Annotated in this window: 56 protein-coding genes and 2 tRNA genes (2 of these 58 cut by a window edge); 36 read left to right on the forward strand and 22 right to left on the reverse strand. The window is 70.7% G+C overall.

What is annotated here, in order from left to right; genetic code table 11:
- Positions 1-306, reverse strand: partial view of a hypothetical protein gene (locus ACYVKF_RS12485; protein ID WP_460966710.1) — the 5' portion only. It extends 171 nt beyond the left edge of the window; the window shows 306 of its 477 coding nt (coding positions 1-306); it begins with the start codon at positions 304-306; the stop codon falls past the left edge of the window.
- A 174-nt stretch (positions 307-480) separates the two neighbouring features.
- Here ACYVKF_RS12485 and ACYVKF_RS12490 point away from each other — a divergent pair, with 174 nt between their 5' ends.
- The gene (locus ACYVKF_RS12490) at positions 481-1,809 is read left to right on the forward strand and encodes a hypothetical protein (protein WP_460966712.1); all 1,329 of its coding nucleotides are present in this window, start codon (positions 481-483) and stop codon (positions 1,807-1,809) included.
- 180 nt (positions 1,810-1,989) lie between these two features.
- On the opposite strand, the gene ACYVKF_RS12495 is transcribed toward ACYVKF_RS12490, so the two are convergent.
- Both ACYVKF_RS12495 and ACYVKF_RS12500 read right to left on the reverse strand, forming a co-directional pair.
- Positions 1,990-2,334, reverse strand: coding sequence for a hypothetical protein (locus ACYVKF_RS12495; protein ID WP_460966714.1), 345 nt, complete (start codon positions 2,332-2,334; stop codon positions 1,990-1,992).
- Positions 2,335-2,373: 39 nt separating this feature from the next.
- The gene (locus tag ACYVKF_RS12500; RefSeq protein WP_460966716.1) at positions 2,374-2,835 is read right to left on the reverse strand and encodes an EVE domain-containing protein; all 462 of its coding nucleotides are present in this window, start codon (positions 2,833-2,835) and stop codon (positions 2,374-2,376) included.
- 128 nt (positions 2,836-2,963) lie between these two features.
- Here ACYVKF_RS12500 and ACYVKF_RS12505 point away from each other — a divergent pair, with 128 nt between their 5' ends.
- A complete protein-coding gene (locus ACYVKF_RS12505) occupies positions 2,964-3,464 on the forward strand; it encodes a hypothetical protein (RefSeq protein ID WP_460966717.1) in 501 nt (166 codons plus the stop codon).
- Between the two features lie 244 nt (positions 3,465-3,708).
- Here ACYVKF_RS12505 and ACYVKF_RS12510 read toward each other — a convergent pair whose 3' ends face one another.
- Complete coding sequence (locus ACYVKF_RS12510; RefSeq protein WP_460966719.1) at positions 3,709-4,488, reverse strand: hypothetical protein; 780 nt, start codon at positions 4,486-4,488, stop codon at positions 3,709-3,711.
- Between the two features lie 309 nt (positions 4,489-4,797).
- Between ACYVKF_RS12510 and ACYVKF_RS12515 the strand changes: the two genes are divergently transcribed.
- The 3 genes from ACYVKF_RS12515 (at position 4,798) to ACYVKF_RS12525 (ending at position 7,807) form a co-directional block, all read left to right on the forward strand.
- Complete coding sequence (locus tag ACYVKF_RS12515) at positions 4,798-5,676, forward strand: universal stress protein (RefSeq protein WP_460966721.1); 879 nt, start codon at positions 4,798-4,800, stop codon at positions 5,674-5,676.
- A gap of 322 nt (positions 5,677-5,998) precedes the next feature.
- Positions 5,999-6,772: a matrixin family metalloprotease gene (locus tag ACYVKF_RS12520; RefSeq protein ID WP_460966723.1), complete on the forward strand. Its 774-nt coding sequence runs from the start codon at positions 5,999-6,001 to the stop codon at positions 6,770-6,772.
- A 27-nt stretch (positions 6,773-6,799) separates the two neighbouring features.
- The gene (locus tag ACYVKF_RS12525) at positions 6,800-7,807 is read left to right on the forward strand and encodes a LacI family DNA-binding transcriptional regulator (protein ID WP_460966725.1); all 1,008 of its coding nucleotides are present in this window, start codon (positions 6,800-6,802) and stop codon (positions 7,805-7,807) included.
- A 109-nt stretch (positions 7,808-7,916) separates the two neighbouring features.
- Here the strand turns inward: ACYVKF_RS12525 and ACYVKF_RS12530 are convergent, their stop codons facing one another.
- Positions 7,917-9,884, reverse strand: a complete 1,968-nt coding sequence (locus ACYVKF_RS12530; RefSeq protein WP_460966727.1) for an adenylyl cyclase — start codon at positions 9,882-9,884, stop codon at positions 7,917-7,919.
- A gap of 99 nt (positions 9,885-9,983) precedes the next feature.
- Here ACYVKF_RS12530 and ACYVKF_RS12535 point away from each other — a divergent pair, with 99 nt between their 5' ends.
- Both ACYVKF_RS12535 and ACYVKF_RS12540 read left to right on the forward strand, forming a co-directional pair.
- Positions 9,984-11,312: an MFS transporter gene (locus ACYVKF_RS12535; RefSeq protein WP_460966729.1), complete on the forward strand. Its 1,329-nt coding sequence runs from the start codon at positions 9,984-9,986 to the stop codon at positions 11,310-11,312.
- A gap of 9 nt (positions 11,313-11,321) precedes the next feature.
- Entirely contained in the window at positions 11,322-15,707 is a 4,386-nt protein-coding gene (locus tag ACYVKF_RS12540; RefSeq protein ID WP_460966731.1) for an AAA domain-containing protein, read from the forward strand.
- Between the two features lie 140 nt (positions 15,708-15,847).
- Here the strand turns inward: ACYVKF_RS12540 and mscL are convergent, their stop codons facing one another.
- The 5 genes from mscL to ACYVKF_RS12565 all read right to left on the reverse strand — a co-directional run bounded on the left by mscL (position 15,848) and on the right by ACYVKF_RS12565 (position 20,143).
- Positions 15,848-16,213, reverse strand: coding sequence for a large conductance mechanosensitive channel protein MscL (gene mscL / locus ACYVKF_RS12545; protein ID WP_056916510.1), 366 nt, complete (start codon positions 16,211-16,213; stop codon positions 15,848-15,850).
- A gap of 139 nt (positions 16,214-16,352) precedes the next feature.
- Positions 16,353-17,045 carry an SAF domain-containing protein gene (locus ACYVKF_RS12550; protein ID WP_460966733.1) on the reverse strand — a complete coding sequence of 231 codons (693 nt, stop codon included), beginning with the start codon at positions 17,043-17,045 and terminating at the stop codon, positions 16,353-16,355.
- Positions 17,046-17,055: 10 nt separating this feature from the next.
- Complete coding sequence (locus tag ACYVKF_RS12555; protein ID WP_056919757.1) at positions 17,056-17,892, reverse strand: S-methyl-5'-thioadenosine phosphorylase; 837 nt, start codon at positions 17,890-17,892, stop codon at positions 17,056-17,058.
- Between the two features lie 119 nt (positions 17,893-18,011).
- Positions 18,012-18,386, reverse strand: a complete 375-nt coding sequence (locus ACYVKF_RS12560) for an FmdB family zinc ribbon protein (RefSeq protein WP_460966735.1) — start codon at positions 18,384-18,386, stop codon at positions 18,012-18,014.
- Between the two features lie 86 nt (positions 18,387-18,472).
- A complete protein-coding gene (locus tag ACYVKF_RS12565) occupies positions 18,473-20,143 on the reverse strand; it encodes a potassium/proton antiporter (protein ID WP_082580831.1) in 1,671 nt (556 codons plus the stop codon).
- A gap of 47 nt (positions 20,144-20,190) precedes the next feature.
- Here ACYVKF_RS12565 and ACYVKF_RS12570 point away from each other — a divergent pair, with 47 nt between their 5' ends.
- Complete coding sequence (locus ACYVKF_RS12570) at positions 20,191-22,887, forward strand: penicillin acylase family protein (RefSeq protein ID WP_460966738.1); 2,697 nt, start codon at positions 20,191-20,193, stop codon at positions 22,885-22,887.
- Here the strand turns inward: ACYVKF_RS12570 and ACYVKF_RS12575 are convergent.
- Entirely contained in the window at positions 22,884-23,537 is a 654-nt protein-coding gene (locus ACYVKF_RS12575; protein ID WP_460966740.1) for a 5-formyltetrahydrofolate cyclo-ligase, read from the reverse strand. The two genes, ACYVKF_RS12570 and ACYVKF_RS12575, sit on opposite strands and share 4 nt — an antisense overlap.
- A gap of 64 nt (positions 23,538-23,601) precedes the next feature.
- Between ACYVKF_RS12575 and galU the strand changes: the two genes are divergently transcribed.
- The 6 genes from galU to ACYVKF_RS12605 are packed head-to-tail and all read left to right on the forward strand — an operon-like array spanning position 23,602 to position 28,526.
- Positions 23,602-24,522, forward strand: a complete 921-nt coding sequence (galU, locus tag ACYVKF_RS12580; protein WP_460966742.1) for a UTP--glucose-1-phosphate uridylyltransferase GalU — start codon at positions 23,602-23,604, stop codon at positions 24,520-24,522.
- Positions 24,519-25,739, forward strand: coding sequence for a molybdotransferase-like divisome protein Glp (glp, locus tag ACYVKF_RS12585; RefSeq protein WP_460966745.1), 1,221 nt, complete (start codon positions 24,519-24,521; stop codon positions 25,737-25,739). Before galU ends, glp begins: the two co-directional genes overlap by 4 nt.
- The gene (gene moaC, locus ACYVKF_RS12590; protein ID WP_157581484.1) at positions 25,736-26,251 is read left to right on the forward strand and encodes a cyclic pyranopterin monophosphate synthase MoaC; all 516 of its coding nucleotides are present in this window, start codon (positions 25,736-25,738) and stop codon (positions 26,249-26,251) included. Before glp ends, moaC begins: the two co-directional genes overlap by 4 nt.
- Positions 26,248-26,760, forward strand: coding sequence for a MogA/MoaB family molybdenum cofactor biosynthesis protein (locus ACYVKF_RS12595; protein ID WP_056919760.1), 513 nt, complete (start codon positions 26,248-26,250; stop codon positions 26,758-26,760). Before moaC ends, ACYVKF_RS12595 begins: the two co-directional genes overlap by 4 nt.
- A 19-nt stretch (positions 26,761-26,779) precedes the next feature.
- Entirely contained in the window at positions 26,780-27,442 is a 663-nt protein-coding gene (locus ACYVKF_RS12600) for a GNAT family N-acetyltransferase (RefSeq protein ID WP_056917413.1), read from the forward strand.
- Positions 27,443-27,452: 10 nt separating this feature from the next.
- Positions 27,453-28,526: a hypothetical protein gene (locus tag ACYVKF_RS12605; protein ID WP_460966747.1), complete on the forward strand. Its 1,074-nt coding sequence runs from the start codon at positions 27,453-27,455 to the stop codon at positions 28,524-28,526.
- 43 nt (positions 28,527-28,569) lie between these two features.
- Here the strand turns inward: ACYVKF_RS12605 and ACYVKF_RS12610 are convergent, their stop codons facing one another.
- Positions 28,570-29,010, reverse strand: a complete 441-nt coding sequence (locus ACYVKF_RS12610; RefSeq protein WP_056919762.1) for a DUF2231 domain-containing protein — start codon at positions 29,008-29,010, stop codon at positions 28,570-28,572.
- A 126-nt stretch (positions 29,011-29,136) separates the two neighbouring features.
- Here ACYVKF_RS12610 and ACYVKF_RS12615 point away from each other — a divergent pair, with 126 nt between their 5' ends.
- The 3 genes from ACYVKF_RS12615 to ACYVKF_RS12625 all read left to right on the forward strand — a co-directional run bounded on the left by ACYVKF_RS12615 (position 29,137) and on the right by ACYVKF_RS12625 (position 30,849).
- A complete protein-coding gene (locus ACYVKF_RS12615; RefSeq protein ID WP_056916519.1) occupies positions 29,137-29,679 on the forward strand; it encodes a sigma-70 family RNA polymerase sigma factor in 543 nt (180 codons plus the stop codon).
- A complete protein-coding gene (locus ACYVKF_RS12620; protein ID WP_460966750.1) occupies positions 29,676-30,656 on the forward strand; it encodes an anti-sigma factor family protein in 981 nt (326 codons plus the stop codon). The genes ACYVKF_RS12615 and ACYVKF_RS12620 overlap by 4 nt, the downstream gene beginning before the upstream one ends.
- Before the next feature lie 120 nt (positions 30,657-30,776).
- Positions 30,777-30,849 (forward strand) — tRNA-Ala (locus ACYVKF_RS12625).
- A 61-nt stretch (positions 30,850-30,910) separates the two neighbouring features.
- Here the strand turns inward: ACYVKF_RS12625 and ACYVKF_RS12630 are convergent.
- Both ACYVKF_RS12630 and ACYVKF_RS12635 read right to left on the reverse strand, forming a co-directional pair.
- Entirely contained in the window at positions 30,911-31,990 is a 1,080-nt protein-coding gene (locus tag ACYVKF_RS12630; protein ID WP_460966752.1) for a tyrosine-type recombinase/integrase, read from the reverse strand.
- Complete coding sequence (locus ACYVKF_RS12635; protein ID WP_460966754.1) at positions 31,987-32,199, reverse strand: helix-turn-helix transcriptional regulator; 213 nt, start codon at positions 32,197-32,199, stop codon at positions 31,987-31,989. Before ACYVKF_RS12635 ends, ACYVKF_RS12630 begins: the two co-directional genes overlap by 4 nt.
- Positions 32,200-32,838: 639 nt before the next feature.
- On the opposite strand from ACYVKF_RS12635, the gene ACYVKF_RS12640 reads away from it, so the two are divergent.
- The 6 genes from ACYVKF_RS12640 to ACYVKF_RS12665 all read left to right on the forward strand — a co-directional run bounded on the left by ACYVKF_RS12640 (position 32,839) and on the right by ACYVKF_RS12665 (position 38,555).
- Positions 32,839-34,155: an ABC transporter substrate-binding protein gene (locus tag ACYVKF_RS12640; protein WP_460966756.1), complete on the forward strand. Its 1,317-nt coding sequence runs from the start codon at positions 32,839-32,841 to the stop codon at positions 34,153-34,155.
- Between the two features lie 164 nt (positions 34,156-34,319).
- Positions 34,320-35,246 (forward strand): carbohydrate ABC transporter permease, encoded by a 927-nt coding sequence (locus ACYVKF_RS12645; RefSeq protein WP_460966758.1) that lies wholly within the window; start codon positions 34,320-34,322, stop codon positions 35,244-35,246.
- Positions 35,243-36,058: a carbohydrate ABC transporter permease gene (locus tag ACYVKF_RS12650; RefSeq protein WP_460966760.1), complete on the forward strand. Its 816-nt coding sequence runs from the start codon at positions 35,243-35,245 to the stop codon at positions 36,056-36,058. The genes ACYVKF_RS12645 and ACYVKF_RS12650 overlap by 4 nt, the downstream gene beginning before the upstream one ends.
- Before the next feature lie 9 nt (positions 36,059-36,067).
- On the forward strand, positions 36,068-36,268 hold the full coding sequence (locus ACYVKF_RS12655) for a LacI family DNA-binding transcriptional regulator (protein WP_460966762.1): 201 nt from the start codon (positions 36,068-36,070) through the stop codon (positions 36,266-36,268).
- Positions 36,269-36,307: 39 nt separating this feature from the next.
- Complete coding sequence (locus ACYVKF_RS12660; protein ID WP_460966764.1) at positions 36,308-37,855, forward strand: mannitol dehydrogenase family protein; 1,548 nt, start codon at positions 36,308-36,310, stop codon at positions 37,853-37,855.
- Complete coding sequence (locus tag ACYVKF_RS12665) at positions 37,848-38,555, forward strand: nucleoside/nucleotide kinase family protein (RefSeq protein WP_460966766.1); 708 nt, start codon at positions 37,848-37,850, stop codon at positions 38,553-38,555. The genes ACYVKF_RS12660 and ACYVKF_RS12665 overlap by 8 nt, the downstream gene beginning before the upstream one ends.
- Positions 38,556-38,582: 27 nt before the next feature.
- Here ACYVKF_RS12665 and ACYVKF_RS12670 read toward each other — a convergent pair whose 3' ends face one another.
- Positions 38,583-39,611: a LacI family DNA-binding transcriptional regulator gene (locus ACYVKF_RS12670; RefSeq protein ID WP_460966768.1), complete on the reverse strand. Its 1,029-nt coding sequence runs from the start codon at positions 39,609-39,611 to the stop codon at positions 38,583-38,585.
- Positions 39,612-40,306: 695 nt separating this feature from the next.
- Between ACYVKF_RS12670 and ACYVKF_RS12675 the strand changes: the two genes are divergently transcribed.
- Together ACYVKF_RS12675 and ACYVKF_RS12680 are read left to right on the forward strand one after the other, a co-directional pair.
- Positions 40,307-40,369 (forward strand) — tRNA-Ile (locus ACYVKF_RS12675).
- A gap of 201 nt (positions 40,370-40,570) precedes the next feature.
- A complete protein-coding gene (locus ACYVKF_RS12680) occupies positions 40,571-41,137 on the forward strand; it encodes a hypothetical protein (protein WP_460966770.1) in 567 nt (188 codons plus the stop codon).
- Positions 41,138-41,168: 31 nt separating this feature from the next.
- On the opposite strand, the gene ACYVKF_RS12685 is transcribed toward ACYVKF_RS12680, so the two are convergent.
- Together ACYVKF_RS12685 and ACYVKF_RS12690 are read right to left on the reverse strand one after the other, a co-directional pair.
- Positions 41,169-41,594 (reverse strand): arsenate reductase ArsC, encoded by a 426-nt coding sequence (locus tag ACYVKF_RS12685; protein ID WP_056916522.1) that lies wholly within the window; start codon positions 41,592-41,594, stop codon positions 41,169-41,171.
- On the reverse strand, positions 41,591-42,349 hold the full coding sequence (locus ACYVKF_RS12690) for an aquaporin (RefSeq protein ID WP_460966772.1): 759 nt from the start codon (positions 42,347-42,349) through the stop codon (positions 41,591-41,593). Before ACYVKF_RS12690 ends, ACYVKF_RS12685 begins: the two co-directional genes overlap by 4 nt.
- Before the next feature lie 86 nt (positions 42,350-42,435).
- Between ACYVKF_RS12690 and ACYVKF_RS12695 the strand changes: the two genes are divergently transcribed.
- Both ACYVKF_RS12695 and ACYVKF_RS12700 read left to right on the forward strand, forming a co-directional pair.
- Positions 42,436-42,837, forward strand: a complete 402-nt coding sequence (locus ACYVKF_RS12695) for an ArsR/SmtB family transcription factor (protein WP_460966774.1) — start codon at positions 42,436-42,438, stop codon at positions 42,835-42,837.
- Positions 42,838-42,916: 79 nt separating this feature from the next.
- Positions 42,917-43,927, forward strand: a complete 1,011-nt coding sequence (locus ACYVKF_RS12700; RefSeq protein WP_056919764.1) for a hypothetical protein — start codon at positions 42,917-42,919, stop codon at positions 43,925-43,927.
- 95 nt (positions 43,928-44,022) lie between these two features.
- On the opposite strand, the gene ACYVKF_RS12705 is transcribed toward ACYVKF_RS12700, so the two are convergent.
- Positions 44,023-44,484, reverse strand: a complete 462-nt coding sequence (locus ACYVKF_RS12705; protein WP_460966776.1) for a VOC family protein — start codon at positions 44,482-44,484, stop codon at positions 44,023-44,025.
- Between the two features lie 125 nt (positions 44,485-44,609).
- Between ACYVKF_RS12705 and ACYVKF_RS12710 the strand changes: the two genes are divergently transcribed.
- On the forward strand, positions 44,610-45,788 hold the full coding sequence (locus ACYVKF_RS12710; RefSeq protein WP_460966778.1) for an alpha/beta hydrolase: 1,179 nt from the start codon (positions 44,610-44,612) through the stop codon (positions 45,786-45,788).
- 1 nt (position 45,789) lies between these two features.
- Here the strand turns inward: ACYVKF_RS12710 and ACYVKF_RS12715 are convergent, their stop codons facing one another.
- Positions 45,790-46,686 carry an SGNH/GDSL hydrolase family protein gene (locus ACYVKF_RS12715; RefSeq protein ID WP_460966780.1) on the reverse strand — a complete coding sequence of 299 codons (897 nt, stop codon included), beginning with the start codon at positions 46,684-46,686 and terminating at the stop codon, positions 45,790-45,792.
- Between the two features lie 91 nt (positions 46,687-46,777).
- Here ACYVKF_RS12715 and ACYVKF_RS12720 point away from each other — a divergent pair, with 91 nt between their 5' ends.
- Together ACYVKF_RS12720 and ACYVKF_RS12725 are read left to right on the forward strand one after the other, a co-directional pair.
- Positions 46,778-47,596, forward strand: coding sequence for a COG4705 family protein (locus tag ACYVKF_RS12720; protein ID WP_460966782.1), 819 nt, complete (start codon positions 46,778-46,780; stop codon positions 47,594-47,596).
- Between the two features lie 81 nt (positions 47,597-47,677).
- Complete coding sequence (locus ACYVKF_RS12725) at positions 47,678-48,070, forward strand: hypothetical protein (RefSeq protein ID WP_460966784.1); 393 nt, start codon at positions 47,678-47,680, stop codon at positions 48,068-48,070.
- A gap of 7 nt (positions 48,071-48,077) precedes the next feature.
- Here ACYVKF_RS12725 and ACYVKF_RS12730 read toward each other — a convergent pair whose 3' ends face one another.
- Together ACYVKF_RS12730 and ACYVKF_RS12735 are read right to left on the reverse strand one after the other, a co-directional pair.
- Positions 48,078-49,325, reverse strand: coding sequence for a glycosyltransferase family 4 protein (locus ACYVKF_RS12730; protein WP_460966786.1), 1,248 nt, complete (start codon positions 49,323-49,325; stop codon positions 48,078-48,080).
- Complete coding sequence (locus tag ACYVKF_RS12735; RefSeq protein WP_460966788.1) at positions 49,322-50,368, reverse strand: flippase-like domain-containing protein; 1,047 nt, start codon at positions 50,366-50,368, stop codon at positions 49,322-49,324. The genes ACYVKF_RS12730 and ACYVKF_RS12735 overlap by 4 nt, the downstream gene beginning before the upstream one ends.
- Before the next feature lie 174 nt (positions 50,369-50,542).
- On the opposite strand from ACYVKF_RS12735, the gene ACYVKF_RS12740 reads away from it, so the two are divergent.
- Together ACYVKF_RS12740 and ACYVKF_RS12745 are read left to right on the forward strand one after the other, a co-directional pair.
- Positions 50,543-51,280, forward strand: coding sequence for a phosphatase PAP2 family protein (locus ACYVKF_RS12740; RefSeq protein ID WP_460966790.1), 738 nt, complete (start codon positions 50,543-50,545; stop codon positions 51,278-51,280).
- Positions 51,261-51,950 carry a response regulator transcription factor gene (locus ACYVKF_RS12745; RefSeq protein ID WP_460966792.1) on the forward strand — a complete coding sequence of 230 codons (690 nt, stop codon included), beginning with the start codon at positions 51,261-51,263 and terminating at the stop codon, positions 51,948-51,950. Before ACYVKF_RS12740 ends, ACYVKF_RS12745 begins: the two co-directional genes overlap by 20 nt.
- Here the strand turns inward: ACYVKF_RS12745 and ACYVKF_RS12750 are convergent.
- On the reverse strand, positions 51,919-53,325 hold the full coding sequence (locus ACYVKF_RS12750) for a sensor histidine kinase (protein ID WP_460966794.1): 1,407 nt from the start codon (positions 53,323-53,325) through the stop codon (positions 51,919-51,921). The genes ACYVKF_RS12745 and ACYVKF_RS12750 overlap by 32 nt on opposite strands.
- A gap of 228 nt (positions 53,326-53,553) precedes the next feature.
- On the opposite strand from ACYVKF_RS12750, the gene ACYVKF_RS12755 reads away from it, so the two are divergent.
- The 4 genes from ACYVKF_RS12755 to ACYVKF_RS12770 form a co-directional block, all read left to right on the forward strand.
- Complete coding sequence (locus ACYVKF_RS12755; RefSeq protein ID WP_460966796.1) at positions 53,554-54,006, forward strand: response regulator; 453 nt, start codon at positions 53,554-53,556, stop codon at positions 54,004-54,006.
- Positions 54,007-54,278: 272 nt separating this feature from the next.
- Positions 54,279-54,722 (forward strand): MarR family winged helix-turn-helix transcriptional regulator, encoded by a 444-nt coding sequence (locus ACYVKF_RS12760; RefSeq protein ID WP_460966798.1) that lies wholly within the window; start codon positions 54,279-54,281, stop codon positions 54,720-54,722.
- Between the two features lie 65 nt (positions 54,723-54,787).
- Positions 54,788-55,036, forward strand: coding sequence for a hypothetical protein (locus tag ACYVKF_RS12765; protein WP_056916535.1), 249 nt, complete (start codon positions 54,788-54,790; stop codon positions 55,034-55,036).
- A 216-nt stretch (positions 55,037-55,252) separates the two neighbouring features.
- Positions 55,253-55,347, forward strand: partial view of a response regulator transcription factor gene (locus ACYVKF_RS12770; RefSeq protein ID WP_460966800.1) — the beginning only. The gene runs 328 nt beyond the window's last position; only the first 95 of its 423 coding nucleotides appear in the window; the start codon lies at positions 55,253-55,255; the stop codon falls past the right edge of the window.

Genomic DNA, 55,347 nt, shown 5'->3' on the forward strand with positions numbered 1-55,347 from the left:
CGAGAAGCTGTGAACCTCTTCTACCTCGGACTTTGGGACCCACTGGCCACGCTGGCTCGCGCAGCTGTCCATCAGGGCAAGAACCGCCTCGTAGGTGACCGCGTCGGCGAGCCGGTCCACCATGTCCGTAGTCCACGCCCCTTGTCCTGGGACGACGACTGCTTCCTCGCCATCTGCTGCGGATTCGGGAGTGGTGGGGGTGAGTCCGGCGGCCAACGATGCCGAGAACTCGGCCACTTGCTGCGCGTAGCGAAGGGGGACGGGGAGCAGGACGATCTCGTCCTGCCATTCAAGCGTGGTCTTCATCTTCTGCTCCTCACATGTGACGTCGAGCGACGTCGTGTGTGAGAAGAGTCGCGGAGTTCTCACCTGTTGTCAAGCGACATCATGTGACATCGTGACGCGTTTTCAAGTTTCGCACCGACAGTGGAGTTGTCGCCTAGTCTTCGATCTCTTGTTTGATCGAACTGAGGGGCAGCCATGACCGACGAGCGAGGTTCCGCAACGCCTGTGTGGCTCGTGGCGGCGGAGTCAACATCTCGCGATCGCGAGGTCGACATTCCTGATCTCGCGGGCGAGATGACACCGCAACGGCTTGACCAGCTGCGCAACGCCTTGGCCGTGTTCCTCGACATGCCCTTGGTCACTGTCGAGGCACATCCAGTCCCGGCCGACTCGGTTCCTTCTGGAGGCCGGATTCTGGACGCCGCAAGCCCCTTGGCGCGGCATCTGTCCGACCTGGTCCGAAATGGCTCACCCACTGCCGCACCACCGGCCGCGGTCGGTGGTGAAGTCCTCTACCGAATGGTTGTTCCGCCGAGCGTTGCTGCCCAGCTTGGCCAGGGACTTGCCCGGTCCATGCCGTCGAAAGCCGTCGAGGAGGGAATCCACAGCAGCATTCTCGGGGCGAAGGGCGTAGTAGCCAATGCCACCTTCGTGCGCGCCACCGGAAGCGCCGCAAAGCCCGCAGGGACCGCAGCAGCAGGAGCGACAGCAGCAGCGGGAGCAAGCGTGGTTGCTGTGGCTGGCCCGCTCGTCATCTTGGCACTGGCCACGGCAGCGAGCATCCATGCCGAGGAGCAGAGGCGGCAGGCCATCGAGCGAGTGACGGACTTGCTCAAGGGCTTGCACCAATCACAGCTCGAAGCTGAGCGTGACCGCTTGACAGGTTGCGAACAGGCCATCCAGAAGGCGACCGCGGTTTTGCTCGATGGCGGCGAGATCGGGCACTCTCTCGGTCTGGACAGTGCAGTGAACACGATCGACACAGCCGTCGCTACCGCACTTCGTCGTACCAACGACTGGCACAAGCGACTCGCACCCTTGACTTCCGCAGGTGCCACGACGTCCGAGCTCAAGAAGGCTTTTACGGGTATCGAGCACGAAACAGGGGAGTTCCGTGTGCAGGTGCGCATGGCCACGTTGGCCATCGCTTTGAAGAGGCGCGTGGCTGTTCTCCAAGCAGTCGATCATGCCCAGCGCTCACCGGACACGGGCTTTCAGAGATTCACACAGATGCTGCGAAGCGAGCAAGAATCTGTCGACGACTTGGAAGCGCACCTCAAGGGCCTCCTGGACGGCATGGCCGCGTTGCGCGTTCGACCGCCAACTGGATTCATCGACAAGGTCATGACGCGGGGGGAGGTCAATGAGTTGCTGCGTTGGCCCGTGCGCCTTCGAGAGCTGGCCGCGGTCGAACTGCCAACCGGCGCCGCGGACAACCATCAGTTGGAAATCACCCTGATCAAGCAGCGTGACGGCCGGCTCAGGGTTCTTCCCATGCGTGCTGTCAACGTCGCGACTTCGTAACCAACGGTCCCGCCGGTTCACTCACGCCTCTTTCCGTATGGCGCGGCGGCGTGAGTGAACCGGAGTGGCCACGTCGACCAGTAGGTCGGCCGCGCCGCGGTCGCGTCGGGGTAGCTCAGGACCCGGTCATGCTTTCCGTGAGAGGGCGACCTGGTGATCGGCCCGACGTGAGCCGAACCATCACCTGTAGAGGCCCGTGGTTTCGGAGAAGGACTGCTTCCAGTTCCACTGATCCATGACGTACATAGCGAAGTCCTCGGATGTCAGTTCGACAATGTCGTCGACAGACATGGCGGCCATGGTCAGGACACGGTCGTAGTCGGCCGTGTGGTCCTCGGGTTCGGGTAGGCGGAGGTACTGGTCCACGGCCCGCCCGGTGCGCACGTGGCGGATGCGCCGCTCCAGTTCTCGGATCATTCGAGTGCGATATCCCTCGAGGGCTTCCTCGAATACAGCGCGGTGGTTGTCGCGGTTGATGGTGACCGCGTTCATGAACTCGTCTCGGTTGAGCTTCACGGTTCTCATCAGATTGCTCCTGCGGTGTTTGGGGAAATGGGGAGATGATCAGGCGGTTGCTGGGGCGGCCTCAGTGAGATCGACCATCAGCGCCATCTGCGCAGCAGTGACCTCGAAGAGATTCGGCCGGTTGGGCATGCGGAAGAGTTCGAAATCCGCGAAGGCTGGCAGGCCCTTGATGTCGGTTCGTCGGATGACGACGTGGTCGAACATTGACGTGATCGTGACTGGTACGGAGGGTCGCTTGGTCCGGGGGCCGTGTGGGTCGCCGTAGGACACGGGGTGCTCTCGCTCCTGCACGGGTCCCGCGACCGTGCCGTATCCGTAGACGCCCGCCCGTTTGCCAGTGCCAGCGACCCAGAAGACCACGACGTCGCCGACGGAGACGTGCTCCAGGTGACGGGAAACGGCGGGGTAGGTGAGGTCGATCCCGTCGTCCACGAAGTCAGCTATCGCCTCGGCTGCTTCCTCGACGTGAAACTGCACCAGCCATCCGCGGTTGTGTGTCATGGTGATCTCCCTGCTCCGCCGGCTCCGGGAATCGGCCGGTCAAAGGGGTAGACGCTGCGGTGGGGAAAATGTCAATCGCTCGAGACTGACGCGCTCAACACACGCCCTTTGATTGGCAAGGACTGGCGATGGATTCGAAGGAGTACGAGGACCTGCGGCTCTCTGCCCGAGCCGCGGCGCACCGAGCCGGTGCCGAGGTCGCCTGGCTTGACGACATCGCCGACGAAGCGATCGCGAAGTACCTCTCACAGGGGGCGGCGCCCGAGAAGCCTCGTGCCTGGATCAGGAAAGTAGCGAGGAATCTCGCGGTCGACGCCCATCGAGCAAAGCCAACACAGGGAATGGCTGCCCTTCCATGGAGCAGTACCGGTTTCGGCGGGAGGGGACTCCCGAGTGGACTGCGCGTGCCAAGTCCGACGGCGATGGTGAGACGTCGAATGCTGGTCGAACAGGTGCTCGCGGTCTGCACCCCCATCGAGCGTGAACTGCTGATCGGAACGGCCGCCGGACTGTCCGCTAAGGAACTTGGAGTACGACATGGATACACGAGCCGGTCCGTGACGCAGATGATCTCGACTGCCAGGAAGAAGATCCGAGAGGCGTTCCCGGACGACAGCGCCGGGGAGTAGCGCCTGCCGGAGGCCGGTTCGGCGTTCCGCTCGTGGCCCGTAGCCGACCCATTACAAGCCGCCGCGGCTAGTGCCACGCAGCACGTTTGCGCAGATCAGAGGGTTTCAGCCATACGCCACGAGGGCGGGGTGCGACTGCGTGCCGCGAGTGCAGGTTCGGCGCCTGGCGAGCAGGCGACGAACTGTGCGACAGGAAGATTAGCCCACGCGGGAAGGGCATCGCCGTCCGGCGGCCGTCGGGTGCTCAGGGAGTGAAGTTGAACGTGGTCCGGGGGAGCGGCGGTGGCGTCGTGCGCTCTTCAAATCCCTTGGCGAAGCCGATGCCCATGGCGATGACGCCGACCGCCGAGACGATCACGAGGGCGGCCACCCCGAGCTGCGCCCACCCCCTCACCCTCTTGGCAATGGGGGAGTCGCTCGCGCCGCGGCCGCCGATCTCGGTCCAGACCCGTCGTTGCTCCGCGCGCGCTGAGGACAGGGTGCGCTCGGCGGTGGTGCCCAGGCTCTGCGCCCAGGTCCACGAACCGTTCGCCGCATTGGCGGCGCTCTCGCTGGCCGCGGCGACGAAACGACCCAGGATCCACAGGCCGCCACCGACGAAGGCGACGCCGGACACGGCCTGTCCCATGGCCTCCAGGGCCCCCGTCAGCGACAGGGCGAATCCCAGCACGCCCGCCATCGCCGGCCACACCCATACACCGGTGAAGATGCCGGTGGCCACGTAGGACGACAGTGAGGCGGCAGCGGCGGCCGCCTTGTCATTGGCCTTCGCCAAGGCCTTCTCCAGTTGCTCTCCGCCGCGGTTGTGGTCGACGAAGTCGCGCAACGGCGCCAAGGTCTGCGGCCCCTCGACTCTCGCGGTCGTTGCTGCCTGGTCCAGGGTCAGCTGCGACTCCACCCGCAACGCGGCCAGGCCGATCTGCCGCTCGAGGGCATCCGGGAGCACGTCGACCTCGCGGCGTGCGGCGATGTACTGATCGACGAGGGTGAGGACGCTGGCGTCCGTCAGGACCTTCGTGTCCATGGCTGCCTCCCCTGCGCGTCGGACGAGCGTCCGCTGCTGCTGTGGAGATGGTCTCGCTGACAGGGCAGGTGCGGATGCACCATTCGGCGTACCCACGGTGGATCCGTTCCGGTGTCAGCGGGCGGCCCCATCGCTTGGTGAGGGTGTTGGACCACCGCGCTGCCAAGCCGGTGCGCGGAAGGAGCATGTCGCGCACCGGGACCTTGGACCCTGACCTGCCTGGAGCGCGACCAAGACGATGGTGGGGACCCGGTGGGCCTGCGCACCCTGCGCGCACCAGCCCACCGGGTCCTCGACAAGGAGGACTCCATGGATGCACGCATCCTCGTCGGCTACGACGGAACGCCCGGGTCGGAGGTCGCCCTCGACTGGGCCGCCGCCACCTCGCGCCGACAGGGTTCGCGGCTGACCGTCCTCCATTGCGTGGAGATGGGGGCCCTACCCATCGTTCCGATCATGTCCGTCGCCGCCCTGCCCAGCGAGGTCCGCGACGACGCGCAGGCCACACTCGACCGCGGCGTCCAGCGGGCGCAGGCGGTCACCACCCCGTCGCTCGTGACCGGGGTCCTCGTCCTCGGCACCGCTGCGGCTGAGCTGGTCAGCGCCTCCAAGGACGCCGACGTGGTCGTGGTGGGGTCGCGAGGGCGCGGCCGGATCGCCTCCGGCCTGCTCGGATCCGCCTCGTATGCCGTGGCCGCGCACGCCTTGTGCCCCGTCGTCGTGGTCCGGGGCGAGGCGACGGTCCAACCCGACCCGGACCACCCGGTGGTGGTCGGCGTCGACGACAGCGAGGCCTCGCACCGCGCCGTGAACGCGGCAGCCCTGCTCGCTGCCGCAGCCGACGCCACCCTGCGACTGGTGACGGTCGGCCGGCTGCGCTCACCCGAGGGATGGGCCTACGTCGAGGACTCAAAAGCCGGGACCGAGCACTCGCACGCCGTCCGCGAGCACGCCATACCGATCCTGGAAGGTGCTCGCGAGCGTGCCCTCGAGCGGCACCCAGGGCTCGAGATCGAGACCGAGGTCCTGTTCGGGGAGTCGGGTCACGTGCTCGCGGACCTGGGCGCGCACGCAGGCCTGATCGTTGTGGGGAGCAGGGGGAGGGGCGGGTTCGCCGGACTCCTGCTCGGCTCGGTGAGCCACACCGTGATCCACGAGGCGTCCTGCCCGGTCATGGTCGTCCGCTGAGCCCGTCTGTCCCCGGGTCGACGTGAACACGCCGGGAAAGACCGGCGCGTTTACATCGACCCGCGGCTGTGGGGCGTGACCGGCGGCGACCGGCGGGTTGGGGCGCGGCCGTACCTGGGCGGCGACGCGCCATACCGGAAGCTCGGTCAAGGGCGGGTCAAGGGAGGCAACGTGGGGCACGGCTCGGTCCGTTGGTTGACGCGCGCTCAACCGAACGGACCAAACGCCTCCCGAGTGCGCGAACCGGACAGGGCCGAGGTCTAGCGTTGCCCGCAGAGCGACTCAATCCCCCGGAGCGCTCGACCTCGTCGAAGGACACCCTGTGCGCATCCCCCTCCCTCGCAAGGCCCTCGCCGCGATCACCGCGGCCACCGCCATGCTCGCCTTCGCCACCGCGGTCACCACCGCCACGCCGCAGTCCGCGGAGGGCGCGACGGCGACGTACAAGTTCACCTACCTCACGCTCCCCAACGGCACGAAGGTGCCGCTGCGCTGGAACGGCTGCCAGGCCGCCGTGACGTGGAAGGCGAACCTCGCCGCGGTGCCCACCGCCCAGCGCGCGACCGTGCTGGCGGAGACGAAGACCGCGGTCAGCCGGATCGCCACGTACACCGGGATGACGTTCTCGTACAAGGGATCCACGACCGAGGTCCCGCAGTCGGGGTCGATGCCCAAGCAGTCGGCCGAGCTCGTCATCGCCTACACCACCCCCAGCAAGACGAACTACAGCCTGGCTGGTTCCGTTCTCGGCCAGGGCGGCCTGTACGCCGCCTGGGTCTCGCGGACGTCCGGCGGCACGACGACGTACACGACGGCCGCGCTGCGCGGGTTCGTCGTCCTCGACACCCCGCAGATCCTCAGCCAGACCAAGCCGGGCTTCGGCGCCGGCCTGCGCCGCACCAACGTCGTCCTGCACGAGCTCGGCCACGCCTTCGGCCTGGCCCACGTCACGACGAACACCCAGCAGATGTACCCCAGCATCTCCAGCGTCTCGCCCAACGGCATGGCCACCGGCGACCGGGGAGGTCTCTACCGGCTCGGCAAGCCCGCCGGCTGCATCAACACCGCCGGGATGCCGCTCACCGACCTCAGCTAGGGCACGGCGCGGCGTTAGCCTCCTGTCGTGCGCCCCTCCACCCCGACCCGATCTGTGACGAGCACGGACGTCGCTCGGGACAGTGGTGTCTCGCGCACGACGGTCAGCTACGTCCTCAACGACACGCCGGGTGTGACGATCTCCGACCAGACCCGGGCCCGCGTCCGCGCCTCGGCCGAACGCCTGGGTTACACGCCGTCGGCCGCGGCCCGCACGCTGCGGACCGGCCGCAGCGACCTGGTGCTGTACGTCCTGCCCGACTGGCCCCTCGGGCCCGCCGTCGACTCGCTGCTCGACCACCTCGCGGGTGAGCTCGCGGAACGTGGCCTGTCCCTCCTCGTCCACCACCAGCGGGGCGGGCGACCCCTCACCGACCTGCTGCGCGTCGTGACGCCGCGCGCCGTCGTGGGGTTCACGGCATTCTCGACGGCCGACCGCGACGCGCTGCGCCGGGCCGGTGTGCAGGTCCTGGGGACTTTGCTCGACGACCCCGGCGCGGCAGGTCTGTTCACGGCCTCCCAACGCAGCATCGGTCGCCTCCAGGCCCGTCACCTGCGCGAGCACGGGCACCGCGTCATCGGGTATGCCGCCGCGACCGACCCGCGCGTCGCCCACTTCGTGGAGCTGCGCCTCGAGGGTGTCCGCGCCGAGTGCGCCGAGGCGGGACTGCCTGCGCCTCAAGTGATCTCGGTCGACCCGTCCCTCGAGTCCGCGGTCGCGGCGGTGCGTGGCTGGCGGAGCGCCGACCCCGCCGCCACAGCGGTCGCGGCCTACAACGACGACGTCGCCATCGCCGTCCTGGCCGCCGTGCGGGCCGAGGGCCTGCAGGCGCCGCGGGACCTCGCGGTGATCGGTGTCGACGACGGCCCCGCCGCCCCCTTCACGGTCCCACCCCTCACCACCGTCTCGCAGGCCCTGGAGGTGCAGGCGCGCCACCTCGCCGGCGTCGTCGTCGAAGGGCTCCGGGGTGGCGACGAGGAAGGCCTGCCCACGGGCGACGACCTCATTGAGGTCGTCGCCCGCGACTCCGTCTGACGTCCGGTGTCCGACGGCAGGCCGTCTGAGGGACTCACCACAGACGTCTGACGGCAGTGGGCCGGGCCGCCACAGCGACCCGACCCACCCGAACCCGTTGCTGCAGTGGCTACTTCGCCGGGTAGTCCACGACGTACTCGGGCGTCCCGACCCGCGTGGTGTCGACGGCAGCCCCGACCCCGTTGACCACGTGGTCGAGGGTGCCGGCGCCGAGGTTGACCGTGAGGACGTGGTGCAGCATCACGCCGGGCGTCCTCGGGACCTCGAACCCGTTCTCCGTGTGGATCGACGGGTTGTTCTGGTTGAAGACGTAGGCGCCACCGGCGAAGAGGCGGTGCTGCTTCACCCGGTCGGAGACCTTGTACGCCGACCAGCCGGGGGTGCGGCCGTTCATCCAGTCCGCCTGGGTCGGCGGGTCGTACGGCAGCTCGTTCTGGAAGAACACCGTCGTGCCGCGCTCGCCGTTCCAGACGACGTTGTGCTCCTGGAAGTGCTCCACGAAGAAGCCGGTCGTCGTCACATCGTCACCGTTGACGACGACGCCGTTGGCCGCGGTGTTGGTACGCCAGCGGTCGGTGTCGCCGTTGACCCCCCGGGTGAAGCCTTCCGTTCCGTGGTCGGCGCGCCACACCCAGGTGTGGTCGACGAGCACGTCGTCACTGTTGATCTCGAGCGCGACCTTGGTCCGACCGACGTGGGGACCGCCGACGCGGAAGTACACGTCGGACAGCGTGGTCGGGTTCGACGCGGCGGGGCGGCCGGCCTTCGGGCGGTCGCCGTGGTCGCCGTGGTCGTGGCGCTTCGACCCGATCCGCATCAGCGCCTGCGACTGGACCGGACCGGCGTCGACCGTGACCCCCGCGATGACCACGCCCGGGACGTCCTTCACCTCGACCGGCACGGCGCCGCGGGCGGACGTGAGGGTCGCGTGACCGAGGCCGAGCACCACGGTGTCGGCGCGCTTGACCTCGATGGTGCGGTCCACGTCGTACACGCCCGGGGTGAGGAGCAGGTGCTTGCCGCGGGCCAGCTGGGAGTTGATCTCCTGCTCGGAGGTCCCGGGGCGGGCGATGAAGAAGTCGCGCAGGGGGATGGTCCGGCCGGGGGTGGTGCCGGAGCCCCACGAGATGCCGCGGCTGTCGCGCTGCGCGGACGGGACGCGCACGGCATACCGGCCCTGGTCGTCCACGAAGAGGAAGGGCTTCTCGCGGCTCAATGGCGTGCGGTCCAGCGTCGTGTACGCCGGGTCCGGGAAGCCCGCCTCGGACGGTGCGCCCACGACCCCCGAGAAGGTCGCGTTCCACACGGCGTTGCTCCAGCCGGCGATCTCGCTGTTGCGGGTCAGCCACTGCTGCTGCGAACCATTGATGACCTGGGGGAGGCGCGAGTCGGCGATGAACCCTCCGCTGGCGTACTGCGGTCCGGCGGTGCAGTAGTCCATCAACGACAGGTTCGCCCCGCTCACGTCGAGACGGCGCATCGACACCGCCTGGGACACCGCCCAGAAGTCGGCGGAGGCGCGGCACCCGTCCGGCCCGGCCGCGTTGACGCGGATCGAGAGGTTGGACAGGGTGCGCCAGAAGTTGTTGAGGGCGATGCAGTTGCTGGTGCCACCGTCACCGAGGCAGCGGTTGTAGACCTCGATCTTGCCGTTGATCCGCACGTCGGTCGGTGAGGCACCCAGGCCGGCGATCTCGGTGTAGTAGCCGACCTTGACCTGCAGCGGCTGGGCGTCGGTGCCGTAGGTGCCCGGCTTGAACAGGAAGGCGTAGCGCTCGCTGCCCATCTCGTTGTCGACCTGGGTCGCCGCGGCCTTGTCGAGCGCCGCCTGGATCGTGGCCACGGGCATGGTCGGGTCGAACACGGTCACCGACGGCGGCAGGGCCGTGTCGGTGGGGCCGGCCGGCGGATTGGCCGGGCCCGGCGCGGCGACGGCGGACGGGCCCGCGGTCGCGGACAGGGCTCCGAGCATCGTCACGGTCGCAGCCACGGCGACCCAGCGGCGGGCTCCCGTGCCGTGGTGGGCCGTCATCCCCGAGGGGGGCGAGGGGTGTCTGGGGGTGGGGGTCGAGGACATCGTCGGCGCTCTTCCGGTGGGTGGTGAATCGTGTCACCTCGAAGCATGTGGGGGTGGATGGACGACGTCAAGGGGTGGCCCACCGGCTAGCCTGCGCTGGTGCCACCAGCCCCGCGACCTGCCCCGACGTCCGGCGTCGCGGTCCAGCACCGCACCGTCCGCACCCTGGTCGGGTCGCAGATGCTCGGCGGGGTCGGGGTCGCGAGCGGGGTGGCCGTGGGCTCGCTGCTGGCCGAGGACGTGAGCGGCTCGGCCGAGCTCGCCGGGCTGGGAGGCACCTTCCAGGTCCTCGGGGGTGCCCTCATCGCCGTGCCGATGGCCCGCCTCATGGCGCGGAGCGGGCGTCGACCCGGGCTGGTCATGGGGTACGTCCTCGGCATCGTCGGTGCCGTCCTGCTCATCGTGGCCGGCGTGGTGCGCAGCTTCCCGCTCCTGCTCGTGGCGAGCGTGCTGTTCGGTGGGGCGACCACCGCCAACAGCCAGGCCCGGTATGCCGCGGCCGACCTCGCGGACGATGCCCACCGCGGGCGTGACCTCAGCATCGTCGTCTGGGCCACGACCGTGGGCGCAGTGCTCGGGCCGAACCTCGTCGGCCTCGCGGGCGGCGTCGCCGACGTCCTGCACCTGCCCGCACTGACCGGTGCGTTCGTCTTCTCGCTCGTCGGGTTCGCGCTCGCGGCGCTGCTCCTCACCGTGCGGCTGCGCCCCGACCCGCTCCTGCTCGCCCGGCGTCGTGCGCGCGACGCGGCACCCCACGATCCCGTGGAGCGTGCCCACGGGTCGGTCGTCCGCGGTGCCCGCGTCGTGCTGGCCAGCCCGGCGGCCCTGCTGGGGCTGGTGGCGGTGGCGCTCGGTCACGTGGTGATGGTCAGCGTCATGGTGATGACCCCGCTGCACATGCACCACGGCGGCTCGACGCTGCGGCTCATCGGCCTGGTCATCAGCATCCACATCCTCGGCATGTACGCGCTCTCGCCGGTCGTCGGCACGGCGGTCGACCGGTTCGGTGCCCGGCCCGTCGTGGGGGTCGGCTCGGTCGTCCTGCTGGCGGCCTGCCTGCTCGCAGCCCAGGCACCCACCGGCTGGTCGCCTGGCCTGGCCGTCGGCCTCTTCCTGCTCGGCGTGGGCTGGTCGTGCACCCTCGTCAGCGGCTCGACCCTCATCGCGGGGGCGGTGCCGGTGGCCGAGCGGGCCGGGGCCCAGGGCGCCTCCGACCTCGCGATGGGGCTCGCCGCTGGTGGGGGAGGAGCGCTCGCCGGGGTGGTCGTCGGCCAGCTCGGGTACGGCGCGCTCGGCCTCGGCGCGGCCGTCGTCGCCGTCGTCATCGGGCTCACTGCTGCCTTCCTCCGAGGACCGCGGGGGCGCCCGGTCGAGACGGCCGCCCACACGCCGCCCGGCGTCGAACCGACCGACAGCAGGGTTCGTTAGCCTGCACAGGTGAACCAGCCGACCGACGAGACCCCCACCGCCCCGGCTGCCGACCCCGACCCCCGTGGTGAACGCGTCGCCGCGGCCGTGAAGACCTGGCAGCGCCACCTGGTCGACCTCGGCGGGCGCAACACCCTGCTCTGGTACCGCGACCTCCCCACGGGCACCCTCGACCTCACCACCGCCCACCCGGGCGGCCTCGCCATGCTCCTCGCCGGTCGGCCCACCCGCCTGTCCGACCTGGTCCGCGAGCCCGCGGCCCTGGACGAGGCGCGGCGGCGCGCGCGCACCATACGGTCCAAGACCCTCGAGCTCTCCGAGGAGCGGGGCATCGCCGCGGGCTTCATCGCGATCGGTATGGCGACGTGGACCGTCCGCGGGGCCTCGCGCCCCCCGGCGGCCCCGGTCCTGCTGCGCTCGTGCGTCCTCAAGCCGACCGGTGCCGCGCGCGAGGACTTCGACCTCGACCTCGGCAGCGACGTGGAGTTCAACCCGGTGCTCGAGCACTACCTGCGGTCCGAGCAGGGTCTCGACCTCGACACCGACGCCCTCGAGGACCTTGCGACCGCGAGCGGCAGCTTCGACGCGTACCCCGTGTACGAGCGGCTCAAGCAGCTCTGCGCCGCGGTCCCCGACTTCGCGATCACCCCGCGGCTGGTCGTCGGCACCTTCTCGTACGCCAAGCTCCCCATGGTGGCCGACCTTGCAGGGCAGGGGAGCTCGCTCGCCGACCATGACGTCGTCGCCGCCCTGGCGGGTGACCCGGGGGCGCTGCGCGCGGTGCGGACCCAGGTGCCGGAGTTCCCCGCGGACGCAGACCCGTCGCACGAGCTGCTCATCCTCGACGCCGACTCGACGCAGCAGGCCGCCATCGACGCGGTCCGTTCGGGTGCGCACCTCGTCATCAAGGGCCCACCCGGGACGGGCAAGTCACAGACCATCGCCAACCTCATCGCCAGCCTGGCGGGGGAGGGCAAGCGGGTGCTGTTCGTCGCCGAGAAGCGGGCCGCCATCGACGCCGTGCTGGGGCGTCTGGACAACGTGGGCCTGTCCGACCTCGTGCTCGACGCCTACGACGGCGCCAGCAACAAGCGACGGCTGGCGCAGGAGTTCGGCAAGGCGCTCGAACGCGGCACCAGCACCACCGAGCCCGACACCGCCGAGATCGAACGCGACCTCGTCGACCGCCGCGCCATCCTCGTCGAGCACTCCAGGGCCCTGCACGAGGTGCGTCAGCCCTGGGGCGTCTCGGCCCACCAGGCGCAGGAGGCCATCGCCACCCTGGGCGCCGCCCGGCACTCGCCGACCTCGCGCGTCCGGGTCCGCGGCCAGCAGCTCGCGGACCTCGACCGCCGCCGGGTCCAGGAGCTCGGCCGCCAGCTCACCGAGGCGGCATCGCTGGGCGCCTGGTCGACCGAGGAGGGCGCCGACCCGTGGTTCGGCGCCCGCATCCCGACCTCCGAGGAGGCGGTCCGCGCCCGCGAGATCACCAGCCGCCTCGCCGAGGGTCAGCTCCAGGACGTCGAGCAGACCATGACCGAGGTGTTCGCCGAGGTCAGCCTTCCGCGCGCCGAACGCGTCGGCGACTGGGGCGTCGTCCTCGACTCGGTCTCGAAGGTCCGCGACACCCTCGAGGTGTTCCGGCCCGAGGTGTTCGACATCCCCCTGGGCGACCTCGTGGCGGCGACCGGCTCGAAGTCCTACCGCACCGAGCACGACGTCGAGCTCGGAGCGTGGTCCCGGTGGCGCCTGAGGCGTCAGGCCCGCTCGTTGCTGCGCCCCGGCCCGCCGCCCAGCGACCTGCACGCGGCCCTGGTGGACGCGCAGCAGCAGCGCACGTCGTGGCAGGCCATGGCCGGCGCCGGTGGCCGCCCCGAGATCCCGCTCGAGCTCGACCGGGCGCAGGCGGCATACGACTCCCTCGCGCAGGACCTGCGCTGGCTCGGCGAGCGGCTCGCCCCCACCGCCGCCGGCGGTGACCTCATGGGTGCCCCGCTGACCGAGCTGCAGCAGCGGATGGCCGACCTGGCCTCCCGCCCCGAGCGGCTCACCGTCGTCCCGCGCGTCCTCGGCGCCCTCGACGCCCTGCGCGCCGCGGGCATGGGGCCCCTGGTCGACGACCTCGCCCGCCGCGGCGTCGAGCCCGACGACGTGTCGGCCGAGCTGGACTTCGTGTGGTGGACCTCGCTGTCCGAGGACCTCATCGTGCGCGACTCCCGGTACGGCGCCCATGACGGGGCCCAGCTCCTGCGGGTGGCGGCGGAGTACGTCAACGCCGACCACGCCCACCTGGCCGCGAGCGCCGACCGCGTCCGCGCCGGAGCCGCCCGCAAGCTGCGCGAGGTCCTCGCCGACCACCCCGAGCAGGAGGCGCTGGTGCGGGCGGAGGCTGGTAAGTCGCGGCGCCACCGGCCGCTGCGCGAGCTGCTGCCCAAGGCAGGGGAGACCTTGACCGCGGCCAAGCCCGCGTGGGCGATGAGCCCGCTGGTCGTCGCCTCGATCCTGCCGCCGGGACGCTGGTTCGACGTGGTCATCTTCGACGAGGCATCCCAGATCCCGCCCGCCCAGGCGGTCTCGGCGATCTCGCGCGCCCACCAGGTCGTCGTGGCCGGTGACGAGCGACAGCTCCCGCCGACGAACTTCTTCACCTCCGCGGTCGACGAGGACCTCGCGCCGGACTCGGAGACGCTGACCGAGGGGTTCGAGTCGGTGCTCGACGTGCTGACCGCTGCCCTGCCGACGCGTCGCCTGTCGTGGCACTACCGCTCGCTCGACGAGCGCCTCGTCGCGTTCGCCAACCGTGAGATGTACGACGGCTCGCTCGTGACCTTCCCCGGCACGGGCACCGACGCCGTGGTGCGCCTCGAGTCGGTCGAGGGTTCCGGCGTCGTCGCGCCCGGCGAGGAGGCCATCGAGTCGACGGAGGCCGAGGTCGACCGGGTCGTGGCCCTGGTCCTCGAGCACGCCCGCACCCGACCGCAGGAGTCGCTCGGCGTCATCGCGCTCGGCATCAAGCACGCCACCCGCCTCGACGACGCGCTGCGCAAGGCCCTGCTCGAGGCCGACGGTGTCGGCGACTTCTTCGACGAGGACCGTCGCGAACGCTTCTTCGTCAAGAACCTCGAGCGCGTCCAGGGTGACGAGCGTGACGCCATCATCCTGTCCGTGGGGTACGGCAAGACCCCGCACGGTCGGGTGCTGCACCGGTTCGGACCGCTGAACCTCGAGGGCGGCGAGCGCCGCCTCAACGTCGCCATCACCCGTGCCCGCCGCCGCATGACCGTCGTCTCGTCGCTGCTCGCGTCGGACCTCGACCCGACCCGCCTCAAGGCGCGTGGCGCGGTCATGCTCCGCGACTTCCTCTCGTATGCCGCCGACGGAACCCTCCCGGGTCCGGCCACCTCGTCCGCGGCGTCCACGGTCGCCGCCCCCGTGGCTGCCGCGGAGGCCGCACGGAGGGACGCGTCGTCGACGGACGAGGTCGTCGAGCCGGTCCCGGACCTCACGGCTGCGGCTGCCGCGGCTCCGCTGGGCGGGCTGGTGCGGGCGGAGTTCGCCCGTCGTCTGCGCGAGTCGGGGCTGGTGGTGCACGAGGCGTTCGGTGGCGCCGGTCACCCGGTCGACCTCGCGGTCGAGGACCCCGACCGCCCCGGCCTGGTGCTGGTCGCGGTGGAGACGGACGGCCCGGCCTACGCCGCCATGCACAGCAGCCGCGACCGCGACCGCCTGCGCGGCGAGCAGCTCGGCCGCCTGGGTTGGGAGCACGTCCGCGTGTGGACGACGGACCTCTTCCGTGACCCGGCCCGAGACGTGTCGCGCGTCCACGCGGCGGTCCAGCGGGCAGCCTCCCGCCGGACGGCAGCCGAGCGTGCGGCCAAGGCTGCCGCACCCGTGGTCGCTGTCGCGAACCTCGTCGTGATCCCGGCCGCCGAGCCGGTCGAGCCCGAGGCGGCGACGGGCGCAGCGACCCCCGTCGGCACGGCCCTCGACGACTCTGCTCCCGTCGACCCGGCTCCGGTCGAGGCGGAGGCGCCCGCGGAGTCCGAGGAGGTCGTCGACGACGCAGTGGCGGAGGCCTCGACCGGCGATGCCCAGCTGACGTTCGAGGGCCTCGGGTCGTCGGACGACTTCGCGCCCAAGCCCGACACCGGCGCCCGCAAGCGCCGGGTCCGTGGCCGCCGCGCCACGGCGAAGCCCACGAACACCCAGTCGGGGGAGCAGCTCCCCGAGCCCGAGCCGGCCGAGGCCGCCGAGTCCACCAAGGCCGAGAGCCAGCCGAAGGCGCCGGACCAGACCAAGGACGACACCGACGCCGGCTGGGGTGAGCAGCCGAACCTCTCGGCGCACGACCGCTGGCTGTTCGAGCAGCGACCCCCGCACTGGGGTCGCGACTGACCCACGCCCGCCACGGGCGGGCGACACGACAAAACGCTGGTTGCGGGGCAACCCTCGGGGAAACAACCCGCGGTATGCCGTGCAACCAGCGTTTTGCGTGTGAAGGGGGGCGCGTCGGGCGCGCGCCTGGCCCGGTGGGCTCAGACGGCGCGGTTGAGCGAGTCGCGGATCTCGCGGAGCAGGATGACGCTCTCGTCCGGGGCGTCGTCGACCTCCGGGGCCTGGGCGAACCGGGCCTTCGCTGCCTCGTACGGCTTGACGACGAAGAAGTAGACGACGAATGCCATGAGCAGGAAGGCGAACAGAGCAGTCAGGAACGGTCCGACCGAGACCAAGCCGCCGGGCTTGAAGTCATCGAAGTTCTTGGCGCCGCCCACCTTGCCCACGAGCTCGATGATGATCTTGGTGAACGAGGTGACCACGGCCGCGAATGCCGCGCCGATGATGAACGCGACGGCAAGCTCGACGAGGTTGCCCCGCATGACGAAGTCTTTGAAACCCTTCATGGGATCCGCACCCTTTCCCTTGATGAGTGGAGCAGTGGCTTCCACGCTAGCGATCCGAACCGCGCGCGTCTGCGCATGACCATCTGCGGAAAATGTCCGTGTCGCGGACGGAGCTGCGTCCCTCACCGGGTCGTGGGGCTCAGCGCGACCGGAGGACCACCGCGAGCTGCGGGCGACCCAGCACGTCCTGTTGGGCGGCGGACAGGTCGAGGATGGTCGGCTGGTCGACCGCCACGGTGAGCCCCGAACCCTCCAGGTTGTCGCCGCTGGAGGAACCCGGCCCGTTGAGCACCGCCCCGAAGTCGGTGGTGAACACCGCGTCGACGGCCAGGACCGGCGCGCTGTGGGCCACCACGCCGCCCGGACCGACGAGGTCGATGCGGTCGCCGGGGCGCACCATCGACACCGACCGGGCGTCGGCGATCATCACGTGGAAGGCGAGCAGGTCGATTGGCTGCCCGGTCAGGACGCTCGACGGCCTGGCCCGGTCGGTGGTGACCGGCTCGCCGCGGTTGAGCGTCGCCGTCAGGGGCCGGCCGATGACCTGCGACACCTCGGACGCCGCACCGTCCGGGACGAGGTCGGCCGGAAAGAGCAGCACGCGCAGGGCGTCGGGGGTCGCCACCTCGCCGACCGCCAGCGGTCGGGCCGCGACGACGACCGGTGTGAGTGCCCCGCCACGCGGTGACTGCGCGAGGGCGACGACGCCGAGCACCGCGGCCGCGGCGCATGCAGCCGCCAGTCCACGACGCGCGACCCGGCGTCGCCACTCACGGCGACGTCCGGGACCGCGCAGCCAGTCGACCAGCTGCCGTGCCCGGGCCGTCTCCACGTGAGGATCCTCAGCCGGGGAGCGCGAAGGGGAGGGTGATCCCGTCGAGCGCGCGGCGGCACGAGCAGGTGGCGGTCTCGTCGTCCTCAGCGGCAGGCATGGCCGCGAGTGCCGAACGCAGGACGGCCTTGAGGCCGTCGACGTTGCGGCCGAACACCGCCAGCACCTCCTCGTGGGTGACGGCCTCTCCGCCGTCGACTCCGGCGTCGTGGTCCGTGACGAGCGCGATGGTGGTGAAGCACATGGCCAGCTCGCGGGCGACCGATGCCTCGGGCATCCCGGTCATGCCGACCACGGTCCACCCGGCCTGCTGGTGCCAGGCGGACTCGGCCTTGGAGGAGAAGCGCGGACCGTTGATGACCACGAGGGTGCCTGAGTCGGCGACCTCCTTGCCGGCCCCGCGGGTGGCGGCGATCGCGACCTCACGCCCACGCGGACAGTAGGGGTCGGCGAACCCGACGTGCACGACCGGTCCCTCCGCGTCGTAGACGGTGTGGGCGCGGCCCCAGGTGCGGTCGACGACCTGGTCGGGGACGACCACGGTCCCCGGCCCGAGCTCGGGCTTCAGCGAACCGACCGCGCACGGTGCCAGGACCTGGCGGACGCCGACCGATCGCAGGGCCCAGAGGTTCGCCCGGTAGTTGACGCGGTGGGGCGGGAAGCGGTGTCCCTGACCGTGCCGTGCGATGAAGGCCACCCGCCGACCGTCCACCTCACCGATGACGAGGTCGTCGCTCGGGTCGCCGAACGGTGTGCTCACGCTGACCCGCTCGGCCTGGTCGAAGAACTCGTAGAACCCGGAGCCGCCGATGAGGCCGAGGTCTGCGCGCAGGTGCTCTGGGGTCATGTCGTCCAGCCTACGCAGCGGGGTCGGGGCCGACATCCGGGCGAGCTGCTGCTGTGGACGTGAGACGACGACGCCCGCCCCTGTGGACAGGAGCGGGCTCGAGGAGACGTGGGGAGTGCTCAGGCAGCCGAGCCGTCCGCCGCCTTCGACGAGGACGAGGAGGCCCCGGCCTTGGCTGCACTGCCCGAGGACGATCCCGACGAGGAGGACCCCGACGAGGACCCCGAGTCGGAACCGGACGAGCTGGACGAACCCGAGTCGCTGGAGCCGTTCGAGCTCGAGTCGCTCTTGCCCGCGGGCATCGACGCGGACGAGCCGCTGCGCGAGTCGGTGCGGTAGAACCCGCCGCCCTTGAACACGACGCCCACCGCGCTGAAGACCTTGCGCAGGCGGCCCTCGCACACGGGGCAGACGGTGAGCGAGTCGTCACTGAACGACTGCACCGCGTCGAAGCGGTGGTCGCACTCGGTGCAGGCGTAGGAGTACGTCGGCACAGGTTCCTCCAAGATGTGGCGGCCAGCGGTCCGGTGAGGGCTGGCACTGTGGTGGGTCGACTGCCAACTATAAGGCCGAGCGGACCCTACTTCTTCCCGCCGAGGCGCTCGCCCAGGCGCCTGACCAGGGCCCGACCGCTGTCTCCCGGCGACAGGGCCTGCCCCGCCGGGACCACGGCGGTCCCGTCGCCCCGGCCGCGCAGCTGGCGTCCACCGCTGGTGGCCCACCCGGCGAGGCGGCCGTTCTGGCTGACCTCCCGGACCCTCTTCTCGGCCCTGGTGCGGGACTCGGCGGTCGCGACGATGAGCAGCTGGTCGCCCCGCCGGACCACGGTGTTGACCTCGGGGACGAACCCCTTGTCACCGCGCACGACCAGCGTGACGTTGGCGCCCTCGGGCAGGCGCAGCTCGAAGATCTCGACGCCGTGCAGCTTGGACGCCGGGCCCACGGTGACCTGCAGCATCTCCGCCCCCAGCTCCTCCAGGGGCGTCGCCTCGACAGCGAGGTCGAGCGTGGCGTAGTCCTCCACGATGCCGAGGCGTTGGGCCACCCACGGCAGGGTCGGCGCCTGGACGATGGTGAAGACGACCACGAGGACGAACACCAGCTCGAAGATCCACTCGACGTTCTTGGCCCCCACCGTGAGGGGGACGGTCGCGAGCACGACGGGGACGGCGCCCCGCAGCCCGGCCCAGGAGAGGAACACCTGGTCCCGCCACCCGATCCGGAACCAGGAGGCCGAGGCGATCACGGACAGGGGGCGGGCGACCAGCAGCAGGACGAGGCCGATGACGATGGCCGGCAGGACCTGCGAGCCCATCTTGCTGGGGGAGGCGAGCAGACCGAGGAGCACGAACAGGCCGATCTGGGCGAGCCAACCCAGCGCCGTGGAGAGGCCGAGCACCGCCGGGCCGTGCGGGAGCCGCAGGTTGCCCAGCACGAGGGCGGCCAGGTAGCAGGCGATGAAGCCGCTCGCGTGCACGGTGGCCGCAGCGGCATACGCGAGGACGGTGAGGGCGACCACCCCGATGCTGAACAGGCCGGACGAACCCGACGCGGCCCGGCGCATGAACTGTCCACCGACCCACCCGACGGCGAGCCCGATCGCGGCACCGACCCCGAGCTCGACCACCGCCTTGAACAGCAGCGTGAACCAGCCCTCGGCGTCGGCCGGGTCGGCGCTGCGGGCGGCGAGAGCCGTGACGAGGATGACGACCGGGGCGTCGTTGAAGCCGGACTCGGCCTCGAGCATCCCCGTGATCCGGCGCGGGAGCGGCACCCGGCGCAGCACGGAGAACACGGCCGCGGCGTCCGTCGAGGACAGGATGGCGCCGACGAGCAGGGCGGTGTTCCAGTCCAGGTGCAGCACGAACCGCGCGGCGACCGCCACGACGGCGACCGAGACCACCACGCCCAGGGTCGAGAGCACGGCCGCGGGGCCCACGGACCTGCGGATGCCCTCCCACCGCGTGCTCAACCCGCCCTCGGACAGGATGAGGATGAGGGCCGCGTAGCCGAGCACCTGGGTGAGCTCGTTGGAGTCGAACTGGATCCGTCCGAAGCCGGCCTCGCCGATGGCCAGGCCGATGCCGAGGTAGATGAGCAGCGACGGCAGGCCGGACCTCACCGACAGCCGGACGGCGGCCACGGAGACCAGCAGGACGAGCGATCCGACGAGCAGTGCGGGCGTCAGGTCGTGCAGCGTGAAGGCCGACGAACCCGCTTCGAGGGCAAGGGCGGGGAGTCCTGCGTGCACGGCCCGTCACGTCCTTTCCCTGTCAGTGGTGCGGATAGTCTCGCAGGGTGTCCCGCGCCATTCTTGCCCGCCGCATTGCCATCGCCGTGGCGGCCCTCCTGGTCGTCGTCCTCGGAATAGTCGCGGTTCTCGCGGTCACGTGGGTGAGGCGTCCGTTCCCCGTCACCGAGGGGGAGATGAAGGTCCCCGGTCTGCAGGGCAAGGTCGACGTGGTCCGCAACGACAAGGGCATCCCGCAGATCTACGCCGACAGCTCCGACGACCTGTTCCGCGCGCAGGGGTTCGTGCAGGCCCAGGACCGGTTCTTCGAGATGGACCTGCGCCGGCACATCACCTCCGGGCGGCTCTCCGAGCTGGTCGGTGAGGGCGGCCTCGAGACCGACCGGGTGATCCGGACGCTGGGCTGGCGGCGCGTCGCCGAGGCCGAGCTGCCGACGCTCAAGCCCGAGACCCGCCGCTACCTGCAGGCGTACTCCGACGGGGTCAACGCCTACATCCACCAGCAGGGCACCCCCTCGAAGATGTCGCTCGAGTACGTCGTCCTGGGCCAGAAGGTCCCCGACTACCGGGTCGAGGACTGGACCCCGGCGGACTCGCTGGCCTGGCTCAAGGCGATGGCCTGGGACCTGCGCGGCGACTACAGCGACGAGCTGATGCGGGCTCGCCTCGCGGGGACGATGTCCCTGGCCCAGATCAACGAGCTCTACCCGCCGTACCCCTACGACACCAACAAGCCGATCCTCTCCGCCCAGGACTGGACGCCGACGACGTCGAACGCCACCAACGGTTCGGCCAACTCCGCCCTGCCCTTCGCCGCCCCCGCCACCACGGGCAAGGCGGCCACCACGGGCAAGGCGACCAAGGCGGTCAAGGACGCGAAGGCGACCGACCCCGAGCTCACCGCCGAGCGCAGCCCGGCCGCGGAGCAGGCGTATGCCGCGGTGTCCAGGGCCCTGCGCGCCGTCCCGGTCACCGTCGGGCGGGGCGACGGGATCGGCTCCAACTCGTGGGTGGTCGGCGGGTCGCGCACCAGCACCGGCAAGCCGCTGCTCGCCAACGACCCGCACCTCGGCGTCAGCATCCCCGGCATCTGGTACCAGGTCGGCCTGCACTGCCGCTCGGTCAGCAGCAGCTGTCCGTTCGACGTGGCCGGCTACTCGTTCGCCGGCCTGCCCGGCGTCGTCATCGGGCACAACCAGTCGATCGGCTGGGGCTTCACCAACCTCGGGCCCGACGTCAGCGACTTCTTCCTCGAGCAGGTGCGCGGCAACACCTACCTGCGCGACGGCAAGCAGGAGCCGCTGACCATGCGCACCGAGACGATCAAGATCGGTGGCGGCGGGGAGCAGACCATCACGGTCCGCAGCACCGCGCACGGCCCGCTGCTGTCCGACGCGCTCGACAAGGTCGCCGAGGCCGGGGACAGCCCCCTGGTCAACTCCCGCACGAGCCCCGGCGACTACGAGGTCGCGCTGCAGTGGACCGGCATCGAGGTCAACCAGACCGCCGATGCGATCTTCGGCCTCAACACCGCCCAGAACTTCCAGGAGTTCCGCGCGGCAGCCAAGGACTTCGCCGTCCCGGCGCAGAACCTCCTGTACGCCGACACGGCCGGCAACATCGGCTACCAGGCTCCCGGCTCCATACCGATCCGCAGCCGGTACATGGAGAGCGCCCCCGGCTTCTGGATCCGCCCGGGCTGGGTCTCCTCGTGGGACTGGAAGGGCAAGGTCCCGTTCGACGAGATGCCCTGGTCCTACAACCCGCCGGAGGGGTTCATCGTGGCGGCCAACCAGGCGGTCACCGAGAGCGGCTCGCCGTTCCTCACCACCGAGTGGGACTACGGCTTCCGCAGCCAGCGCATCCGCAGCCTGCTGGAGAAGAACACCAAGGTCACCCCGGCCACGATGTCGCAGATCCAGGGTGACGTGCGCAGCCAGTTCGCCCCGACGCTGGTCAAGGCGCTGCTCAAGGTGGACCTGAGCGGTGACGACTTCACCAAGCAGGCCCAAGACCTCTTGCGCAAGTGGGACTACACGATGCCGGTGGGCGCGAGCGACGCCGGCGCGGCCGCGGCCTACTACAACGCGGTCTGGTCGAGCCTGCTCGACCTGACGTTCGACGACGAGCTGCCCAAGGACCTGCGGGCCGACGGTGGCGACCAGTGGATGCAGGCGATGACCCAGCTGCTGACCAAGCCGCGCTCGGCCTGGTGGGACGACAAGCGGACCGCCGGGGTGGCCGAGGGCCAGTCCGAGATCCTGCGCAAGGCCCTCGTCGATGCCCGCCTCGACCTGACGCGTGAGCTCGGCAAGGACCCGTCCGACTGGCAGTGGGGCGAGCTGCACACCCTGACGCTCCAGCACCAGGTGCTCGGCGGCGACGACGTCCCCGGCGTGGTGCGGGCCCTGTTCAACCGCGGCCCGATCGAGCTGCCCGGTGGCTCCGCGATCGTCAACGCCAATGGCTGGGACGCCAGCCAGGGCCTCGACGACGCCAGCCGCTCCAAGGCGTTCAAGGTCGACTGGGCCCCCTCGATGCGCATGGTGCTCGACTTCTCGGACCTCGACCGGTCACGCTGGGTCAACCAGACGGGCAACAGCGGCCACGCGTTCTCCGACCACTACAACGACCAGTCCGAGGCGTGGGCCAAGAACGAGCTCTACGACTGGCCGTTCAGCCGCAAGGCAGTCGACGCCGCGGGCGGCGACGAGCTCGTGCTCGTGCCCGGGACGACGAGCTAGCGGGAGCCGGCCGGGCCGGGGGACGCGTCCCCTGACGGCGCCGGGAGTCGTCGGAGCCCTCCCTCCGCGGTGACCACTGCGTCGACGGCCCGGTCGTGCGGCTCGCGGGGCAGGTCGTCGTCGAGCAGCTCCCACGGGTGGACCACGGCGACGAGGGTGGCCGCGGTGCGCGGGAGCGCCCGGTCGTAGCAGCCCCTGCCCCGGCCGATCCGGGTGCCGTGGACGTCGACGCCGTGCGCAGGGACGAAGACCACCTTCGCCCGGCCGACCGCATCGAGCCCGAGCGCCGTCCCGCTGCCCGCCTCGCGCCAGTCGAGGTCCCAGTCCGCGAGGGTGAGGGGCAGCAGCACGCGGACCCCCCTGGCCACCAAGGCCGCGACCAGCGCCTCGGTGGGGGGTTCGGTCGGCATCGACTCGTAGGCGGCGACCCAGTCACCGCGTCCCACGCCGGCCTCACGGGCCGCCCTGAGGGCGGCCACGGCGATGGCCTCGCCGTCGGCGGCCCGGTCGCGGCCCGGCACCTGCTCGCGCCTCAGCCGGCGCAGCCGCCCTCGGACCGCCGCCTTGTCCTCGGGAGCGGGCCCGGCGGCATACCCGCTGGTGGGCTGGGGGTCCGGCTCGGGGGGACGCTCGGGACTGGGGGTGGGCACAGGCTCCATGGTGCCCGCCACCGTGGTCGAGCCGCGAGGGCCGGGGCCGAATAGGGTGGGACGCATGAGCAGCCAGCCCGCCCGACCTGTCACCAAGGCCGTGATCCCCGCAGCTGGACTCGGGACCCGCTTCCTCCCCGCCACCAAGGCGACGCCCAAGGAGATGCTGCCGGTCGTCGACAAGCCGGCGATCCAGTACGTCGTCGAGGAGTCGGTGCGCGCCGGGCTCGACGACGTCCTCATCATCACGGGCCGCAACAAGAACGCCCTCGAGGACCACTTCGATCACCAGTGGGAGCTCGAGCAGGCGCTCGAGGCCAAGGGCGACACGTTCCGCCTCGAGCGGGTGCGCGAGTCGGCGGCGATGAAGGTGCACTTCGTGCGCCAGGGCCAGCCCAAGGGGCTCGGGCACGCGGTGCACGTCGCGAAGGAGCACGTGGGCGACAACCCGTTCGCCGTGCTGCTCGGCGACGACCTCATCGACGCCCGCGACCACCTGCTCGAGGAGATGCTGTGCGTCCGCGAGGAGAAGGGCGGCAGCGTCATCGCGCTGCTCGAGGTGCCGCCGGAGTCCGTCCACCTGTACGGCTGCGCCGCGGTCGACGAGGTCGACGGTGACGTCGTGCGCATCACCGGACTGGTGGAGAAGCCCGACCCGTCCGAGGCGCCGAGCAACTTCGCCGTCATCGGTCGCTACATCCTCGACCCGTCCGTGTTCGGCGTGCTCGAGCAGACGCCGCCCGGACGCGGCGGCGAGATCCAGCTGACCGACGCCCTGCAGACCCTGGCCGGCTCCTCCGAGCCCGGCGGCGGGGTGCACGGTGTCGTCTTCCGCGGCCGCCGCTACGACACCGGCGACCGGCTCGACTACCTCAAGGCCGTCGTGCGGCTCGGCCTGGACCACAACGAGCTGGGTGCCGACTTCGGCGGCTGGCTGGACGAGTTCGCCGCCGAGCGCCGGGACGCGAAGGCCGCCTCCCAGTGATCTCCGTCGAGCAGCACCTCACCCGGATCCTCGGGACCGTCAAGGTCATCAGGCCGTTCGAGCAGGGTGTGCTCGATGCGCAGGGCTGCGTCCTCGCCGAGGACGTGACCGCGCGCGGCTCGCTGCCCGGCTTCACCAACTCCGCGATGGACGGGTATGCCGTGCACGCCGCGGACGTGGCGTCCGCCTCCGAGGAGCACCCGGTCGTGCTGCCCGTGGTCAACGACATCGCGGCCGGCAACACCAACGCGCTCTCCCTGGCCCAGGGCCAGACGATGCGGATCATGACCGGCGCACCGATGCCCCGGGGGGCCGACGCCGTCGTGGCCGTCGAGAACACCGACGGCGGGGTGGTCCGCGTCAGCATCCGGGCCGCGTCCGTGGTCGGCCAGCACGTGCGGGAGGTCGGCGAGGACGTCGAGGAGGGGACCGTCGTGCTCCGGCGCGGCACCCTGCTCGGCCCCGGGCAGATCGCCCTGCTCGCCGCCGCAGGGGTCGCCCGGGTGCGGGTCGTCCCGCGTCCCCGCGTCGTCGTCATCTCCACCGGTGACGAGCTCGTCGAGGTGGGGGAGAAGCCGGCCTTCGGCCAGATCGTCGACTCCAACTCGGTCATGCTCACCGCTGCCGTCACCTCCGTCGGTGCCACGCCCTACCGCGTCGGCGGGGTTGCCGACGACGCCCGCACCCTGATGGCCACCCTCGAGGGCCAGCTCGTCCGCGCCGACGCCATCATCACCACCGGCGGGGTCTCGATGGGGGCCTTCGACACGGTCAAGGAGGTGCTCTCGCGCGTCGGCACGGTGCAGTTCGACAAGGTCGCCATGCGTCCGGGCATGCCGCAGGGCTTCGGGGTGCTGGGGGACGAGCAGGTCCCGGTCTTCACCCTGCCGGGCAACCCGGTCAGCGCGCTCGTGTCGTTCCACGTGTTCGTGGCCCCCGCGCTGCGCGCCATGGCCGGTCGCCCCGAGCCGTCCTTCCCCCCGGGGTACGTGCCCGCGGTGGCGGCAGAGTCGTTCAGCTCGATCCCGGGGAAGATGGAGTTCATGCGGGTCGTCCTGGACGACGACCGGGCCCGGCTCGCCGGTGGTCAGGGGTCGCACATGCTCGGCGCCCTCGCGGCTGCCGATGCGCTCGCGGTCATCCCGCCCGACGTCACCCAGGTCGACGAGGGTGACGCCCTCGAGTGCCTTCCCCTGCTCGGTCGGGAGGGCCAGTGAGCCAAGTCACCGGTGGCCAACCGGACGGGCCGGACGGTTCGCGGCTGACCCACGTCCGCGCCGACGGCTCCGCGCACATGGTCGACGTGTCGGCCAAGTCGGTGACCGCCCGGGAGGCCAGTGCCGCCGGTCGGGTCCTGTTGTCCCCCAAGGCGATCGGCGCCCTCCGTGACGGCAACGTCCCCAAGGGTGACGCGCTCGCGGTGGCCCGGATCGCCGGCATCCAGGCGGTCAAGCGCACTCCGGAGCTGATCCCCCTGGCGCATCCGATCGCCGTGCACGGCGTGGCCGTCGACCTCGACGTCGCCGACGACGGGGTCGACGTCCGGGCCACGGTCCGCACGGCCGACCGGACCGGCATCGAGATGGAGGCGCTCACCGCTGTCGCCGTTGCCGCCCTGGCACTCATCGACATGGTCAAGGCGGTCGACAAGCACGCCCGCATCACCGACGTCCGGGTCACCGCCAAGTCCGGCGGTCGGTCCGGCGACTGGGTGGAGGAGACGACGTGAGCGACCCGACGCAGGCGACCGAGGGGGTGCCGGAGGCGCCACGGGCGTTCGTCGTCACCTGTTCCACCCGGGCGGCCGGGGGTGTCTACCCGGACCGGGGCGGACCCCTGATCGTGGCGGCCCTGCGCGAGTGGGGCTTCGAGGTCGGCGACCCGACGGTCGTCCCGGACGGGCCGGCGGTGCGCGAGGCGCTCGAGGCGGTCCTGGCCGCGGAGCCGGACCTCGTCATCACCACCGGAGGCACCGGGCTCTCGCCGACCGACGGCACCCCGGAGGCCACCAGGCCCCTGCTCGACCGCGAGGTCAGCGGCATCGCCGAGGCGATCCGCGCGGCCGGGGTCCGAGCCGGGGTGCCGACGGCCATGCTCTCGCGCGGACTCGCCGGCATCGCCGGATCGACCCTCGTGGTCAACCTCCCCGGGTCCTCGGGCGGGGTCAAGGACGGCCTCGCCGTGCTCGAGCCCGTGCTGCGGCACGCGCTCTCGCAGATCCGGGGCGGCGACCACTGATGTCGACGTGGCGCGCCTGATGGCTCCGTGGCCGGTCCAGCTCGCTGGCCGCACGACGGCTGGTCAGGAGCTGCTGCTCGACCCCCTCCGCCGGCGTGACCGCAAGGACTGGGTGCGCGTGCGCTCGGTCAACCGCGAGTGGCTCGGCCCGTGGGAGGCCACCGCCCCCGAGGACGACCCCCGCCCGGTGTCCTTCAGCGGCCTGGTGCGGCACTACAACCGCGAGGGTCGGGCCGGGCGGATGATGCCGTTCACGATCCGCACCGAGGGGCAGGTCGTGGGCCAGCTGGTGCTGTTCGGCATCTCGTGGGGTTCGCTGCTGTCGACCTCGGCGGGCTACTGGATCGACCGGCGGGTGGCAGGTCGGGGCATCGTGCCGATGGCCCTGGCCCTCGCCGGCGACCACGCGCTCGGCCCGATGGGCCTTCACCGCATCGAGGTCAACATCCGCCCCGAGAACACCAACAGCCTTGCCGTCGTGCGCAAGCTGGGCTTTCGCGACGAGGGCCGGCGGGCGGCATACCTGCACATCGACGGTCAGTGGCGCGACCACCGGACGTTCGCGCTGACGCGCGAGGACCTCGGTGGGGCGACGCTCGTGGAGCGATTGCACACCAATCACACCAGTCACATTGGCGACACACCGCCCCACGTCCCCGAGGGTCCCGCGCACGGCACCTAACGTCGTGTTCGTGCAGCCCAGCAGTCTCATCTTCCTCGTCATCATCGCCGTCTGGGCTGCCTACTTCGTGCAGTACTGGGTCCGTCGCCGCGAGCACCTCGCCACCGCCCAGTCCGTCGACCAGTTCTCCGAGACGATGCGGGTCCTCGAGCGCCGCTCCCCGCTCCCCGCCACGGACCTCTCGACCCGGGCCCGACCCTCGTATGCCGTGAGCCCGGCGCGCGCGGTGCGCGCCCAGGTGCTCGTCAAGCGCGCCGAGACCACGACCTTCACGATGACCCCCTCCGGTGCGGTCACGCCCGTCGCGGACGCGGTCCCCGACTCGCCCCGCCGCTCCGGTGGCTGGGACGCCTCGGTCGACACCGACGACGAGGGTCAGGGTTGGGACGTCGAGGCGGCGCCGGTCGTCCGACCGGCGCGTGCGGTTCGCGGGCTGACCCTGCTCGCCGCCCTCGCCGGTTTCGTCCTCTCCGTGCCGCTCGCAGCCCTCGGGGTCGTCCCGTGGTTCGGCATCCTCGTGCCGCTGGCCGCCGCCGCGGGTGCGGTCGTCTGGCTCCGCCAGGCCGTCGCCACCGAGCAGGCTGCTCGCCGCGAGGCGCGTCGCCCCTCCGCGGAGCTCCGGTCGCAGCGCAGCGAGTCCTCGGCACACCGCCGGGACCAGGGCCTGCAGCGTTCGGGGCGCCCCGCTCCCCGTGAGCACGCGGCACCCACCGCCGGCCCCGACGCAGAGCGCGCCTCCGAGGAGGCCGAGCCGGTCGCCGAGTCGGTCGCGGCGCCCGTGCGTGACGAGCTCTACGACGTGCAGGAGGTCGAGCGCGGTCTCGCCGCACCCGCCGCGGTGGCGACGCGCAGTCCTGCCGCCCATGCCGCTGCCGCTCCGGCAGCCGCGGCGCCGCGGATGCCCCTCGTCGACGAGGACGACATCCCCCTGACCTGGGACCCGGTGCCCGTCCCGCGCCCGACCTACACGATGAAGTCCCGTGCGACCCGCCCGGCTCCCACCTCCGCGGACCTCGTCGGTGACGCCGACACCGAGTTCGCGCGCTACGAGCAGGAGCCGGTCCGCCGCGTCGCCGGCGCCTGACCCGCTCGGCACGACCCGAGACCCGAGGGTCGCCGGCTGCCGGCTAGCGCTTGCCCCACACCGCCTGGGCGCCGGCATCGCCCGCGAGCGCCACGATCACCGCGGTGCCCACCGCGCTCGCGAGGACCAGGACCGCCAGGCCCAGCCGCATCCTGCGGTCGGGCTGCTCGCGCCGCAGCACCAGCCACTGCGCCACGGTCGTCACGGCGAGGGCCGCCGCCCACGGCAGCACCATCGAGCCCAACGACCGGTGGTGGTCGATGAACGCCGGGTTGCCCAGCTTGGTGGCCAGGTCGTTCCCGGCCCGTGTGGTCACGGGGACGGCGACGAGGCCGACCACCGCTCCCAGCGGGACGAGGAAGGTCAGCTTGCGCTGCGCCGCAGGCCAGACGCTCACGGCCATGGCCGCCACGGCCGTGAGGGGGAGCAGGACGACGACAAGGTGGACGAGCAGGGCATGGGCGGGCAGGCCGTTGATCTCCATGCCGGATAGACGAGATGGGCTGCGCAGTTGTTCACGGGCCGGTCCCGACGAGCTTGCGGCCGAGGTGAACCCCAGGGCCGGGCATTTCGTCCTTTACCGGGAAGGGCCGGAGCGGGAGGATCACAGATGTCGGCGTCGGTCGGCGAAGGAGTGGTGGTGGAGGCTGGTCAGCGGCACGCGGCCCTCCAGGGACTGCATGACCGGCATGCCCCGGAGCTGTGGCGGTTCGCGCTGCGCCTGACCCGCGACCCCCAGGTCGCCGAGGACCTCGTCCAGGAGTCGCTGCTGCGCGCCTGGCGCGACCCGCAGCTCGGCGGGCGCAGCGAGGCGCAGGCGAGGGCCTGGCTGTTCACGGTCGTGCGGAACCTCGTCGTCGACCGCTGGCGCAGCGCCGCCAACCGGCACGAGGTGGCCGGCCTCGACTGGGTCGACCCGCTCGTCGCGGACCGCACCGGTGAGGTGCTCGACCGCTGGCTCATCGCCGACGCACTCGGCACCCTGTCGGCCGATCACCGCCGCGTCGTCGCGGCGGCCTACTACGAAGGAAGGACGGTGGCCGAGATCGCCGCTGAGCTGCGGATCCCCGAGGGGACGGTGAAGTCGCGACTCCACTACGGACTGCGGAGCCTGCGCCTCGCCCTGCAGGAGAAGGGGGTGACCCGGGCATGAACGACACCGACCAGTACGCCCAGTGGGATGCCGCCTACGTCCTCGGTGCCCTCTCCGGCAGCGAGCGGGCGGAGTACGAGGAGCACCTGTCCGGGTGCCTGAGCTGCCGCGCCGCCGTGGCCGAGCTCGCCGGCCTGCCCGGGCTGCTCGGCCAGCTCAGTCCGGCCGAGGCGATCGCCGTCGAGTCGGGTTCGGGCGGCAGCGACGGCGCCGGACCGTTCGCCGACCCCTTCGCCGTCCCCGACCCGCCGGCGTCCCTCATGCCCCGCCTGCCGCACGCGTCCGAGTGGCGCCAGCGGTGGCTGGCTCCCATGGCCGCCGCGGCGGCTGCCCTCCTCATCGGGGGCGTCGGCGGGTATGCCGTGTCCGCCTCCCGTGACGCCGTCCCCGGCGCTGGCCCTTCGTCGACCCTGGCCCAGGGGCGCAGTCGCCTGGCGTTCGCGCCCGTGAGCGCGTCCCCGATGACCGCCGTCGTCGACGTCGTCCCGACCTCGCAGGGGACCGAGCTGCGGGTGGAGTGCCAGTACGCGCAGTCCACGGCAACCGGCGCCGGTAGCGGCAGCGGCAGCGGCAGCGGCACCGGCAGCGGCACTGGCTCCGGCGTGGGTGCCTCCGGAACGTCGGGGGCCACGGGCTCGGGTTCCACCGGGTCGGGTGCCATGACCGGCACGCGTGGCCGGATGGGTACCGGCAGGTCCATGCCGTCGAGCGGTTCCTCGGGCGGCTCGACCGCTGCGACGGGGTCGACCGGCTCGGCGACGACCGGCTCCGGCGACGGGGGATACCCGGGGATCCGGTACGCCATCTGGGTGGTGGGCCGCGACGGTCGGGACATGCTGGTAAAGGACTGGACGGCTCGGGCCGGACGCGTCATGCACCCCCGAGGCGTCACCCCGTGGTCGGTCGGCCAGATCGAGTCGATCGAGATCCGCCTGGTGGACAGCGGAGCCACCGTGATGCGCGCCCAGGTGGGCTGAACGCGGGCGGGCAGCTCGCCAGGCGCACGGGCGACGCGCGCACGGACGGTCGTCCGCGGCATACCGGGGTGCCGTTTTCCGTGAGGGGCACTGCTGGTGTTATCGTTTCGTCCGCATCAAGGGGCTGTGGCGCAGTTGGTAGCGCGTCTCGTTCGCAATGAGAAGGCCAGGGGTTCGAATCCCCTCAGCTCCACCCCATCGGGACCCCGTCTGACCTGCACCAACGTGCTGGGTCGGGCGGGGTTTCTGCGTTGTCATTCCGACGCCGCCCCCTCACGTGTGCCCCCGGCGTGCCCCCGGTCGTTGAGACGGGCTAGTCCGGCCCGGTCGGCGGGGGTGCCGAGGTGGTGCAGGTAGAGGTTCGTCGTCGCGATCGACGCATGCCCCATCCACGCCTGGACAGTGCCCGGGTCGACGCCCCGAGCGAGCCAGAGGCACGCGGCGGTGTGCCTCAGGTCGTGGATGCGCCGGCCTTCGGCGAGGGTCGACCAGCGCAGAGTGCGCTTGAACGCCCCCGCGTGCAGGCGGTGCCCCGACGCGGTGACGAACAGGGGAGCGTCCGCCTCCCTGCCGGTGGACATGGCCCGGACGAGCGGCAGGACCCGGTCGGCCACCGGCACCCGTCGCGATCGTCCCGACTTGGTCGTCTTGGTGGCGACGCCCTCAGGCTCGGCCCGCTGGACGACCAGTGTCGGCATCGGCACCTCGACGAAGTCGCGCACCCTGACGGCCCGCAGCTCCGACCAGCGCAACCCGGTCCAACCGGCGATAAGGAGGATGTCCGCGAGGCGCTGGTCACGAGCGCTGGCGGTGTTGTGGATGCGCTCGAGGTCCTCCTCCCCGAACGGGTACATCTCCGTCCTGGGCTCGCTGGCCTTAGGGACCCTGGTCCTCAGCACTGGGTTGATGAGGATCAGGCGCTCCCGCACGGCCCAGGCGAAGAACGAGGACAGGGACGCGCGGAACCGGCGCACCGACGACTCGGCCAGGCCGTCACCGGTCAGGGTCACGAGGCTGCGGCTGACCTCGCGATCGGTGACCGCGTTGACGGACAAGGCTGCCAGCGACTGCGGGACCAGTCGGAGCAGCGCTGCGTCGGCGACGTAGGTCTTGGCCGAGACGGACTGGCGTCGTTCTTCGAGCCAGACGGGCAGCAGCGAGCGGACCGTCGCCCTCCCGGCTCGTGGGTCGACACCACCCGTGAGCGCGGCGCGCTCGCGAGTCAGCCATGCCTGGGCGTCCCGCTTGGTGTCGAAGGTGCGGCCCGCGACGTACTCGCGCCCCACCTTCATCACGGCCCGGAAGCGCCCGGACGGTTCCTTGCGGATGGTCATGACGCGGCTCTCTCGATCCACGCCGTGACGTCGGACAGCTGGTAGCGCGGGATGCTTGGCGACAGCCACGCGACGCGTGGCCCCATCCCTTGCTGCCTCCACCGGCACAACGTCGAGGGGGTCACGGAGAGGAGGTCTGCAACCTCGGCTGTGGTCAGGAGCCGAGGCAGCGTCGTGGAGCCGGCGGTCGGAGCGGTGACGTCCGCCATGCCCACACCTCCTCACGCGTCGTCCCTCGGCTCTGTGCCGAATGGTGGTGCCGCGTCTGGGATCCGCGACAGCACTCACGCTGCCCGCCCCCTGCAATCCAGTCCATGGGATGCAAGGCGCGCGAGGAAGTCTTGACCGGAGTTTTACGTTTGCCGACGTCGATTCCAACTTTGAAGGAGCGCGAATTGCGGCATGTGCGGATTGCTCAGCGGAGTGTGTCAGGTCCCGACGGCTTGGGCTGGGAACGACCTCCGGTGGCTCTCCGAGTGCACGTCCCGCACTGGTCAGGCTCGCTTCCGGACGAGCAGCGAGAAGAGTTGCAGCACAACGCGATTCATGGCCGAGGTCCCTGCATGGAAGACATGGGTTCCCATCAACTCAGCCGCTCAATGGCCAGCCGTCAGGCCTGTCCTCGACGGAGGAGTGGAGGTCCGGGCTGGTGGACGCGGACCCCTCCGCGTTATCAAGTCGTTATGGATCGTTCTCCGCGACGTGTTGCGCAACGCGTTGCGCACAGGTCCACTGTTCGCACGCTCGGACGAGCTGAGGCCCGGAACCGAGATGGGCCAGGTCAAGCACAACGAAGGAGTTGGGTCATGCCTAGAGGCGGAACTCGCTTGCTGGTGGGCGCTGTGGGGGTGAGCCTCGCAGTGACAGCCTGCTCATCAGGGGCCGTCTCCAGCGGTGGCGGTGGCGGTGGCGGCGATGGCAAGAACGTCACGCTCAACCTGGCCACCGTGAACAACGGTCAGATGAAGGACATGGAGAAGCTCAAGGGGGAGTACGAGAAGGCTCACCCCGGGACGAAGATCAACTTCCAGGTGATGGAGGAGGGCGACCTGCGCGCGGCCGTTACGGCTGACGTCGCGAGCAAGGCCGGCCAGTACGACATCGTCACCATCGGCGCCTATGAGACCCCGCAGTGGGGTGCGAACGGCTGGCTCGTGGACCTCACCCCGGATCTGCAGAAGGACTCCAGCTACGACATCGACGACATCCTCCCGCCGGTGCGCGACGTCAACTCGTACAACGGGAAGCTCTTCGCCGTACCGTTCTACGGCGAGTCCTCGATCCTCATGTACAACAAGGACTCTGCTGCAGCTGCCGGTGTGAAGCTTTCCGACAACCCGACGTGGCAGGAGGTCGCCGACGCCGCCAAGAAGATGAACTCCCCCAAGCAGGCGGGTATCTGCATGCGCGGCAAGCCCGGATGGGGCGACCTCTTCGGTCCCCTGACCACGGTGGTCCAGACCTTCGGCGGCAGCTGGTACGACAAGGACTGGAACGCCACGGTCAACACGCCGGAGTGGAAGCAGGCGGTCACGTTCTACAAGACTCTGCTTGACACCTCCGGTGAGAAGGACCCGGTGTCCTACTCCTTCAACGAGTGCCTGACGGCGCTCAAGGAAGGCAAGGCCGCCATGTGGGCCGACGCCTCCGTCGCCGCCTCGATGCTCGAGGCCGACGACTCCCCGGTAAAGGGCAAGATGGGCTACGCCCACATGCCGGTCGACAAGACCAAGGAGTCCGGCTGGTTGTGGAGCTGGAACCTCGCGATTCCGTCCTCGACAAAGAAGAAGGACGCCGCGATCGACTTCGTGAAGTGGGCGACGAGCAAGGACTACATCAAGCTCGTCGGCAACAAGATCGGCTGGTCCAACGTGCCGCCCGGTTCTCGCACCTCCACGTACGAGATCCCCGAGTACAAGAAGGCTGCTGCGGCCTACGCGCCCCTGACGCTGGACGTCATGAGTTCGGTGAATCCTAAGCAGCCGGGCGTGAACCCCCAGTCATGGGTCGGGATCCAGTACGTGTCCATCCCCGAGTACCAGGACGTCGGCAACCAGTGCGCCCAGCTGGTCGCGGACTACATCGCCAACCGCGGCACGGTGGATGACGCCTTGAGTAAGTGCCAGGCCATCGCCAAGAAGGCGGGCGAGGCGCACAAGTCGTAGCGCCGCACCTCCTTGAGGACGTCCGTTCTCCCACGCACGGCAAGGACGGACAAGGTGCCGGAGTCGTGACTCGCGCACGACTCCGGCACCCCACCATCGCGCTCCAACATCCATAGCTCTTCACAGGGACCGGAACTAGACCCATCGACAAGGGGTGCTATCTCGTGGCCGACACCGTCGTCGCCAAGGCCGCCACCGACAAGCGGCGGGTCAAGACCACCAGTAAGGAGGTGTGGACCGCGCGGTGGCTGTTGCTGCCGGCCGTCATCTTCCTGGTCCTGTTGACCCAAATCCCGTTCCTCGTGACCCTCAGTTACTCGGCGCTCAAGTGGAACTTGCTCTATCCCGCGGACCGCGGGTTCACCGGATTCAAGAATTATGCGTCGGCGCTGTCCTCGGGTGACCTGGGCCCGTCCATCGTCGCCACCGTCATGATCACCGCGTTGGCCGTGGTGTTCTCGCTGCTCTTCGGGATGATGTTCGCCCTCCTGCTGAACCGTTCCTTCCGCGGTCGAGCGGTGGCCCGCACGCTGATGATCACGCCGTTCCTGATCATGCCGGCCGCCTCTGCGCTGATCTGGAAGTACTCGATGTTCGACACGAACATCGGGATGCTGAACTGGCTGTCGCGGACCCTGCACCTGCCGGTGGTGTCGTGGAGCACCGAGCACCCGCTGCTGGCGGTCGTCATCGTGCTGACGTGGGAGTTCACGCCGTTCATGATGTTGATCCTGCTGGCCGGGCTCCAGGGCCAGGACACCGGGATCCTCGAGGCGGCGCAGGTCGACGGCGCCGGCCCATGGCGCATCTTCACCTGGATCACGTTGCCGCACCTGCGGATGTACGTGGAGATCGGCGTCCTGCTGGGCGCGGTCATCATCATCCAGGTCTTCGACCCGATCGCGATCCTGACCAAGGGCACCGGCGGCACCAAGACCCTCGCCTACCTGCTCTACGAGCGGGCCTTCATCGGCCTCGACGTCGGCCAGGCCGCGGCCTACGGGGTCATCACCGTGGTGCTCACGATCATCGTGGCCACGATCGCGCTCCGCACCCTGTTCAAGGTCTTCATGGCTGGAGGAAGCCGATGACACGCACCGTCCGAGGAGGCCTCGTCACCACACTCACGTGGGTACTGGTCCTGATCTTCTTCTTCCCCGTCTTCTGGATGATCATCAACGGCTTCAAGCCGGAGTCGGTCGCCTCGTCGATCAACCCGAAGGTGTTCTTCAGCCCGGTCACCACCGGCTACCAGCTCGCGATGGACCGCGGGATGAAGGGCTACCTGATCAACTCGATCACCGCGTCGGTGACCGCGACGATCATCGCCGTGGTGCTGGCCATCCCCGCCGCGTACGCGCTCAGCATCCGGCGGGTCAAGAACGTCGAGGGCGCCCTGTCGTTCTTCATCTCCACGCGCTTCATGCCGATGGCCGCGGTGGTCCTGCCGCTCTACATCATCCTCAAGAACCTCGGCCTGCTCGACAACATCTACATGCTCGCCGTCGTCTACGGCGCCGTGAACCTGCCCGTCACCGTGTGGATGATGCGCTCGTTCTTCCTCGAGGTGCCGTTCGAGATCGTCGAGGCCGCCCGCGTCGACGGAGCCGGGCTCTACCGCGAGATCGTGCGGATCGTCCTGCCCCTGGTGCTGCCCGGCGTGGCCGCGGCCGCGCTGATCAGCTTCATCTTCAGCTGGAACGAGTACTTCCTCGCCACCCTGCTGACGAGCAACGCAGCCCGGACCGCGCCGCCGTTCCTCGGCAGCTTCGTCGACGGACGCGGACAGTTCCTCGCGGTGCTCTCGGCCGCTGCGACGATCGCTGCCCTCCCCGTCATCCTGGCCGGGTGGGTCGCGCAGAAACAGCTGGTCCGCGGGTTGTCCATGGGCGCAATCAAGTAGGCCTGCGTCATGCCTCAACCACAACCCACATTGCGTGATGTCGCAGCTGCGATCGGCGTCAGCATCGCGACGGTGTCGAGGGTGGCGAACGACGGACCGGGCGTCGCTGCGAATACGCGACGACAGGTGCAAGCGGCAATTGACCGCCTCGGCTACACGCCAAACCCGGCAGCCCGCGCCCTGAGGGCGACGCACGGTCGCACCGGCTGAGCCCCCATCTTCCGCATCTCCTACTCGGCAAGGATCCACATGCCTGAACACCACCTCGCCCACCCGCGTGCGGCGACCGGGGCGACCCTGCTCCCCGTCGTGCCCGAATGGGTCGCCCAACCCACCTACGACCGGTCGCAGGTGACGGCCTCGATCGTCCACTTCGGCGTCGGCGGCTTCCACCGGTCCCACGAGGCCGTCTACCTCGACACCCTGATGAACCAGGGGCAGGCGCTCGACTGGGGCATCTGCGGGGTCGGCGTGCTGCCGCACGACCGGCGGGTCATCGACACCCTCGACGCCCAGCGCGGCCTCTACACGCTGATCGTCAAGCACCCGGACGGCAAGTGGTCGGCCCGGGTGGTGGGCTCGCTCGTGGAGGTGGTCTTCGCGCCCCTCGACCGTGGGTATGTCGTCGACCGGCTGGTCGACGAGCGCACCCGGATCGTGTCGATGACCATCACCGAGGGTGGCTACCTGGTGAACCAGGAGACCGGGGACTTCGACGCCGACGACCCCTCGATCCAGGCCGACCTCGAGCCGGGTGCGGTGCCGCAGACGGTCTTCGGGTACATCGTCGCCGCCCTCGCCCGGCGCCGCGCCGAGGGTCGCGAGCCGTTCACGGTGATGAGCTGCGACAACCTGCCCGACAACGGCGACGTCGCGAAGCGGATGATCTGTGCCTTCGCGCGGCTCAAGGACCCCGAGCTCGCCGACTGGATGGAGGCCAACGTGGCCTTCCCCAACAGCATGGTCGACCGGATCACCCCGGTCACGACGGAGCAGGACATCGAGCGGCTCACCGACCAGTTCGGCGTGACCGACCTGTGGCCGGTCGTGTGCGAGCCGTTCAGCCAGTGGGTGCTCGAGGACAACTTCACCCAGGGGCGCCCGCCGTTGGAGGACGCCGGCGTGCAGCTGGTCGAGGACGTCGTGCCCTACGAGCTGATGAAGCTGCGGCTGCTCAACGCCAGCCACCAGGCGATGTGCTACCTCGGCTACCTCGCCGGGTACCGGTACGCGCACGAGGTCTGCCAGGACCCGCTGTTCGTCCGCATGCTCGCGACCTTCATGGAGCAGGAGGCCAGCCCGACCCTCCAACCGGTGCCCGGTGTCGACCTCGCGGAGTACCGGCGCCAGCTGCTCGAACGGTTCGCCAACCCCGAGATCCGAGACCCCCTCACCCGGCTCTGTGCCGAGTCCAGCGACCGCATCCCCAAATGGCTCGTGCCCGTCATCCGCCACAACCTCGGCACCGGCGGCGCGGTCGACGTGTCCGCGCTGATCGTGGCCTCCTGGGCCCGGTACGCCGAGGGGAAGGACGAACAGGGCAACCCGATCGAGGTCGTGGACCGCCGCAAGGACGCCGTCGTCGCCCGCGCCGCCCAGCAGCTCGACGACCCGTGCGCGTTCCTGCGCGACCCGGACCTGTTCGGCGACCTCGCCGACCAGCCGCGGTTCACCGACGCCTACACCCGCGCGCTCGCCGACCTCCACGCACTCGGCGCCCGCGCGGCCACGCAGGCCACCCTCGACCACGAATCAAGAACCTCCGAACCGACCCTGACCCTGGGCGACGATGGATAGCGAGCGCACGCCACCAGCGCGGCGTGGGGAAGCCGACACTCTGCACCGCCCGGGCGTCGTCCCGGTGCATCTCTCGCCACGCCAGATCGCCCACGAGATCCAGGCGTTGCTCGCCGACCTCGGCCGCCGCATCATCGTCGGCTTCGCGGGTGCACCAGGATCAGGCAAGTCGACACTCGCAGCGCAGGTGTGCGCCGAGCTGGGCACCCAGGCAGTGCTTGTGCCACTCGACGGGTGGCACCTTTCCGCCGCAGTGACGAGGCAGTTGGGCATGGCTGATCGACGCGGAGCCCCGGAGACCTTCGACGCCGCGGGGTTTCTGGTCCTCCTTCGGCGCATCAGGACTCAAGGGGAGTTCGAGGGTGGCCCAACCATCTTTGCCCCCGAGTACCGTCGCGAGATCGAGGAACCTGTCGCAGGAGCCGTAGCCATCGGCCCCGAGGTTCCCATCATCGTCACGGAGGGGAACTACCTCCTTCTGGACCAACCCATCTGGCGTGAGGTGCGCTCCCTGTTGACGCTGACCTATTACGTCCAGCTCGACCCGAGCGAACGGCTACGACGTCTGGTCCGCCGTCATCAGGAGTACGGCAAGTCGTCGGCGGCCGCGGAGAGCTGGGTCCGCAGCAGTGATGAAGCGAACACGCGCCTGATCGAGGAGCATCGGCTGCCCCCCGACCGCGTCATCACTGCCATCTGAACGCCCGCCAGTACCCGGCATCGAGCCTCAGAGCGGCGGCGCACCATACCTAAGTTCATGCGGCACGTCGCGCTCAGGATCGGCGAGGCAGCCGCACGACTCGCGCGCAATAAACTTCGGCTGCATCCGCACCGTGCGCGCAGGCCGTTCGGGATCAACCAGTCGGCTGAGCAGGAGCTCCACCGACTGCGCACCGATCGAGGACGTCGGCTGCTCAACGGCTGTGAGGCGTGGATGAAAGCAGTCCGACCACTCGAAGTCGTCGAAGGCGGCGAGGGCCAGGTCACTCGGAATCGATATCTGCAACGCTCGAGCAGCTTTCATGAGCTCGATGGTCGCGTGGTTGTTGCCCGTGACGACCGCTGTCGGCCCGTTCGCAGCCGCGAGTCCTTCAGACAGTTCTCGAGCTAGGTCCTCGCCGTCGAACCCGAGGATCACCGATGCCGGCTCGTGGATGCCCATGCGACTGAGGCCCAGCTCGAAGCCCCTGAGCCGCTCATCGGTCGTCGTGAGGCCGGGTCTCGGGCTGATGAAGGAGATGCGGCTGTGGCCATGGTTCGCCAGGTGGGTGACCAGAGCGGCAGTGGACTCGACGTTCTCCACGCCGACCTGGTCGTGCTCCAGCGCCAAGATCCTGTCGATGAGCACCACCGGGACCCCGTTCCGCTTCGCGTATGCCAGGGCCGCTGTCGGCTCGGACGATGGTGCCAGGATCACTCCGCTCACCCCCCGTCTCAGCAGGTCGGTCATGGCGCGCACTTCATTCATGGGGTCGTCGTGGGTGTCCGCCAAGAGCAGCGAGTACCCCGCAAGGACAGCGTGCCGATCCATCGACTGCACGACGGTCCCGAAGTATGGATTGGACATCGCGGACATCGCGATGCCGATGGTCATGGCGTCGGGAACGGACCCGGTGTGGCCGGGGCCGACGTAGCCCAAGCGAGCCATCGCCTGCAGAACGGACTGTTCCGTGTGAGGAGCGACAGGTCTCGTCTTGTTGATGACATGCGAAACCGTCGTCTTCGAGACCCCAGCGACGGCGGCCACTGCGCCCATGGAAGGGGAGGTTGTACGCGGTCTTTGCATGGTTCATTTTACAGTTGCGCAACGGTTGCGGTGCGAGACAGCGACAAGTTCCCTCGACGTCACCAGCGGATCAGTTTCCGGCCAAGACCTCCTGGAACTGTGCGCAGTTGACGGACGGGACCGAGGCAGACGCGCCGCCTCTGCCTCACTGGAAATCCGGTGGAGCCTCGGCGGCTGGAATGGCTCGAACCGGATCCTGTTCGGAACATCGGCAGATCCGGACGTTCTAGCAGCCAAGGTTCGGACCTTTCGTGAGAACTTTCCTTACTGGCTCAAGGGCGGCTCCGCCGCCAGCGCGGGGCCCCGCGCTTCGGGCGCTTCGCGCCCTACGCGCACCCCGCGCACACGAAAGCAGCGCCTCGGTTCAGTTCCGAGACGCTGCTCTCAACTCAGGCGTAGATCACCTCCTACTGCGCTGGCGACAGCAGGGGCCGGCGCGTGCCTGGCTGCCGTAAGCCCCAGCCGTCACCTCAGTCGTGGCTCGAGCTCTCCGACCCGTGGGGTCGGGCTCCGTACCGGCATCGCAGCCGGTCACCGTGGCGTCGCGAGAGCTTTGGTCACTGCGCAGACCCGCGTGGTCGCGTGTGCCCCCGGCGTGCCCCCAGCACCCAAACCATGCCCCGAGATGCAGGTTGATCGGTACCAGTCGCAGCGCACCGGCAGACGTTGCAAAGACGGTCAATGCCTTCGCAATGAGAAGGCCCGGGGTTCGAATCCCCGCAGCTCCACCCCGAGAGAACCCCGTCTGGACCGCGCCGATGGCGCCGGGCAGGCGGGGTTCTTCGTCGTCCCGGCCCGAGATCCCCCCGGCACGCGGCGAGGTGAGCCCAAGAAATGTCGAAGGTGGCTCTGCCACGGTGGCGTCGAGCTGGCCCGGGGTCAGGTCGTCGGGCGTTGCGCGATCGAGGGCGAGCGTGATGGAAGAACGAGTGACGAGGTCCACCAGCGGGCGTGGACCCAGGCATACGGCCGCGGTGGCCCTGGGCCTCGCGGTGGTCGCCGCCGGGAGCGTCGCCGTCTCGCTGGCGATGGGTGTGGGCTCGGGGGACGCCCGCTCGAACCCTTCGACGTCGTCGGGTCAGCAGCAGAGCCGGGCCCTGGGTCACCCGACGGGGGCAGCAACGACCGGCGTGAAGCCCACGGGTTCGAGTGAGGCGCGTCGGCTGCACGCCCTGGACCCGACCCAGGTGGCCAGGTCGGTGGCCAGCGACGACGCGACGGCGAAGAAACCTGCGGCCGGAACCGCTGCCAAGGGGGTGTGGCACCTCGGCGAGGTCGGCACCTACCTGGTGGGCAAGGGCATCGCTCCGGGCACCTACGAGTCGGCCGGTGCCACGCAGGGCGAGTGCAGCTGGTCGCGACTGCGCGACCTCGACGGGAAGGCGACGGCGGTGATCCAGCGTGGTGCGGGTACGGGCAAGGCGGTCGTGACCATCAGGTCCTCGGACGCGTTCTTCGAGACCGCCCACTGCCAGAACTGGCACAAGGTCGCCTGAGCAACCCACGCTCAGGGCCCCGCGGACGTGACTAGGAGACCGGCTCCACGCCGAGCTCCGACAGGAGCTGGACGACGCGTCGGCGAATGTCGTCCCGGATCGGGCGGACCGCGTCGACGCCCTGCCCCGCAGGGTCCTCGAGGGTCCAGTCCTCGTACCGCTTGCCGGGGAAGATCGGGCACGTGTCGCCGCACCCCATGGTGATGACGACGTCGGATGCCTGGACCGCGTCGGTGGTGAGGATCTTGGGCTTCTCGGCCGAGATGTCGATGCCCTCCTCGAGCATCGCCTCGCGGACGGCGGGGTTGATGGACTCGGCTGGTGCCGACCCTGCTGAGCGGACCTCGACAGCGCCGGCGGACAGGCGGTGCGTGTAGGCCGCGGCCATCTGGGAGCGTCCGGCGTTGTGGACGCAGACGTACAGGACGGACGGCCGGGGGCCGGTCTCGAGGGTCATCGCTGGTGCCTCTCGGTCGGTGCGGGATGGGGCAGGACGACGTCGTCGGTCCGCTCGCCGGCGTCGGGGTAGAGGGCCAGGACCAGCCCGGACCCGACGACGAGGCCGACGAGCTGCGCGAGCACGAACCCCGGCGCCGAGGAGGGCGCGATCCCCGCGAACGTGTCGGAGAACATCCGCCCCACCGTCACGGCGGGGTTCGCGAACGAGGTCGAGCTGGTGAACCAGTAGGCGGCCCCGATGTAGGCGCCGACCGCGGGAGCCGCGAGGGCGCCGCGCCCGGTGCGGGCCAGGGCGAAGACGAGGGTGACCAGGACGGCCGTGGCCACGACCTCGCCGAGCAGGTGCCCGGGCGTGGCGCGGTCCTTGGTCGAGAGGGAGGTACCCACGTCGAACATCGCGTTGGCGAGCACCGCACCCACCACCGCTCCACCGACCTGGGCGACGACGTATGCCGCGAGGTGGGTGGCGCCCAGCCCGTGCCCTTGCCGCCGCCCCAGGAACCAGTCCGCGAGGGATACGACGGGGTTGAAGTGTGCGCCGGACACCGGGCCGAACACCAAGATGAGGACGGTCAGGCCGAGCACCGTCGCGGTGCTGTTCTCCAGCAGCTGCAGGCCGACGTCGTCCGGTGAGAGCTGTTGGGCGGCGATGCCCGAGCCGACCACGATGGCCACGAGCAGGGCGGTGCCCACGAACTCGGCGAGGAGTCGACGAGCCAGTGGCGCTGGCCCCGCGACGGGGGGCTCGTCCATCAGCACTCCTCGGGTCCATGGGCGTCGGCGAGGTGAACGTTGACCCATTGATTTACATTTGTCAATGCGTGGTGGAGGATCGGTCCATGCCCTCCTCGACCCGCGCCCGGCTGCCCGTGGCCGACGACCCGGCCACGTGCTGCGCACCGATGACCGCCGGGGTGCTCGACGTCGCGGACGCGGAGGAGCTCGCCCACCGGTTCAAGGCCCTGGGTGACCCGACGAGGGTCCGTCTCGTCTCCCTCATCGCTGCGGCACCGGGGGCGGAGGCGTGCATCTGCGACCTGACCGAGCCCGTCGGCCTCTCCCAGCCCACCGTCTCGCACCACATGAAGATCCTCGCCGATGCCGGGCTGGTGCGACGCGAACAACGTGGACGCTGGGCCTACTTCACGGTCCAGCGCGAGGCGCTCGATGCCCTCGCCCGGACCCTGGGCGAGCCCGGCACGGCTGCTCCGCGTCGCTCCGGCGGGGGTCTTACGACCTAGGTCCAATTGCTGCTGTCCGCTGCAGGGCATCAGGGTGGGCGCACCACACGGACGCACCCCCTGACACCTGGAGACACACATGGCACGCATCACCAACGCCCTGCGGGTGGGGGTCGTCGTGGCCGCGCTCGTCGGCTCGGCCCTCGCCGCGACCCAACCCGCCCAGGCGGCCTCGAGCAAGGGCTGCACCGACGGCGGCTTCCGCCTCGTGAACCGGGCCACCGGGGCCACGGTCGCTGCAGCGGGGACGGACCGGGTGCGCGCGACGATCCCCGCGGCCCAGCTGGGGACGGCGTTCGCCGTCCGGGGTCGCTACGCGCAGTTCGACGTCCGGTCCTCGGACTTCGCAGTCTTCAACCAGGCGTTCACGGGCGCCGCCAACGAGCTCGACATCACCGGCGGCCGGTTCACGCCGGTCTTCGCCAGCAAGGTCCCGAACCACCGCGGGCTCGTTCTCAGCAGCGCCATCACCGTCCAGCTCGACGGGGAGAACCTCTCCCTGCAGCGCACCGGCACCGGCCTGTCCATGACGCTCAGCGCCAAGGACTGCGCCCAGGGCGGGATCTTCCAGATGGAACCCCAGCGCTCGGACGGCACGACCACCCGCATCACGCACACGCTGGCCACCTCCACGACCGCCGGCCTCACGCCCTTCTACTACGACAACCCGAACTTCCGCGCCAAGGCCGGACAGTTCCTCGGGTCGGGCTGCACGAGCGTGCAGACGGGCCCGCCCGGACAGTTCTGCGTGCAGGTGACCCCGCGCGTCAACATCTCCAACGACGTCTCGCCGCAGTTCGTGGTGCGTGACAGCGCGCAGGTGGCGACCCGCGTGCCGCAGCCCACCTGCAACACGGCCACCGCGGTGACGCCGAGCGTCCGACACTGCGGAGGGGTCTCGGTCTGGGACGTCGCCAGCGGGGGACGGATGGGCTTCGTCACCGGTGCGGACTCGACCGAGGTCGCCAACCCGCCCACCACCTGCACGAGCAACTGCCAGGCGCAGAACCAGGTACGAGGACGTCTGGCCAACCTCGGTCACCCCTTCCCGGTGCCGGCGGGCAGCCGGCTGACCCCCCGGGTCGGCTGACCGCAGGCCCCGGACCGCCCCGGCAACCCCCAGCCGGCGCGCGACGACCCCCTCCCGGCAGCCGGGAGGGGGTCGTCTGGTGCGCGGCTCGGTGCCTACCGCGCCATGGCGTCGGTGCCGTCGGACAGCAACGACGAGATGAGGCCGAACACGTTGCCGTCAGGGTCGAGGAGGTACCCGACCCGGCCGACGCCCTGCATGTCCTCGGGGGCGACGGCCTCGGACGCCCCGAGCTCCAGCCCCTTCGCGAACACCTCGTCCACGCTGCCCTCGATGCCGATGACGAAGTTCGCGCCGTTGACCGGAGCGCCCCGCTCGGGCGCCGGACCCCGTCGCTGGGTGAGGCCACCGTTGATGCCCCGGCCGGGCGCATCCATGGTGATCGCACCCTCGCCGCTCTCGATGGACCAGTACGGCATGTCACCGAACTGGGTGAACGACCACCCGAGCAGCTGGCCGTAGAAGTCGATGAGCCGCTGCGGCTCGGATGCGTGGATCTCGAAGTGGACGACGAGGTTGGCCACGGTGTCCTCCTTGGCTGGGTCCGTGCTGGCCACGGGCCGGGTGTGCCCCACGCTATGCCGCGACGGTGCGTGCCCACCAGCACGAACGGTGCCTCAGCAACCTCACAGCCAGCGTCCGGCAACCTCGCAGGTGTGGGGCGCAGAGTGTGGCTGCTCTGGTGGAGCGAGTGATGTGGAACGAGGTGGTGGTCGTGCCGTTGCTGGGCTGGCCGTTGATGGTCACGCTGGGTTCTTTGTTCGTCCTCGTCGTCGCCGCCACGGTGGTGGGATGGTCGCGGGTGCGCGGGCCCCGCGCGGTGCGGGTGCTCCAGCGGGCGGCGCTGGTCGGGTCTTCGCAGGCCCTGGTCGTGCTGCTCCTCGCGGCCGGTGCCAACAACTACGGCTACTTCTACGGCTCGTGGTCCGACCTGTTCGGTGGCTCGTCCCAGGCCGCGGTGGCCCTGCCGCCGACCCACGGCGGCCCCGGCCCGAGGCAGGGTCACGTCGGTGCTGCAGGAGCGTTGCCCGCGGTGAAGAGCGGACCCACCTCCTGGTCCACGCCGACGGAGTGGGCCACGCGAGGTCGCGTCGACACGGTGACGGTTCGGGGTGCGCGCAGCGACCTGTCGGAGCAGGCCCTCGTCTACCTGCCGCCCGCGTACTTCCAGCCGGCCTCGGCGCACCGGACCTTTCCCGCCGTCGAGGTGATGACCGGCTATCCGGGGGTTGTCGCGAATCTGGTTCAGCGACAGCACTATCCAGACACCCTCCTCACGGAGATGGGGCAGCGCAGGGCCGGGCCGATGGTGCTGGTGATGCTCAGGCCGACGGTCGCGCCACCGCGCGACACCGAGTGCACCGACGTCCCCGCCGGCCCGCAGGCCCTGACGTACCTCGCCGAGGACGTCCCGTCCGCGGTCGAGTCGGCCTACCGGGTGCGCCCGACCGGGTGGGGCGCGATGGGGGACTCGACCGGAGGGTACTGCGCGGTGAAGCTCGCGATGGCCCACTCCGACGTCTTCTCCACGGCGGTCTCCCTGTCGGGGTACTACCACACGCTGCGGGACACGACCACGGGCGACCTGTGGGGTGGTTCGTCGGTGCTGCGCGACCTCAACAGCCCGGAGTGGTTGCTGGCGCACCAACCGGCACCGCCGGTCTCCGTGCTGGCCACGATCGGCACTGCGGAGAAGGGCCACACCGGGATCTCGGACACCCGCCACTTCCTGTCGCTGGTCCGGTCACCGATGAGCGTCACCTCGGTCGTCATCCCCGGTGGTGGCCACAACTTCCACTCGTGGTCGACGGTGATGGGCCCGGCGTTCGACTGGCTGTCGAAGCGGCTCCACGCCGCCTGAGTCAGGGCGCTCCCGAGGGCGTGGCCTCGAGGAGGGTCCTGGCGATGAGCGCGTGGCCGGCGGAGTTGGGGTGGTCGCCGTCGTCGGCGAGCAGAGGAGTGGGGTCCTTGCCGCCGTCACCGTTGAACGGACGGTAGAGGTCGACGCAGGTGGCCCCGATCCCTTGCGCTGCATCGCAGATCTGTGTGTTCGCTGCTGCAGTCACGTCGTCGCTCCACTGCGCGAACCCCGCGCCGTAGTCGCCATCGGCCACGTCGCCGTCCTCGAAGACGTTCCAGTACGTCGTCACGAGGATGCGTGCCGTGTCCGGTGCGAGCGTCCGCACGTGCCGGAGGGCGACGGCCAGCGGGTCGGCGAGGCCGGCCACCCCGTCGCGCACGCACGCGTCGTCGCAGGCGTCGTCCCGCCACCGGTCCACCAGGGGCACGAGGTCGTTGGCGCCGATCGTGACCACGACGACCGAGGCGGCGCGCAGGGCGTCCTGGTCGGCTCCGGTGCCCAGCTGGCTCGTCAACCCGGGCACGGTCAGTCCGGAGTGGCCGAGGTTGACGACGCGTTCGCTGGAGGCGTGGTCGCGGGAGGCGAGGGCCGCGGCATACCGGACGATGAAGGGCTGGCAGTCGCACGCGGTGCCGGACATGACGGAGTCTCCGAGGCCGACCACGACCAGTGGCCCGCGCCCGGTGACGGAGGTCGTCGGCGGCGTCGCGGGCGTCGTCGTCGAGGACGTACCGGCCGTGCCGGAGGCGACCGGGCTGCGGGTGTGGGCCGAGGCGGCGGGCGTGCAGGCGGACAGCACGACGACCAACGCCGTCAGCACCGCCGCCACCACCGCCCTGCGGGCGGCCTGCGACCTCGAGGGTCCCGCGAGGAACGGCACCCTGACGACCCTCGACACCCTTCGAGCCTGCTCTCCGTCGGCGGCGCAGGCAACTTGGCGCGGGCGACGGCTCAGGGTCCGCTCAGGGCGGCGCTGGGACCGTGGGGTCATGACGACGCTCGCACCAGCACGACAGCGCACGATGCTCAACAAGGTCCCCGAGGTGACCGTGTACTTCTGGATCATCAAGATCCTGTGCACCACCGTGGGGGAGAGCTTCGCCGACTACGTGAACGAGACCCTCGGCTTCGGGCTGACGAACACCACCGTGGTGTTCTCGGTCGCGCTCGTGGCGGTCCTGGTGGCCCAGTTCCGGCTGCGGCAGTACGTCCCGGCCGTCTACTGGCTGGCGGTGGTGCTCATCAGCGTGGTCGGCACGCTCCTCACCGACAACCTCACCGACGGTGTCGGCGTGCTGCTCTGGGTGAGCACGGCGGTGTTCACCGTGGCCCTCGCCGCCGTGTTCGCGGTCTGGTACGCCCGGGAGCGCACCCTCTCCATCCACTCGATCGTCACCACGCCGCGTGAGGCGTTCTACTGGCTCACGGTCCTCGTGACCTTCGCGCTCGGCACGGCCGCAGGCGACTGGACGCTGGAGCTGACCGGCTGGTCGGCCGGCGCCTCGGTCCTGCTGCCGCTCGGGCTGATCGCCGCGGTGCTCACCGCCTGGAAGCTCGGCGCCGGACCGGTGCTGTGCTTCTGGCTTGCCTACATCCTCACCCGCCCCCTCGGCGCCAACATCGGCGACTTCCTCGCCTCGGCGCGCGACGAGGGTGGAGCGGGCCTGGGGACGCTGGGGACCAGCGTCCTGTTCCTCGGCACCATCCTCGCCGTGGTGGTCTACCTCAGCGTGACCCACAAGGACCGCACGGAGCGGGCGAACCTCCGTGCCGAGCAGGCGACTCCGGTGGAGGACCGACAGGTCTGACGTCGGCACCGGGCCGGCTCGAGGATCGGCGGCCCGACGAAGAGTGAGGCAGACGTGGTGCAGCGCAGGACGAGGGTGTTGGTGGTCACCGACAGTGCCACCCCCTCGCCTGCGCTGCTCCATGCGGTGGCGGCGCGGGTCCGGGACGAGGACGTGCAGTTCCGGCTCGTGGTGCTGAACCCGGCACGGGCCGAGCTGCACCTCCTGCACCCCGAGCGCCGGGACCTGGCGTTCGAGGCCGAGTGCATCCTGCTCGAGACGCTGCCGGACCTCGAGGCCGCAGCGGGCCGGCGGGTGATCGGTTCGGTCTCCATCCGGCACGACCCCGTGGAAGCTGTGGAGGAGACCGTCCTCAGCGAGCCGGTCGACGAGATCCTGCTGGCCCTGCCGACCACGCGCACCAGGTCCTGGGGTCACCACGACGTCGTCCGTCGCGTCGCGAGGTTCGGGGTCCCGGTGACCACCCTCGGCTGACCGACGTTCAGCTCGGTCGGGCTGCCGTCCGGCTCAGGGGGAGGGGAGTCGGTGCCTGGCGGTCGAGACCGCCAGGCACCGACGACCAGCCGACAGCGCAGGGGTCGCTGATTTCGGACTGGTCCGTCCTCGCCCACGAACCACCCGCCGGCAGGGGGGTCGACGGGGGCGTGCTGGGCGAGGTCGTGGGGGTGGCCGGTCGCGAGTCGACCGCACCCGCCAGCACGTATGCGGCGGTGTTGCGTTCGCTGACCTGCGACCAGTCCAGGGGTGGTGGGACGTGGTGGTTGTGTCGCACCATGCGCTGCCGCAGCAGGTCGTCGGTGCACAGGCGGGCGAGGTGCTCCGCGAGCTCCCGGTCATCGCCGGCCAGCAGGCCCTCGACGCCGTGGGTGACGAACTCGGTGACACCGGTGCCGTGCCGGGCGACGACCGCCAACCCTGCGGCACGCGCCTCCAGCGCCGCGAGGCCGAAGGACTCCAGGGTCGCGGGAGCGACGTACACGTCCGCGCGACGGTAGACGTCGCGCAGCTGTCGGTGCGACAGGTCGCCGGGGGCGTGCACCCAGTCCGCCATGCCCAGGCGCCTGATCCGTCGTCGCACCCGCCCCAGGAGCGGTCCGTCGCCGACGAGGAGGGCGGTGACCGCGGTGCCCGCGGGGACGAGCCCTTGCATGCGGTGCAGCGCCGCCACGAGCTCCAGGGGTCGCTTGCGGTGGCTCATCCGCATCACCGAGACGAGGGTGACGTGGCGGGAGACCCGGGCCGGGAGCGCCGGGGTCCAGTAGGCCGTGTCGACGGCGTTCGGGATGACGAGCACGTCGCGGCCGACCATGGCCCGGCGGACCGGGCCCGCGGCCACGTCGCTCACGGCCGCCCACTGGATCGGCAGGTCTGGCCACCCCCGGACGGCAGCGCACGCCCTGAACAACGGCCAGGCGCTGCCCCAGACGGAGTGGACGGTCGCCACGGCGGCGACGTCCGCCTTGGCCGCCGACTCGACCGAGCGGAGGGTCAAGGGGGAGTAGGCAGAGACGTGACCGTGGACGACGTCGGTGCAGGCGAGGAGGGTGGCGAACGCGCGGGGGTCGCGGCACACCTCGACGGGTCCACCGACATCGGCAGGGCCCGGGGTCCGGGTGAGCACCGTGACCTCGTGCCCGGCCGCGGCCTGGCTCTCGGCCAGGGCCCGGACGAGCACCTCGATGCCGCCGACGGTGGGCCCGTAGGTGTCGGTCGCGTGCAGGATCCTCACGCGGCCGCCGTCCCGGACCGGGGCCGCAGGGCCAACCAGCAGCCCAGCCACACGCCGCCCACGGGGATCTCCAGGAGGAAGGTGAAGGCGCGGTAGAGCAGGACCCCCGCGGCGACCCCGAGCGGGTCGGCACCGAACCCGATGAGCGCGGCTGCGGTCCCCACCTCGGCGAACCCCGCGCCGCCGGGCGTCAGGGGGATGAGGCTGAGGACGCGGTCCGTGGCCAGGGCGGCGATGACGGCATACACGGGCAGGTCGATGCCGACCGCGTGCAGGCAGCACCACAGCAGCGCGCCCTGGAGCGCGACATATGCGGCCATCCCCGTGGTGAGCTGCGGCCAGCGGGCGCTGACGATCCCGCGGACGCGGTCACGCGACTCCAGCAGCTCGACCTGGACCCGCGCCGCGGAGACGCCGTCACCACGGCGGAACCGGCGAGCAGCCGCCGCCACCAGGCGGGCCGCGCCGGTGGCGAGCCGGTCGCTGGTGAGCAGGGCCGCACCGACCGCGACGAGCGCGGCGATCAGGGCCGCACCCACGATCGCCCACGTCTGCAACGCCCGGCCGGGCAGCGCGCCCGCCGCGGTCATCATGACGACGGCGACGAGGGGGAGGGCGAGCTTGGCCAGCACGTCCCAGACGTTGGTGACCATGACGAAGGTGGCGTAGGCGCTGCGGTGGAACCGCCAGGCGCGCACCATCGTGAAGTTGAGGGCCACACCGAGCGCGCCGCCGAACGGGATGACGTTGGACACCGCGCTGCCGGTGAGGCTCAGGGTCAGGGCGCGCCGTCGGCTCAGCCCCGGCAGGGCGGCGGTGAGGACGAAGGAGTGGGCGAGGAGCCCGCAGGCCCAGAGCAGGGCGAGCCCGACGGCGACGCGGGCCGAGATGTCGCCGATGGTCGAGCCGATCTGCCCCCAGCCGACCCCGGCGACCTTCGGCAGGGCCCACCACAGGACGGTGAGGGCGAGCGACATGGCGGCGATGGCACGCAGGGGCACGGAGGCGCGGTCCGCGACCACGCGCGCGGCGTTCCTGTCCATGACTGCCCCTCGATGCCGACCTCGGTCCACGTCACCACACTGTGGCCCGGCGGTCCTGAACGGTTCCTGAGAGAGTTTCCTCAGGAATCGTTCAGGCGGCCAGCGGGACAGTGGTGTGATCCTGACCGCTGGCCGGTGACCTTACCGGCGACCAGAGAGTGAGCGCGTGAACCTGTGAGCCGTCGACCCGTTGCCGCACCCCGGCTCGCCGTGCCCGGCGCGCTGGTGGTGACCTCGTCGCGCACCCCGGCCCTCGCCGGAGCCGGTGTCGCTGCCGCGGCCCTGGCCGGGTTCGCCGGCCTCGTCGACGGGGTGACGGAGAACGCCGACCTCACGTCGTACGACCCCGGCATCGCGTCCTCCGTGGCCGACCTGAGAGTGCCCGGCCTCACCTTCGCCGCGGAGGTCGTCAGCACCGTGGGCAGCGAGGTGGCCATCGGCCTGCTGACCGTGGTGACCCTGGCCCTGCTGTGGTTCGTCTGGCGGGAACGCGCCCGGGCGGTCCTGTTCGGTGCGACCATGGCGGCCGCGGGGGTCCTGACGCTCGGCGTCAAGCACCTGTTGGGGCGGCACCGCCCGCCGGCCGCGTTCGTCGTGGGGCCGGTCGACACCGGGTACTCGTTCCCCTCCGGCCACACGTTGTTCTCGACCGTGTTCATCGGGCTCGTGGTGATGCTGGTCCTCTGGCCGCGGGCCCACCGGCGTGGCCGGGTGGCGGCCGTGGCCGCGTGGGCGCTCGCCAGCGCCGCGATCGGGGCGAGCCGGGTCTACCTCGGCTACCACTGGACCACCGACGTCATCGCGGGTTGGGTGTTGGCTGTCGGAGTCCTCGGCCTCGCCCTCACCGTGGGGTCGGCCCGGCAGCAGCAGCACGACGTGAGGGGTTCAGCCCATGCGGGTCCTGCTCGTTGAGGACGAGAAAGCCCTGGCGGAGACCCTGCGCCGCGGCCTGACGAACGAGGGGTTCGTCGTCGACGTCGCCCACGACGGCATCACCGGTCAGTGGCTCGCGACGGAGAACCCCTACGACGTCATGGTGCTGGACATCATGCTGCCCGGTCGCAACGGCTACGACGTGCTGAAGAACATCCGCGAGCTGAAGATCTGGACGCCCGCGATGATGCTCACCGCCAAGGACGGCGACTACGACCAGACCGACGCGTTCGACCTCGGGGCCGACGACTACCTCACGAAGCCGTTCAGCTTCCTCGTGCTGGTCGCGCGGCTGCGCGCCCTGGTGCGTCGCGGTGCCCCTGTCCGCCCGGTCGAGCTGGCGGTCGGCGATCTGCAGCTCGACCCGAACAAGCGCACCGTCAGCCGCAACGGGCACTCGATCGCCTTGACTGCCAAGGAGTTCGCGGTCCTGCAGTTCATGATGCGCCACCCCGAGGTGGTCCTGTCCAAGGCGGAGATCCTCGACAACGTCTGGGACCAGGCCTTCGACGGCAGCGACAACATCGTCGAGGTCTACGTCGGTTACCTGCGCCGCAAGATCGACGTCGCCTTCGGTGTCACGTCCCTGGAGACGGTGCGGGGGATGGGCTACCGGCTCATGGCGGTGTCTGGCGGAACGCCCCAGTGACCGGTTCGGTCGCCTCCGCGGTGACCGGCGCCGGCACCACGGGGATACGAGCCTCGAACCGGCACTGACCGTCCGGGGTCTCGGTCGCCCGCACCACACCGCCGTGCGCCTCGACGATCGTCCGGACGATGGCCAGCCCCAGCCCGCTCCCGCCGCTGTCGCGCTCGCGCGACTCCTCGAGGCGGGCGAACCGGTCGAAGACCGCCTCCCGCTGCTCCAGCGGGACCGGCGGACCGTCGTTGTCGATGGTCATCACCACGTCGTCCCCCTGCGGCTGCACGCCGAGGAACACGCCGCCCTGGGTGTGGGCGGCCGCGTTGTCGACGAGGTTGCGCAGCGCCTGGCCCAGCTTGAGGCGGTCGCCCACGACGCGGGACGCGGTGATCGAGGCAGTCACCGGGACCTCGCCGGTGGCGCGCAGCCGGCGGACCTCGCCCTCGAGCAGGTCGTCGACGTCCACCTCCTGCAGGGTCAGCGGGAGGCCGTCGTCGGCCTTGGCCAGGGTCAGCAGGTCCTCCACGAGGTGCTGCATCCGCAGGACCTCGCCGTGGATGACGGCGTCCCGGTCGGGGTCCGAGCGCGACACCTCGATCGCCGCGCGGATGGTGGCCAGGGGGCTGCGCAGCTCGTGGGAGGCGTCGGAGATGAACCTGCGCGTGGTCGCGTCCGCCTGCTCCAACCGCGCCAGCATGAGGTTCATGGTCTGGGCGAGCCGGGCGATCTCGTCGCCGGTCGGCGGCACGGTGATGTGACCCCGCCCGCGCACCCTGGTGATGCGGGCGACCTCGCTGCGGATGCGCTCGACCGGCATCAGGGCCTGCTTGACGATCCGGCTGATCAGCATGAGCAGGAGGACCAGCACCGCGAGCGCGCCCAGCGCGAGCAGCAGCGTGGCGGTGCGGACCGTGTTGGCCTCCACGTCGAGCGGGTTGGCCACCACGACCACGTATGCCGCCCCCGACGGGTCGGCGACGCCCTGCGCGACCACGGCGTGGGGTTCGCCCACCTCACCGGGAATCGTCGCCTCCTGGGCCACGTCGACCGATCCCGGAGCGGGGCGCAGGGCGGTGAGCGGGGACCGCGCCAGGGCCGACTCGGACGACGCGACGACCCGCTGCTGGCTGTCGATGACCTGCAGGAGCGAACCCTGGCTGGTCACGTCGAGGAGGGCGAGGTCGGCCGACCGTTCGCCGCCGGCGATCGTGGCGCTGATCTCGGTGGCACGGCTGCGGGCCGCCTCCTGGGCGGCGCTGTAGAGGATGCGGTCGAGGGCCGTGGCGAAGGCCACGACGCCGAGGACGATGACGATCGTCGCTGCGGCCGCGGAGACCACCAGGACACGGCGCTGCAGTGACCAAGCGTTCCAACGTCTCACGCGAAGCCCCGTCGGTCTGGATGTGGGCAGGCAGGCTAGCAGCGACGTCCTGAAGTGACCCTGAGCCTCGGACGGGAAGGGATTTCCCAATCACGCCTCACGCTTCGAGCGCCGGCGGTAAATTCAATCACCTCCTGTCCGCACCGTCGTAGGAGGCGCGAGCACTGTGTCGACACTGGTTCCCCCGAGGGTCCTGGGTGCTCGACGTGCGCCGACGGTGGCGGCCGGATGAGGGGCCCGAGCGGGCAGCCGATCGCCCTGATCGCCGATGACGACGAGGACATCCGCGGAGTGCTGTCCCTGGCCGTCGGCGCGGCCGGGCTCCAGTCGGTCCTGGCCGAGGACGGCCGGCAGGCGGTCCAGCTGCTCGAGGACCTGCACCCCGACCTCATCCTGCTCGACGTCCAGATGCCCGGGTTGAGCGGCATCGAGGTCTGCTGGTGGATCCGGCGCCAGCGCCACCTCGCCCACGTGCCCGTCGTGCTCGTCAGCGCCCGCACGTCGCCCTTCGAGATCGACGCCGGGCTGCTCGCCGGCGCGAACCACTACGTCACGAAGCCGTTCACCCAGGCCCAGATCCTCGGGGTCATCGCCAAGTTCCGGACGAGCCGCCCAGCGACGACGCCGGCCCTGCGCGCCCCGACCGCCGTCGTCATACCGGACCTCGGTCTGGCCCGCTGAGCGGACGGCGCGGCCCGGCACCTGTTGGTGCCGCCGCGGGATCAGCCATCCCCCCGGATGCTGACCCCGCGTCGGCGGCAGGCCCAGTGTGGGCCGCCGTCGGTCCCCGGGGGAAGCGTCTTGGCAGATGTCGGGGCACAAGTTGACCCACTTGTGACCCGGGGACCGGAGGGGTCGATCGTCCGGTTGCGTTGTCCCGGGCTCTTCCGTCGGGCGTGGAGTCGAATACATCGCGCGTGATGTATATTCTGTCCCGGCCGGAAGGAGCGCTCGTGACCACCCCCACCAATCTTCGGCTCGACGACCAGCTGTGCTTCGCCCTGTATGCGGCGACCAACCAGATCACCCGTGCCTACCGTCCGCTGCTCGAGCGCATCGGTCTCACCTACCCGCAGTACCTCGTGATGATGGTGCTGTGGGAGTCCGACCACCGCCCGATCAGCGACATCGCCGGCAGGTTGCAGCTGTCGACCCACGCCCTCAGCCCGCTGCTGCGCCGACTCGAGAGCGCCGGCTTCGTGGAGCGCCAGGTCGACGGTGCCGATGCCCGGGTCACGATCGTGTCGCTGACCCCCGAGGGTCGCGCGCTCGAGCAGGGGGCCTCGCTGGCGCAGTACGACGTGGTGGACCAGACCCGCCTGTGCAGTGAGGACCTGGGCGAGCTGCGCGACGCGCTGCGCGCCCTCGTCGTCGACCTCGTGGCGGAGGCGTCATGAGCCCGAACCGTTCGAGAGTTCCCGAGGACAGGCGGCAACCGAGCAGCCCGAACTCGGACCATTCGATGTCGTGGGGCAGCAGGCAGTCCGAGAGCGAGGTCGAGTCGAGGTCCGATGCGCGGTCGCGTGCTGCCGACTGGAGCGTCCACTGTCCGTCGTGCGGCAGCGAGAAGACGACCGTCGTGCAGTCGGCCGACCGCGGGCCGGGCAGCTCGATCCGGCGCGACAACCCCGGGTACAAGTGCTTCGCCTGCGGCGCGGGGTGGACCGTGACCGTCGGCGACGACCGCGACCCGGGCGACCGTTCCGGCTGACCCGTCGGCTGCCCCCGGCTGCCCCCGGCTGCCCCCGGCTGCCTCCGGCTGCCCCCGGCTGCCGCCAGCTGCCTCCTGGATGACCTGCACCACTGACCACCCGCCCCGATCGTCCACGGCCCGGACGGCCCACCTGAACCCCGGTGGTCTCCGAAGTCCTGTGTGACAATTCTCCGGGGTGGCGAAAAGCCGTGATGAGGGACAAAGGGGGGCGCGTTGGAGAGCCAGGACGTCCGTGTCCTCGTCGCGGAGGACGATGAGGACATCCGCATCCTCATCGAGCGCGTCTTCTCCTACGTCGGGGTCCGGGT

The organism is Pedococcus soli, from assembly GCF_054782575.1.

What these genes read in the sequence shown, in the direction of transcription:
- ACYVKF_RS12700 (WP_056919764.1), top strand. Translation starts at nt 42,917, where the DNA reads ATGGCACGCATCACCAACGCCCTGCGGGTGGGGGTCGTCGTGGCCGCG.
- ACYVKF_RS12670 (WP_460966768.1), bottom strand. Translation starts at nt 39,611, where the DNA reads ATGGGCGCAGTGGCCGCCGTCGCTGGGGTCTCGAAGACGACGGTTTCG.
- ACYVKF_RS12635 (WP_460966754.1), bottom strand. Translation starts at nt 32,199, where the DNA reads ATGGCGGACGTCACCGCTCCGACCGCCGGCTCCACGACGCTGCCTCGG.
- ACYVKF_RS12690 (WP_460966772.1), bottom strand. Translation starts at nt 42,349, where the DNA reads ATGGACGAGCCCCCCGTCGCGGGGCCAGCGCCACTGGCTCGTCGACTC.
- ACYVKF_RS12510 (WP_460966719.1), bottom strand. Translation starts at nt 4,488, where the DNA reads ATGGACACGAAGGTCCTGACGGACGCCAGCGTCCTCACCCTCGTCGAT.
- ACYVKF_RS12735 (WP_460966788.1), bottom strand. Translation starts at nt 50,368, where the DNA reads ATGGACAGGAACGCCGCGCGCGTGGTCGCGGACCGCGCCTCCGTGCCC.
- ACYVKF_RS12515 (WP_460966721.1), top strand. Translation starts at nt 4,798, where the DNA reads ATGGATGCACGCATCCTCGTCGGCTACGACGGAACGCCCGGGTCGGAG.
- ACYVKF_RS12500 (WP_460966716.1), bottom strand. Translation starts at nt 2,835, where the DNA reads ATGACACACAACCGCGGATGGCTGGTGCAGTTTCACGTCGAGGAAGCA.
- ACYVKF_RS12685 (WP_056916522.1), bottom strand. Translation starts at nt 41,594, where the DNA reads ATGACCCTCGAGACCGGCCCCCGGCCGTCCGTCCTGTACGTCTGCGTC.
- ACYVKF_RS12530 (WP_460966727.1), bottom strand. Translation starts at nt 9,884, where the DNA reads ATGTCCTCGACCCCCACCCCCAGACACCCCTCGCCCCCCTCGGGGATG.
- galU (WP_460966742.1), top strand. Translation starts at nt 23,602, where the DNA reads ATGAGCAGCCAGCCCGCCCGACCTGTCACCAAGGCCGTGATCCCCGCA.
- ACYVKF_RS12665 (WP_460966766.1), top strand. Translation starts at nt 37,848, where the DNA reads ATGGATAGCGAGCGCACGCCACCAGCGCGGCGTGGGGAAGCCGACACT.
- ACYVKF_RS12505 (WP_460966717.1), top strand. Translation starts at nt 2,964, where the DNA reads ATGGATTCGAAGGAGTACGAGGACCTGCGGCTCTCTGCCCGAGCCGCG.
- ACYVKF_RS12555 (WP_056919757.1), bottom strand. Translation starts at nt 17,892, where the DNA reads ATGACCCCAGAGCACCTGCGCGCAGACCTCGGCCTCATCGGCGGCTCC.
- ACYVKF_RS12650 (WP_460966760.1), top strand. Translation starts at nt 35,243, where the DNA reads ATGACACGCACCGTCCGAGGAGGCCTCGTCACCACACTCACGTGGGTA.
- ACYVKF_RS12490 (WP_460966712.1), top strand. Translation starts at nt 481, where the DNA reads ATGACCGACGAGCGAGGTTCCGCAACGCCTGTGTGGCTCGTGGCGGCG.
- ACYVKF_RS12620 (WP_460966750.1), top strand. Translation starts at nt 29,676, where the DNA reads ATGAACGACACCGACCAGTACGCCCAGTGGGATGCCGCCTACGTCCTC.
- ACYVKF_RS12600 (WP_056917413.1), top strand. Translation starts at nt 26,780, where the DNA reads ATGGCTCCGTGGCCGGTCCAGCTCGCTGGCCGCACGACGGCTGGTCAG.
- ACYVKF_RS12495 (WP_460966714.1), bottom strand. Translation starts at nt 2,334, where the DNA reads ATGAGAACCGTGAAGCTCAACCGAGACGAGTTCATGAACGCGGTCACC.
- ACYVKF_RS12745 (WP_460966792.1), top strand. Translation starts at nt 51,261, where the DNA reads ATGCGGGTCCTGCTCGTTGAGGACGAGAAAGCCCTGGCGGAGACCCTG.
- ACYVKF_RS12615 (WP_056916519.1), top strand. Translation starts at nt 29,137, where the DNA reads ATGTCGGCGTCGGTCGGCGAAGGAGTGGTGGTGGAGGCTGGTCAGCGG.
- mscL (WP_056916510.1), bottom strand. Translation starts at nt 16,213, where the DNA reads ATGAAGGGTTTCAAAGACTTCGTCATGCGGGGCAACCTCGTCGAGCTT.
- ACYVKF_RS12755 (WP_460966796.1), top strand. Translation starts at nt 53,554, where the DNA reads ATGAGGGGCCCGAGCGGGCAGCCGATCGCCCTGATCGCCGATGACGAC.
- ACYVKF_RS12695 (WP_460966774.1), top strand. Translation starts at nt 42,436, where the DNA reads ATGCCCTCCTCGACCCGCGCCCGGCTGCCCGTGGCCGACGACCCGGCC.
- ACYVKF_RS12655 (WP_460966762.1), top strand. Translation starts at nt 36,068, where the DNA reads ATGCCTCAACCACAACCCACATTGCGTGATGTCGCAGCTGCGATCGGC.
- ACYVKF_RS12610 (WP_056919762.1), bottom strand. Translation starts at nt 29,010, where the DNA reads ATGGAGATCAACGGCCTGCCCGCCCATGCCCTGCTCGTCCACCTTGTC.
- ACYVKF_RS12765 (WP_056916535.1), top strand. Translation starts at nt 54,788, where the DNA reads ATGTCGTGGGGCAGCAGGCAGTCCGAGAGCGAGGTCGAGTCGAGGTCC.
- ACYVKF_RS12660 (WP_460966764.1), top strand. Translation starts at nt 36,308, where the DNA reads ATGCCTGAACACCACCTCGCCCACCCGCGTGCGGCGACCGGGGCGACC.
- ACYVKF_RS12720 (WP_460966782.1), top strand. Translation starts at nt 46,778, where the DNA reads ATGACGACGCTCGCACCAGCACGACAGCGCACGATGCTCAACAAGGTC.
- ACYVKF_RS12630 (WP_460966752.1), bottom strand. Translation starts at nt 31,990, where the DNA reads ATGACCATCCGCAAGGAACCGTCCGGGCGCTTCCGGGCCGTGATGAAG.